Annotated in this window: 52 protein-coding genes and 1 pseudogene (2 of these 53 only partly in view); 24 read left to right on the top strand and 29 right to left on the bottom strand. The window is 71.4% G+C overall.

Annotation, left to right across the window (positions count from 1 at the left end):
• Window positions 1-1,465: the 3' portion of an ABC transporter ATP-binding protein gene (locus PUR53_RS20620; RefSeq protein WP_443080335.1), read on the top strand. Its footprint begins 203 nt before the window's first position; only the last 1,465 of its 1,668 coding nucleotides appear in the window; its start codon lies beyond the left edge, outside the window; its stop codon occupies window positions 1,463-1,465.
• Window positions 1,466-1,583: 118 nt separating this feature from the next.
• Here the strand turns inward: PUR53_RS20620 and PUR53_RS20615 are convergent, their stop codons facing one another.
• The gene (locus PUR53_RS20615; RefSeq protein ID WP_329909219.1) at window positions 1,584-2,363 is read right to left on the bottom strand and encodes an MBL fold metallo-hydrolase; all 780 of its coding nucleotides are present in this window, start codon (window positions 2,361-2,363) and stop codon (window positions 1,584-1,586) included.
• 128 nt (window positions 2,364-2,491) lie between these two features.
• On the opposite strand from PUR53_RS20615, the gene PUR53_RS20610 reads away from it, so the two are divergent.
• A complete protein-coding gene (locus PUR53_RS20610) occupies window positions 2,492-3,388 on the top strand; it encodes an AraC family transcriptional regulator (protein WP_329909218.1) in 897 nt (298 codons plus the stop codon).
• Window positions 3,389-3,599: 211 nt separating this feature from the next.
• Entirely contained in the window at window positions 3,600-4,298 is a 699-nt protein-coding gene (locus PUR53_RS20605; protein ID WP_329909216.1) for an alpha/beta hydrolase, read from the top strand.
• A 121-nt stretch (window positions 4,299-4,419) separates the two neighbouring features.
• On the opposite strand, the gene PUR53_RS20600 is transcribed toward PUR53_RS20605, so the two are convergent.
• From PUR53_RS20600 to PUR53_RS20575, 6 genes are all read right to left on the bottom strand, one after another.
• Window positions 4,420-5,280 (bottom strand): 3-hydroxybutyryl-CoA dehydrogenase, encoded by an 861-nt coding sequence (locus PUR53_RS20600; protein ID WP_329900667.1) that lies wholly within the window; start codon window positions 5,278-5,280, stop codon window positions 4,420-4,422.
• A gap of 47 nt (window positions 5,281-5,327) precedes the next feature.
• The gene (gene icmF, locus PUR53_RS20595; protein WP_329909215.1) at window positions 5,328-8,558 is read right to left on the bottom strand and encodes a fused isobutyryl-CoA mutase/GTPase IcmF; all 3,231 of its coding nucleotides are present in this window, start codon (window positions 8,556-8,558) and stop codon (window positions 5,328-5,330) included.
• Between the two features lie 132 nt (window positions 8,559-8,690).
• Complete coding sequence (locus tag PUR53_RS20590; RefSeq protein ID WP_329909213.1) at window positions 8,691-9,659, bottom strand: PDR/VanB family oxidoreductase; 969 nt, start codon at window positions 9,657-9,659, stop codon at window positions 8,691-8,693.
• A 20-nt stretch (window positions 9,660-9,679) separates the two neighbouring features.
• Complete coding sequence (locus PUR53_RS20585) at window positions 9,680-10,870, bottom strand: acetyl-CoA C-acyltransferase (protein ID WP_329909211.1); 1,191 nt, start codon at window positions 10,868-10,870, stop codon at window positions 9,680-9,682.
• A 57-nt stretch (window positions 10,871-10,927) separates the two neighbouring features.
• A complete protein-coding gene (locus PUR53_RS20580) occupies window positions 10,928-11,533 on the bottom strand; it encodes a histidine phosphatase family protein (protein ID WP_329900663.1) in 606 nt (201 codons plus the stop codon).
• Window positions 11,534-11,605: 72 nt separating this feature from the next.
• On the bottom strand, window positions 11,606-13,144 hold the full coding sequence (locus PUR53_RS20575; RefSeq protein ID WP_329900662.1) for an AMP-binding protein: 1,539 nt from the start codon (window positions 13,142-13,144) through the stop codon (window positions 11,606-11,608).
• 199 nt (window positions 13,145-13,343) lie between these two features.
• Between PUR53_RS20575 and PUR53_RS20570 the strand changes: the two genes are divergently transcribed.
• From PUR53_RS20570 to PUR53_RS20560, 3 genes are read left to right on the top strand one after another with little or no spacing between them, the layout of a single operon-like run.
• Entirely contained in the window at window positions 13,344-14,582 is a 1,239-nt protein-coding gene (locus tag PUR53_RS20570) for an acyl-CoA dehydrogenase family protein (protein ID WP_329900661.1), read from the top strand.
• 53 nt (window positions 14,583-14,635) lie between these two features.
• On the top strand, window positions 14,636-15,400 hold the full coding sequence (locus PUR53_RS20565) for an SDR family NAD(P)-dependent oxidoreductase (protein ID WP_329900660.1): 765 nt from the start codon (window positions 14,636-14,638) through the stop codon (window positions 15,398-15,400).
• Window positions 15,401-15,403: 3 nt separating this feature from the next.
• Window positions 15,404-16,192 carry a ThuA domain-containing protein gene (locus tag PUR53_RS20560; protein WP_329909210.1) on the top strand — a complete coding sequence of 263 codons (789 nt, stop codon included), beginning with the start codon at window positions 15,404-15,406 and terminating at the stop codon, window positions 16,190-16,192.
• Window positions 16,193-16,308: 116 nt separating this feature from the next.
• Here PUR53_RS20560 and PUR53_RS20555 read toward each other — a convergent pair whose 3' ends face one another.
• Entirely contained in the window at window positions 16,309-17,361 is a 1,053-nt protein-coding gene (locus PUR53_RS20555) for an aldo/keto reductase (protein WP_329900658.1), read from the bottom strand.
• Between the two features lie 105 nt (window positions 17,362-17,466).
• Here PUR53_RS20555 and PUR53_RS20550 point away from each other — a divergent pair, with 105 nt between their 5' ends.
• The gene (locus tag PUR53_RS20550; RefSeq protein ID WP_329909209.1) at window positions 17,467-18,105 is read left to right on the top strand and encodes a TetR/AcrR family transcriptional regulator; all 639 of its coding nucleotides are present in this window, start codon (window positions 17,467-17,469) and stop codon (window positions 18,103-18,105) included.
• Window positions 18,106-18,208: 103 nt separating this feature from the next.
• On the opposite strand, the gene PUR53_RS20545 is transcribed toward PUR53_RS20550, so the two are convergent.
• Genes PUR53_RS20545 through PUR53_RS20530 form a run of 4 tightly spaced genes read right to left on the bottom strand, consistent with a single transcriptional unit; the run spans window position 18,209 to window position 23,089 of the window.
• A complete protein-coding gene (locus PUR53_RS20545) occupies window positions 18,209-19,252 on the bottom strand; it encodes an NAD(P)-dependent alcohol dehydrogenase (protein WP_329909238.1) in 1,044 nt (347 codons plus the stop codon).
• Window positions 19,252-20,385, bottom strand: a complete 1,134-nt coding sequence (locus tag PUR53_RS20540) for an ABC transporter permease (protein ID WP_329909208.1) — start codon at window positions 20,383-20,385, stop codon at window positions 19,252-19,254. The genes PUR53_RS20545 and PUR53_RS20540 overlap by 1 nt, the downstream gene beginning before the upstream one ends.
• A 53-nt stretch (window positions 20,386-20,438) precedes the next feature.
• A complete protein-coding gene (locus tag PUR53_RS20535; RefSeq protein ID WP_329909206.1) occupies window positions 20,439-21,950 on the bottom strand; it encodes a sugar ABC transporter ATP-binding protein in 1,512 nt (503 codons plus the stop codon).
• On the bottom strand, window positions 21,947-23,089 hold the full coding sequence (locus tag PUR53_RS20530) for a substrate-binding domain-containing protein (RefSeq protein ID WP_329909205.1): 1,143 nt from the start codon (window positions 23,087-23,089) through the stop codon (window positions 21,947-21,949). Before PUR53_RS20530 ends, PUR53_RS20535 begins: the two co-directional genes overlap by 4 nt.
• Window positions 23,090-23,524: 435 nt before the next feature.
• On the opposite strand from PUR53_RS20530, the gene PUR53_RS20525 reads away from it, so the two are divergent.
• Genes PUR53_RS20525 through PUR53_RS20510 form a run of 4 tightly spaced genes read left to right on the top strand, consistent with a single transcriptional unit; the run spans window position 23,525 to window position 26,495 of the window.
• Complete coding sequence (locus PUR53_RS20525; protein ID WP_329909204.1) at window positions 23,525-24,934, top strand: aromatic ring-hydroxylating oxygenase subunit alpha; 1,410 nt, start codon at window positions 23,525-23,527, stop codon at window positions 24,932-24,934.
• Entirely contained in the window at window positions 24,931-25,245 is a 315-nt protein-coding gene (locus PUR53_RS20520) for a 2Fe-2S iron-sulfur cluster binding domain-containing protein (RefSeq protein WP_329900652.1), read from the top strand. Before PUR53_RS20525 ends, PUR53_RS20520 begins: the two co-directional genes overlap by 4 nt.
• A 7-nt stretch (window positions 25,246-25,252) precedes the next feature.
• Window positions 25,253-25,468, top strand: coding sequence for a transposase (locus PUR53_RS20515; RefSeq protein ID WP_329900651.1), 216 nt, complete (start codon window positions 25,253-25,255; stop codon window positions 25,466-25,468).
• 4 nt (window positions 25,469-25,472) lie between these two features.
• Window positions 25,473-26,495, top strand: a complete 1,023-nt coding sequence (locus PUR53_RS20510; protein WP_329909202.1) for an NADP-dependent oxidoreductase — start codon at window positions 25,473-25,475, stop codon at window positions 26,493-26,495.
• 42 nt (window positions 26,496-26,537) lie between these two features.
• Here PUR53_RS20510 and PUR53_RS20505 read toward each other — a convergent pair whose 3' ends face one another.
• The 4 genes from PUR53_RS20505 to PUR53_RS20490 all read right to left on the bottom strand — a co-directional run bounded on the left by PUR53_RS20505 (window position 26,538) and on the right by PUR53_RS20490 (window position 30,833).
• Entirely contained in the window at window positions 26,538-26,852 is a 315-nt protein-coding gene (locus PUR53_RS20505; protein ID WP_329909201.1) for a putative quinol monooxygenase, read from the bottom strand.
• 71 nt (window positions 26,853-26,923) lie between these two features.
• Window positions 26,924-28,678 carry a PEP-utilizing enzyme gene (locus PUR53_RS20500; protein ID WP_329909200.1) on the bottom strand — a complete coding sequence of 585 codons (1,755 nt, stop codon included), beginning with the start codon at window positions 28,676-28,678 and terminating at the stop codon, window positions 26,924-26,926.
• A 32-nt stretch (window positions 28,679-28,710) separates the two neighbouring features.
• Window positions 28,711-29,502 carry an SDR family NAD(P)-dependent oxidoreductase gene (locus PUR53_RS20495; RefSeq protein WP_329900647.1) on the bottom strand — a complete coding sequence of 264 codons (792 nt, stop codon included), beginning with the start codon at window positions 29,500-29,502 and terminating at the stop codon, window positions 28,711-28,713.
• Window positions 29,503-29,531: 29 nt separating this feature from the next.
• Entirely contained in the window at window positions 29,532-30,833 is a 1,302-nt protein-coding gene (locus PUR53_RS20490; protein ID WP_329900646.1) for an aromatic ring-hydroxylating oxygenase subunit alpha, read from the bottom strand.
• A gap of 156 nt (window positions 30,834-30,989) precedes the next feature.
• On the opposite strand from PUR53_RS20490, the gene PUR53_RS20485 reads away from it, so the two are divergent.
• The 4 genes from PUR53_RS20485 to PUR53_RS20470 all read left to right on the top strand — a co-directional run bounded on the left by PUR53_RS20485 (window position 30,990) and on the right by PUR53_RS20470 (window position 35,052).
• Window positions 30,990-31,445, top strand: a complete 456-nt coding sequence (locus PUR53_RS20485; RefSeq protein ID WP_329909198.1) for a VOC family protein — start codon at window positions 30,990-30,992, stop codon at window positions 31,443-31,445.
• A 96-nt stretch (window positions 31,446-31,541) separates the two neighbouring features.
• Complete coding sequence (locus PUR53_RS20480; RefSeq protein ID WP_329900645.1) at window positions 31,542-32,558, top strand: thiamine pyrophosphate-dependent dehydrogenase E1 component subunit alpha; 1,017 nt, start codon at window positions 31,542-31,544, stop codon at window positions 32,556-32,558.
• Window positions 32,555-33,589: an alpha-ketoacid dehydrogenase subunit beta gene (locus tag PUR53_RS20475; protein ID WP_329909196.1), complete on the top strand. Its 1,035-nt coding sequence runs from the start codon at window positions 32,555-32,557 to the stop codon at window positions 33,587-33,589. Before PUR53_RS20480 ends, PUR53_RS20475 begins: the two co-directional genes overlap by 4 nt.
• A gap of 5 nt (window positions 33,590-33,594) precedes the next feature.
• The gene (locus PUR53_RS20470; protein ID WP_329909195.1) at window positions 33,595-35,052 is read left to right on the top strand and encodes a 2-oxo acid dehydrogenase subunit E2; all 1,458 of its coding nucleotides are present in this window, start codon (window positions 33,595-33,597) and stop codon (window positions 35,050-35,052) included.
• A gap of 80 nt (window positions 35,053-35,132) precedes the next feature.
• On the opposite strand, the gene PUR53_RS20465 is transcribed toward PUR53_RS20470, so the two are convergent.
• Window positions 35,133-35,744 (bottom strand): TetR/AcrR family transcriptional regulator, encoded by a 612-nt coding sequence (locus PUR53_RS20465; protein ID WP_329900642.1) that lies wholly within the window; start codon window positions 35,742-35,744, stop codon window positions 35,133-35,135.
• Between the two features lie 141 nt (window positions 35,745-35,885).
• On the opposite strand from PUR53_RS20465, the gene PUR53_RS20460 reads away from it, so the two are divergent.
• A complete protein-coding gene (locus tag PUR53_RS20460; RefSeq protein WP_329900641.1) occupies window positions 35,886-36,608 on the top strand; it encodes a TetR/AcrR family transcriptional regulator in 723 nt (240 codons plus the stop codon).
• Window positions 36,609-36,634: 26 nt separating this feature from the next.
• On the opposite strand, the gene PUR53_RS20455 is transcribed toward PUR53_RS20460, so the two are convergent.
• The 6 genes from PUR53_RS20455 to PUR53_RS20430 all read right to left on the bottom strand — a co-directional run bounded on the left by PUR53_RS20455 (window position 36,635) and on the right by PUR53_RS20430 (window position 43,587).
• Window positions 36,635-37,789 carry a thiolase family protein gene (locus PUR53_RS20455; protein ID WP_329909194.1) on the bottom strand — a complete coding sequence of 385 codons (1,155 nt, stop codon included), beginning with the start codon at window positions 37,787-37,789 and terminating at the stop codon, window positions 36,635-36,637.
• The gene (locus PUR53_RS20450) at window positions 37,786-38,223 is read right to left on the bottom strand and encodes a Zn-ribbon domain-containing OB-fold protein (protein WP_329900639.1); all 438 of its coding nucleotides are present in this window, start codon (window positions 38,221-38,223) and stop codon (window positions 37,786-37,788) included. Before PUR53_RS20450 ends, PUR53_RS20455 begins: the two co-directional genes overlap by 4 nt.
• A 19-nt stretch (window positions 38,224-38,242) precedes the next feature.
• Window positions 38,243-39,361: an acyl-CoA dehydrogenase family protein gene (locus PUR53_RS20445; protein WP_329909193.1), complete on the bottom strand. Its 1,119-nt coding sequence runs from the start codon at window positions 39,359-39,361 to the stop codon at window positions 38,243-38,245.
• Window positions 39,358-42,015, bottom strand: a complete 2,658-nt coding sequence (locus PUR53_RS20440) for a putative PEP-binding protein (RefSeq protein ID WP_329900637.1) — start codon at window positions 42,013-42,015, stop codon at window positions 39,358-39,360. The genes PUR53_RS20445 and PUR53_RS20440 overlap by 4 nt, the downstream gene beginning before the upstream one ends.
• Complete coding sequence (locus PUR53_RS20435) at window positions 42,012-42,644, bottom strand: hypothetical protein (RefSeq protein ID WP_329909192.1); 633 nt, start codon at window positions 42,642-42,644, stop codon at window positions 42,012-42,014. Before PUR53_RS20435 ends, PUR53_RS20440 begins: the two co-directional genes overlap by 4 nt.
• A gap of 94 nt (window positions 42,645-42,738) precedes the next feature.
• Window positions 42,739-43,587, bottom strand: coding sequence for an enoyl-CoA hydratase/isomerase family protein (locus PUR53_RS20430; protein WP_329909191.1), 849 nt, complete (start codon window positions 43,585-43,587; stop codon window positions 42,739-42,741).
• A gap of 118 nt (window positions 43,588-43,705) precedes the next feature.
• On the opposite strand from PUR53_RS20430, the gene PUR53_RS20425 reads away from it, so the two are divergent.
• A complete protein-coding gene (locus tag PUR53_RS20425) occupies window positions 43,706-44,920 on the top strand; it encodes an acyl-CoA dehydrogenase family protein (RefSeq protein WP_329909189.1) in 1,215 nt (404 codons plus the stop codon).
• Between the two features lie 254 nt (window positions 44,921-45,174).
• A complete protein-coding gene (locus tag PUR53_RS20420; RefSeq protein ID WP_329909188.1) occupies window positions 45,175-45,669 on the top strand; it encodes a hypothetical protein in 495 nt (164 codons plus the stop codon).
• 42 nt (window positions 45,670-45,711) lie between these two features.
• Here PUR53_RS20420 and PUR53_RS20415 read toward each other — a convergent pair whose 3' ends face one another.
• The gene (locus PUR53_RS20415) at window positions 45,712-46,170 is read right to left on the bottom strand and encodes an Lrp/AsnC family transcriptional regulator (RefSeq protein ID WP_329900632.1); all 459 of its coding nucleotides are present in this window, start codon (window positions 46,168-46,170) and stop codon (window positions 45,712-45,714) included.
• A gap of 62 nt (window positions 46,171-46,232) precedes the next feature.
• Between PUR53_RS20415 and PUR53_RS20410 the strand changes: the two genes are divergently transcribed.
• On the top strand, window positions 46,233-47,000 hold the full coding sequence (locus PUR53_RS20410) for an AzlC family ABC transporter permease (RefSeq protein WP_329900631.1): 768 nt from the start codon (window positions 46,233-46,235) through the stop codon (window positions 46,998-47,000).
• Window positions 46,993-47,322 carry a branched-chain amino acid transporter permease gene (locus tag PUR53_RS20405; protein ID WP_329900630.1) on the top strand — a complete coding sequence of 110 codons (330 nt, stop codon included), beginning with the start codon at window positions 46,993-46,995 and terminating at the stop codon, window positions 47,320-47,322. The genes PUR53_RS20410 and PUR53_RS20405 overlap by 8 nt, the downstream gene beginning before the upstream one ends.
• A 104-nt stretch (window positions 47,323-47,426) precedes the next feature.
• Here PUR53_RS20405 and PUR53_RS20400 read toward each other — a convergent pair whose 3' ends face one another.
• Together PUR53_RS20400 and PUR53_RS20395 are read right to left on the bottom strand one after the other, a co-directional pair.
• On the bottom strand, window positions 47,427-48,074 hold the full coding sequence (locus tag PUR53_RS20400) for a response regulator transcription factor (protein ID WP_329909187.1): 648 nt from the start codon (window positions 48,072-48,074) through the stop codon (window positions 47,427-47,429).
• The gene (locus PUR53_RS20395; RefSeq protein ID WP_329900628.1) at window positions 48,071-49,219 is read right to left on the bottom strand and encodes a sensor histidine kinase; all 1,149 of its coding nucleotides are present in this window, start codon (window positions 49,217-49,219) and stop codon (window positions 48,071-48,073) included. The genes PUR53_RS20400 and PUR53_RS20395 overlap by 4 nt, the downstream gene beginning before the upstream one ends.
• Window positions 49,220-49,351: 132 nt before the next feature.
• On the opposite strand from PUR53_RS20395, the gene PUR53_RS20390 reads away from it, so the two are divergent.
• Window positions 49,352-50,068, top strand: a complete 717-nt coding sequence (locus tag PUR53_RS20390; protein ID WP_329900627.1) for a class I SAM-dependent methyltransferase — start codon at window positions 49,352-49,354, stop codon at window positions 50,066-50,068.
• A gap of 788 nt (window positions 50,069-50,856) precedes the next feature.
• Here the strand turns inward: PUR53_RS20390 and PUR53_RS20385 are convergent.
• Window positions 50,857-51,327: a hypothetical protein gene (locus PUR53_RS20385; RefSeq protein ID WP_329909186.1), complete on the bottom strand. Its 471-nt coding sequence runs from the start codon at window positions 51,325-51,327 to the stop codon at window positions 50,857-50,859.
• Window positions 51,328-51,516: 189 nt separating this feature from the next.
• Window positions 51,517-52,737, bottom strand: a complete 1,221-nt coding sequence (locus PUR53_RS20380; protein WP_329900624.1) for a metallophosphoesterase — start codon at window positions 52,735-52,737, stop codon at window positions 51,517-51,519.
• 367 nt (window positions 52,738-53,104) lie between these two features.
• On the opposite strand from PUR53_RS20380, the gene PUR53_RS20375 reads away from it, so the two are divergent.
• Window positions 53,105-53,257, top strand: coding sequence for a hypothetical protein (locus tag PUR53_RS20375; RefSeq protein ID WP_329909185.1), 153 nt, complete (start codon window positions 53,105-53,107; stop codon window positions 53,255-53,257).
• Between the two features lie 163 nt (window positions 53,258-53,420).
• A pseudogene (locus PUR53_RS20370) lies at window positions 53,421-53,576 on the top strand (class I SAM-dependent methyltransferase); the annotation flags it as partial.
• A 651-nt stretch (window positions 53,577-54,227) separates the two neighbouring features.
• On the opposite strand, the gene PUR53_RS20365 reads toward PUR53_RS20370, so the two are convergent.
• Window positions 54,228-55,151: a hypothetical protein gene (locus tag PUR53_RS20365; RefSeq protein WP_329900621.1), complete on the bottom strand. Its 924-nt coding sequence runs from the start codon at window positions 55,149-55,151 to the stop codon at window positions 54,228-54,230.
• A 271-nt stretch (window positions 55,152-55,422) separates the two neighbouring features.
• Between PUR53_RS20365 and PUR53_RS20360 the strand changes: the two genes are divergently transcribed.
• Window positions 55,423-55,576 carry the start of a hypothetical protein gene (locus PUR53_RS20360; RefSeq protein WP_329909184.1) on the top strand. It continues 596 nt past the right edge of the window, so the window shows 154 of its 750 coding nt (coding positions 1-154); the start codon lies at window positions 55,423-55,425; its stop codon lies beyond the right edge, outside the window.

Below are 55,576 nucleotides of genomic sequence, written 5' to 3'. Positions count from 1 at the left end.
GACGACGCTGCTGCGCGCCCTCACCGGCCTCCTACCACCCGGCACCCGGCGCACCGCCGGGCGCGTCGAGGTCTTCGGGCAGGACGTCTTCGCCCTGTCCGAGCGGGAGTTGCGCGCCCTGCGCCGCGAACGCCTCGCCTACGTCGGCCAGGACCCGGGCTCGGGGCTGAACCCCCGGATGCGCGTCCGCTCCCTGCTGCGTGAACTCTCCGGCGACGGAACCCCGGAGGCGGTGCGGGCCCTCCTCGCGGAGGTACGGCTCCCGGACGACGAGGGCCGACTCGCCGCACGCCGCCCCGCCGCCCTCTCCGGCGGACAACAGCGCCGCGTGGCCCTCGCCCGCGCCCTGTCCCGCCGCCCCCGGATCCTCCTCCTGGACGAGCCGACCGCCGGACTGCACCCCGAACTCCGCGACGACATCGGCGAGTTGCTGCGCCACCTCGCCCGCGAGCACCAACTCGCCATCGCCCTCTCCTGCCACGACCGTGAACTCGTCGAGCGGATCGCGGACGAGGTGGTGGACCTGGCGACGCCAAGCCCGCGCCCCGTCAGGGGCGCGGGGAACCGCGCGACCAGCCCCCACGAAGCCGCACCCGCCAAAGCAACCGAACTCCCCGAGCTCTCAGGCGCAAGGGGGTCGAAGAGGCACAGCCCCTGGAGGACGGGACGGGCAGGGGCGGCGGGGGCGACCCCCTCCACCGCACCCCTCCTGGCGGTGGACGACCTCCGCATCACCTTCGGCCGCCGTCGCTCCGTAACCCCGGCCCTCGACGGCGTCGCCCTCCGCCTCGCTCCCGGCGCCGCCACCGGCATCGTCGGCACCTCCGGCTCCGGCAAGACCACGCTGGTCCGCGCCGTGGTGGGCCTGCAACCGATCACTTCCGGCACCATCAGCCTCGACGGGATGCCGCTGAGCACCGGCCTGCGCGGCCGCGGACGCGAACAGCGCCGCCGGATCCAACTGGTCACGCAGAACCCGCTGGGTGCGCTCAACCCCAGTCGAACGGTCGGCGACGCGATCGGCAGGCCGATGCGGCTGCACCGCCGCTGCCCGACCGGTGAGATACCCGCCCGCGTGGCGGATCTCCTCGAACAGGTCGGCCTGCTCCCCTCGTACACCGACCGCTATCCGCACGAACTCTCCGGCGGACAACGCCAGCGCGTGGCCATCGCCCGGGCCCTCGCGGCCGACCCGGACGTCCTCATCTGCGACGAGGTCACCTCCGCGCTGGACGCGACCACCGCCGAGGCGATCATGGACCTGCTGGTCCGGCTGCGCGAGGAACGCGGTACGGCCCTGGTCCTCATCAGCCACGACCTGCCCCTCATCGCCGACCGCACCGACACGGTCACCGTCCTCGACGCGGGCCGCACGGTCGAATCCGGCCCCACGGCCGACATCTTCACCGCCCCCCGGCACTCCGCGACCAAGGCTCTCCTGCGCACACCGGCGGGGACGGCCTGACGACGAGAGATCATCGCGCCCCACGAAGACGATCACTACGCGAACGGCCGGGGCTCACCGCGCCGACACATCAACTGGACCCACTACATCTTGGTGCGGCGGGGCAGGCCGGTGGCGCTCAACCGGCGGTGGGAAAGAGGGACCGGTTGGCGATGTCGATGATGAACGGGCCGACGTGTGCGGGGTATCGGTCGACGATCGCCTTCTTGTACGCCTCGCCGTCGTCGCCGAGGAGTTCGCGGGCGTCGGCGAGGTAGCGGCGGACGTCCTCGTAGATGTCCGGGCCGGTGGGCAGGCCGTGGCCGGCGAGGATCGTGTCGTAGCCGGACTCGGCGGCCAGTGCGTCGACGGCCTGCTGCCAGCCGGTGATGTCGTTGTTGCCCAGGTAGAGGTGGACGTCGTTGTAGACGAGGTCCTGGGCGATCAGGACGCTCTGCTCGGGCAGCTTGATGAGCAGTTCGTCGGCGGCCTCGCCGCCGGAGACGGCCTCGAAGACGAAGGGGACGCCGTCGATGACCTCGGTGCCCGGGGTGAGGTCCACGGTCGGGGTGAAGTCGGTGAGGGGGATGACCAGGCCGGTGGGCAGGTGGCTGTCGCCTCGCGCGATGATCTGCTCGCGCACCTGCGGGAGGGCGTGCACAGGGACACCGAAGCGGGCGGCGCCGTTGTAGTGGTCCGGGTGGGCGTGGGTGACGATGAGCCGGTCCAGCGGTTTGCCCAGGCCCTTGGCGCAGGTGACGGCCTCGTCGGCGTAGGCGGGGAGCAGTTGGGCGTCGATCGCGATGATGCGGGCCGGGGTCTCGATCAGCTGGGTGGTGGTGTGGAAGGTGTCGGCCGGGGACATATAGCTGTGGATGCGGACCGCGCCCTTGTCGAGGACCGTGACCGTGCCGTTCATCGGGGTTCTCCTTGCGGTGGAAGCGGCTTCGCGCCGCCTTGATGTCCTCTACTCTCACCGTGAAGCCGCAGGCAGACGAGATACGCTGAAGACGCGGCATGGTAAATCGAGGACATCGGGAGATCGAGATGCTTCCCGTGGACCGCGGTGACGGCGATCCCTCCCGGGGCGGCGCCATCCTTCGGCTCGGTTTCCACCCGCCCGAGGAGCGGGTCCCCGGCTTCGAGATCATCGATCTCGCCACCCTGCACGAGCGGCGCCGGCGCAGGGGAAGACGGCCCGATCTGGTGCACCGGGTGGACTTCCACACCCTCACCCTGATCACGGAGGGCAGCGGGGAACACGCGATCGACTTCGTGACCTACCCCTGCCGCCCCGGCACCCTGCTGTGGGTCCGACCGGGCCAGGTCCAGCGCTTCGTCCGGCCGGGCACGGCGAACGGCACGCACCTGCTGTTCACGTCGGCCTTCCCGCCCCACAGCAGCAGCGCCGACCGGCTCGTCAAGGAGTGGTACGGGCCCGGGTGCTGGCAGTTGGGCGCCGGCTCCCAGTACGCGGTGCTGTCCACCCTGTTGGGCCAGTTGCGGGCCGAGTACGACCGTCCGGAAGCGACCGTGTCGGCGGAGATCCTCCAACTGCTGTTGGCCACTGTCCTGTTGGAGGTCGAGCGGCTGCCGCGTCCCGAGGGCAGCGGTGACCCGAGCGCAGGCGGTGACGTGTACGCCCGATTCCGGGCCGAGTTGGAGCGCTCCTACGCCACCACGCGCCGCGCAGCCGACTACGCCCACCGCCTCGGCTACACCGTCAGGACCCTCACCCGCGCCTGCGTCGCCGCCACCGGACAGCCCGTCAAACATGTCATCGACGCCCGCGTCGCCCTGGAGGCCCAGCGGCTGCTCGCCCACACCGACGAACCGGTGGCGACCATCGCCCGCCGACTGGGCTTTGTCGAAGCCACCAACTTCGGGAAGTTCTTCAGCCGCCACACCGGCATGACACCCGGCGCCTTCCGTCACCCTCGGTAGGCCGCCGAACAGCAGGAAGCGCTCTGCCGTGCGTGTCGTCGTTCGACCATGGCGGGTCCTCCTTCTACCTTGCCGGACCGGATCGCAAGAGGAAAAGGTGGAGATCGCTTGTGGCGGGCGGAGCCCGTGCCGTCGACACCGCTCTCGACCGCGACGCCACGCATGCCCAGCCGACCACCCGCACCACCGCTCGTATCTGAGGACGCACCTGATGAACCCGACCGTCGTACTGGTCCACGGCGCGATGCACACCCCGTGGATCTTCGACCCGCTGCGTGAGCGGCTCTCCGCCCGCGGTATCGCCTCCCGCGCCGTGCAACTGCCCAGCAGCAACCCCGACAGTGCCGCCGCCCAGGGACTCACCGAGGACGTCGCCGAGGTCCGCGCCGCGATCAGGGCCGTCGACGGGCCCGTCGTGCTCGCCGCGCACTCCTACGGGGGTGTGCCCGCCACCTGGGCCGCCGCCGAAGAGGACCGGGTCGCCGAACTCGTCCACATCGCCGCCTTCGCGCTGGAACCCGGCACCTCGATGATGGAGTGGATGGGCGGGGACTTCCCGCCCACCTGGAACCGCTCTCCCGACGGCCTCGCCGTCAAGGCGGGCGACGCGGAGCAGTCCATCTTCAGCGGGGTCGACCCCGTCCTGACCGCCGAGGCCGTCAAGCGGCTCAACTGGCAGGGCGTGCGCGCCTTCACCGAGAAGCTGGAGGCCGGGCCGAGGCAGGTCACACTGACGTACATCGTGGCGACCGAGGACCCGGCGCTGCCGCCCGCGGTCCAAGAGCAGTGGGCTGCGCGGGCCACCCACAGCGTGCGTATCCCCTCCGGGCACTCCCCGCACCTGTCCCACGCCGGCGCGGTGGAGATCGTCCTCGCCGAAGCGTGCGCAAGGGCCCGCACCGCCGGATGAACGCGGCGCGCCCGCACGGTGGAGCGACGGGACCGGCACGACTTACGGGCCGCGGGCGAACGGGTCGGCTGAGCCGTCGCTGATGGCCGTCGCGGTGCCGGCTGCTCCCGCCGGATGGGGTTCAGGCGTCGTAGATGTGGAAGCCGCGGCCGCTCTTGCGGCCGAGGTGGCCCGCGGCGACCATGCGGCGCAGCAGGGCGGGCGGTGCGTACAGCGGCTCCTTGAACTCCTCGTACATCGACTCGGCCACCGCCTGCGCGGTGTCGAGGCCGATGAGGTCGAGCAGGCGCAGCGGGCCCATGGGGTGGGCGCAGCCGAGTTCCATGCCCTGGTCGATGTCGTCCGGGCGGGCGGCGCCCGACTCCACCATCCGTACCGCGCTGAGCAGGTACGGCACGAGCAGGGCGTTGACGACGAATCCGGAGCGGTCGGGTGCCTGGATGGCCTGTCTGTCCAGTTGCCGGGCCAGGTCGAGGGTGCGGCGCACCGTCTCCTGGTCGGTGGTCAGGGCCGGGATCAGCTCGACCAGCCGCTGCACCGGCACGGGGTTGAAGAAGTGCATGCCGATGACCTGGGCGGGCCGCTCCGTGGCGACGGCCAGATCGACGACGGGGATCGAGGAGGTGTTGGTGGCCAGGATCGCGGCGGGGTCTTCGAGCGCCTTGTCCAGGGTCCGCAGGACGTCGGTCTTGACGGCGCGGTTCTCGGCGACGGCCTCGATGACGAACTGACGGTCGGCCAGGTCGCCGAGGTCATGGGTGTAGGACAGACGGGCGAGGGCCTCGTCCCGTTGCTGTTCGGTGAGCTTGCCGCGCCGTACACCGCGGTCGAGGGAGGCGGTGATACGGCGGCGGCCGGCCTCGACGGCGTCGTGGCCGGCTTCGGCCACACGGACGTCGATGCCGTTGCGGGCGGCGACTTCGGCGATGCCGGAGCCCATGAGGCCGCAGCCCACGACGCCGAGACGGGTGACGGGATCCATTGGAGGTCCTCTTCTTGGAGTGGCTGCACGGGGTTTGCGGGGCCGGTTCAGACGTTGCGGCGGTACTGGCCGCCGACCTCGAAGAAGGCCTCGGTGATCTGTTGGAGGGAGCAGACCCGGGCGGCGTCCATGAGGACCGCGAAGACGTTGTGGCCGCTCACCGCCGCGTCCTTCAGGGCGGTCAGGGCCGCGTGGGCCTGATCGCGGTGGCGGGCCTGGTGGTCCCGGACACGGGCCAGCTGGGACTGCTTCTCCTGCTCGGTGGCGCGGGCCAGTTCGATGGCGCCGGGCTCGGTGGTGTCGGCGTGGGGGTTGCGGAAGGTGTTGACGCCGATGAGGGGCAGGGTGCCGTCGTGCTTGCGCTGCTCGTAGAGCATCGACTCGTCCTGGATGCGGCCGCGCTGGTAGCCGGTCTCCATGGCGCCGAGGACACCGCCGCGCTCGCTGATCCGCTCGAACTCCTGCAGCACGGCCTCCTCGACCAGGTCGGTGAGCTCGTCGATGACGAACGAGCCCTGGAGAGGGTTCTCGTTCATGGCCAGGCCCCACTCCCGGTTGATGATCAACTGGATGGCCAGGGCCCGGCGCACGGACTCCTCGGTGGGGGTGGTGACGGCCTCGTCGTAGGCGTTGGTGTGCAGGCTGTTGCAGTTGTCGTAGATGGCGATGAGCGCCTGCAGGGTGGTGCGGATGTCGTTGAAGTCCATCTCCTGCGCGTGCAGGGAGCGGCCCGAGGTCTGGACGTGGTACTTCAGCTTCTGGCTGCGCTCGTTCGCGCCGTACTTCTCCTTCATCGCCACCGCCCAGATACGGCGGGCCACCCGGCCCAGCACCGTGTACTCCGGATCCATGCCGTTGGAGAAGAAGAACGACAGGTTCGGGGCGAAGTCGTCGATGTGCATGCCCCGGGCCAGATACGCCTCGACGTAGGTGAAGCCGTTGGCCAGGGTGAAGGCCAGCTGGCTGACGGGGTTCGCGCCGGCTTCGGCGATGTGGTAGCCGGAGATGGACACCGAGTAGAAGTTGCGGACCTTCTGCTCGATGAACCACTCCTGGATGTCGGCCATCATCCGCAGGGAGAACTCGGTGGAGAACAGACAGGTGTTCTGGCCCTGGTCCTCCTTCAGGATGTCGGCCTGCACCGTGCCCCGCACGTTCGCCAGGGCGTGCGCACGCAAGCCGGCCGTCTCCTCGGGCGAGGGGTCGCGGCCCTCGGTGGCGCGGAAGTGGTCGATCCGCTGGTCGATGACGGTGTTGAGGAAGAACGCCAGGACGGTGGGCGCGGGTCCGTTGATGGTCATGGAGACCGAGGTGGTCGGTGCGACCAGGTCGAAGCCGTCGTAGAGCGCCTTCATGTCCTCCAGTGTGGCCACGGAGACGCCGGAGGTGCCGACCTTGCCGTAGACGTCGGGCCGTTCGTCCGGGTCGCGGCCGTAGAGGGTGACCGAGTCGAACGCGGTGGACAGGCGGGTGGCCGGCTGGCCTTCGGAGAGCAGCTTGAAGCGACGGTTGGTGCGGAACGGATCGCCCTCGCCGGCGAACATCCGGGCCGGGTCCTCGCCGTCACGTTTGAAGGGGAACACCCCGGCGGTGAAGGGGAAGTGGCCGGGCAGGTTCTCGCGGCGCCAGAAGTTCACCAGCTCCCCGTGGTCGGTGAACCGGGGCAGTGCGACGCGTCGGACCTTGTTCCCCGACAGGGACTCGCGGGTCAGCCGGGTACGAATCTCCTTGTCCCGGACCTTCACGACCTGTTCGTCACCGGAGTACGAGGCCACGACGGCGGGCCAGTTCGCGATCCGCTCCACGATGTCGTGCGGGAGCTGCCTGCGGGCGTCGTCGAGCAGTGACCGCACGTTCCCGGCGTCGGAGCCGGCCTCGAGAAGTTCGGCGCTGACCAGGTCCAGGCGTTGCGCCCGCCGGGCCGCCTCGGCGAGCCGCTCGGTCTCGGCGTGGTACGCGCGGACCGTCTCGGTGACCTCGGCGAGGTAGCGCACCCGGCCGGCGGGGACCACCTGGCGGATGCCGGAGGAGTGGCGTACGTCGACCGGCGCCGTCGTGCCCTCGGACAGCGGCAGCCCCTTCTCGGCCAGCGCCGCCTTCAGATGCTGGTGGAGCGCGGTGACGCCGTCGTCGTTGAAGGTGGCCGCGGAGGTGCCGTACACCGGCATGTCCTCGGGGCGCATGCCGAACGCCTCGCGGTTGCGGACCAGTTGGCGGCCCACGTCACGCAGCGCGTCCTTGGCGCCGCGCCGCTCGAACTTGTTGATCGCCACGACGTCGGCGAAGTCGAGCATGTCGATCTTCTCCAACTGCGAGGCGGCACCGAACTCCGGTGTCATCACGTACAGGGAGGTGTCGACGAACGGCACGATCGCCGCGTCGCCCTGTCCGATGCCCGGTGTCTCCACGATCACCAGGTCGAACCCGGCCGCCTTGACCACGTCGATCACGTCGGTGAGGTGCTCGGGCAGCTCACGGCTGCCGCGGGTGGCCAGGCTCCGGAAGAAGACCCGGTTGCCGTCGAGGGAGTTCATGCGGATCCGGTCACCGAGCAGGGCGCCGCCGCCTCGGCGGCGGGTCGGGTCGACCGCGATCACGGCGATGCGCAGCTTGTCCTGCTGGTCGAGGCGGAAGCGGCGCACCAGTTCGTCGGTCAGCGAGGACTTCCCCGAGCCACCGGTGCCGGTGATGCCGAGCACCGGCACGGTGCGTGCCGCCGCGGCACCACGCAGCTGCCCCAGGAGATCCGGGGGCAGCTTGCCGAGTTCGGCGCCGGTGAGGGCGCGGGCGATCGCGAACCGGTCGCCCGCGAGGACGTCGGCCGCGTCGGTCGCCCCGGCGTCCCAGAGGTCGAAGTCGCAGTCCCTGATCACCGAGTTGACCATCCCGGCCAGGCCCATCCGCTGGCCGTCCTCCGGGGAGAAGATGGTGACCCCGCTGTCGCGCAGCCGGGCGATCTCCTCGGGCACGATCACCCCGCCTCCGCCGCCCACCACCCGCACGTGCTCCGCTCCGTGCCCGCGCAGCGACTCGACCAGGTACTCGAAGTACTCGACGTGCCCGCCCTGGTAGGACGAGACCGCCACACCGTGTGCGTCCTCCTCCAGCGCCGCGTCCACGACCTCCCGCACCGAACGGTTGTGTCCGAGGTGGATCACCTCCGCGCCCTGTGACTGGAGGATGCGCCGCATGATGTTGATCGAGGCGTCGTGTCCGTCGAACAGGGCCGAAGCGGTGACCAGGCGGACGGGGTGCACAGGTCGGTGCAGGTCGCTCATGGGGGCCTTCCCGGGCGGGATGGAGGAACGCTGGCGAAAGAGATACTAGGACGTCCTAGTAAATTGCCGGAAGGGGTGATGACGTGAGCAGCGGCACAGGGGCGGTGTGCGCGGCCAACTGCCCCCGCCCGCTCACAGGTCGAGGACGAGGCGGGGCCCGCACGAGCGCGAGACGCAGATGAGCATGGTGTCGCCGGCGGCCCGCTCGTCCTCGGTGAGCAGCGAGTCGCGGTGGTCGGGATCGCCCTCGAGAACGTCGGTCTCACAGGTGCCGCAGGTGCCCTCCCGGCAGGAGAAGGCCACCTCGACGCCCGCCTTCTCCACCGCTTCGAGCACCGAGAGGCCCGGCGGCACGGTGAGGGTGAGCCCGGAGCGGGCGAGTTCCACCTCGAAGGCCTCGGCGGGGCCGGCCCCGGGCGTTTCGACCGGGGCGAACCGCTCGACGCCCAGCGCACCCGGGGGCCAGCCCTCGCACTGCTCCCGCAGCGCTTGCAGCAGGGGTTCGGGACCACAGGCGTGCACCAGGGTGTCCGGCTCGGGCGGGCCGAGGAACGCGGCGAGGTCCAGCAGGCCGTACTCGTCCTGGGGACGGATCAGCACACGGTCCCCGTACGGCGCGAGACGGTCCAGGAACGCCATGGAGGTGCGGGTGCGGCCGCCGTACAGCAGCCGCCAGTCGGCTCCCGCGGCGTCGGCGGCCTCGACCATGGAGAGGATGGGCGTGATGCCGACCCCACCGGCGACGAACAGCTGACGTGCGGCGGGCCGCAGCGGGAAGTTGTTCCGGGGGCCACGGACCCGGACGGTGGAGCCTTCGCGCAGGTGGTCGTGGACATGGGCGGAGCCGCCACGGCTGTGCGGCTCGCGCAGCACGGCGATCTGCCACACCCCGCGTTCCTCCGGGCGCCCGCACAGGGAGTACTGACGGATCAGGTCACCGTCGGCTCTGTCCAGGAGCACGTCGATGTGGGCGCCCGGCGTCCACGAGGGGAGTGTCCCGCCGTCCGGGCGGCGCAGGGTGAGGGAGACGACGCCGTCGGCGGCGGTGGTACGGCTCGCCACGGTGAGGACCGTCTCGGTCGGCGGCAGTTGGTCGTTCATGGTGCGTCCACTTTCGGGGTTCAGGCCTGAGTCGGCACGTGCAGCAGCAGCGCGTCGCCCTGACCGCCGCCCCCGCACAGGGCCGCCGCTCCGGTGCCGCCGCCGCGTCGCCGCAGCTCCGCCGCGAGGGTCAGCACCAGGCGGGCGCCCGTCATGCCGACCGGGTGGCCGAGCGCGATGGCACCGCCGTTGACGTTCACCTTCTCCAAGGGGACCTCCAGCTCTCGTACGGAGGCGAGGGCCACTCCGGCGAACGCCTCGTTGATCTCGAACAGATCCAGGTCGGCGGCCTTCAGCCGGCCGTCCCGGGACAGGGCGTCGAGGACCGCGCCGGCCGGCTGGACCAGCAGGGAGGGGTCGGGACCGGCGACCGTGCCGTAGGCGCCGATCTCGGCGAGTGGCGTCAGGCCCTCCCGCCGGGCGCGTTCCGCGCTCATCACGACGACCGCCGCGGCGCCGTCGGAGAGCTGGGAGGAGTTGCCCGCGGTGACGGTGCCCCCGCCGGAGAACGCCGGCTTCAGACGGCCGAGGCTCTCGGCCGTGCTGTCCGGCCGTACGCCCTCGTCGGTGTCCACCACCGTCTCGCCGCGCCGTCCCGTCACCGTGAACGGGGCGATCTCCTCGCTCAGCGCGCCGGACTCCCGGGCACGGGCGGCCCGTTGGTGGGAGAGCGCGCTGTACTCGTCCTGTTCCTCGCGGCTCAGGGCGTACGGCTGCTGGTACCGCTCGGTCGCCGCGCCCATGGAGACACCGTCGAAGGCGCAGACGAGGGCGTCGCGGTCGAGGGCGTCCTCGACGGCGGTCGCGCCGTACTTCCAGCCGGTCCGTGCTCCGCGCAGCAGGTGCGGGGCGCCCGACATGGACTCCATGCCGCCCGCGACGACCACCTCGTGACGGCCGGAGGCGATCATGAGGTCGGCCAGGGCGATGGCGTGCAGCCCCGACAGACAGAGCTTGTTGACCGTGCTCGCGGGCACGGAGAACGGGACTCCGGCGCGGATCGCGGCCTGCCGTGCCGTATTGGGACCGGCCCCTGCCTGGACGACATGACCGAGGACGACGGCTTCCACCGCGCCCGGGTCCAGACGCGCGGCATTCAGCGCCGCGCTGATGGCGTGGGCGCCGAGGTCGACGGCGGAGACGGTGCTCAGGGCACCCATGAGTCTGCCGATGGGTGTTCTGGCTCCGGCGACGATGACGGATCCGGGCATGCCGGGACCTCCTGGGAGAGAGTGGGGCGGTCGGGCCTGGGGCGTGGCAGGGGCGGGTCAGGCGACCGCGTCGACGGCACGCTCGGCGATCATGTGGGCCGTCTCGTTCACCGAGTGCGGGACGATCCGGCCGCCCGGCAGCCGCCGCACCCGGCAGATCGACGTGTAGCCGGGGTGGAACCAGAACATCCTCGGCAGGCCGAGCACCGTCGCCAGATAGGTGTTGGTGATGCCGCCGTGGCACACGGCCGCGACCCGCCCGCCGGGATGGGCGTCGAGGATGGTGTCCATGGCCCGTGCGGCACGCGCGCGGAAGGCGTCCCAGTCCAGATCGGGCACGAAGTCCTCGTACCGCCCCTCGGCGAGGGCCGCCGCCCGGGGATCGTCCGAGCCGATCTGCTCCGGCGGGGTGTAGGGGTGCGAGACGTCCGTGTCCCACTCGCGCAGGTCGTCCAGCACGGTCGCGGTCATGCCGGTGAGCCGTTCCAGGGGTGCCACCGTCTCGCGGGCGCGCCGGAACGGGCTGGTGTACAGGGCGTCGATGTCCTCGGCGCCGAGCCAGGTGGCGAGGCGCTCCGCCTGGGCGGTGCCCTCCGGCGACAGCCCCGGGTCGTACACGCCCGCCAGGGGGAGGCCGTGCCGGATGAGGAGGAGTTCGGTCATGGGTTGTCCTTCGTGGGAAAGGTCGGCGGAGGCCGGCGCGGGCCGTGATGGTCGAACGGTCGTCGGTCCGGCTCAGCCCGCGATGGTCCGCTCGGAGTGCCAGTAGGGGCGGCGCATCGCGCGTTTGTCGAGCTTGCCCATCGCGTTGCGCATCAGCTCCGGAACGAACTCGTACGTCTTCGGGCACTTGTAGGCGGCCAGCCGCTCGCGGCAGAACCGGTCCAGGTCCTCGGCCGACGGCTCGTCGGCGCTCGCCACGACCAGCGCCCGCAGCGACTCGCCGAAGTCCGGGTCGGGCACCCCGATGACCGCCACCTCGGCGACCGCCGGATGCTGCCGCAGCACCTCCTCGCTCTCCGCGGGATACAGGTTGACCCCGCCGGAGACCACGACGTCGGCGGCCCGGTCGGTGATGAAGATGTAGCCGTTCACGTCGACGTAGCCGATGTCGCCGAGGGTGAAGACGCCGGGGGAGAGATAGGCGGACTTCGTCTTCTCCGGGTCCGCGTGGTAGCGCACCCCCCGGTCCTCGGGGGCGCGGAAGGCGAGCAGCCCACGCTCGCCGGGCGGCAGCGGCCGGCCGTCGTCATCGGTGACCAGCACCTCGAACGGGGGCTGGGCGCGCCCCACCGAGCCGGGGTGCTCCAGCCACTCGGTGCTGCTGATGCGGGCCACGGTGCCCGCCTCACTGGCGCCGTACGACTCCGTCAGCACCGGACCGAACCACTCGATCATGGCCCGCTTGACGTCCGGCGGACACGCGGAGCCCGTGTGGGAGACCTGCGTGAGGCTGGAGACGTCGTACCGGGCGCGTACCTCGTCCGGCAGGGCGAGCAGCCGTTGGAAATGGGTGGGCACCATGACGGTGGACGTGACCCGCCACTTCGCGACGCGGCTCAGGAAGATCGCCGGGTCGTATCTGCCGAGTACGACCACCTGTTGGCCCGCCGCGAGGTGCCGCAGCGACGTCAGCGCCGCGTTGTGCTGCAGGGGGCCGCACACCAGGTGCGGCCCCGGCGGGAACCCGGGCCGGACCGCGATCGCGGCCAGGTACGAGACGTTGTTCGCGACCGGGCCGTTCACCCAGCGCACCTCGGTGCCGCGTGCCCGGCCGGTGGTGCCCGAGGTGTAGACGAGGGGCGGCCGGGCGGGCCGGTCCGCCGGAAGGGCGCGCCCGACGGGCGTGGCCGCCAGCCACAGGTCCCAGTCGAAGGCGTGCCCGATCGCCGTGGTCCCGTGCATCACCAGCGGCAGGCCCAGCTCCCTCGCCGCGTCCAGGGCGGCACCCGCCCCGGCGGGACCGGTGATGATGCCGGTCGCCCCCGCGTCGGTGATCTGGTCCACCAGCTCACCCGGCGTCAGATGCCGGGACGTGGCCACGGTCCCCACCCCGGCGCGCAGTCCGGCCAGATGGGCCACGACGGTCGGGATGGCGTTGTCGCCCAGGACGACGACCCGGTCGTGAGGGCCGGGGGCGATCTCCAGCAGCCGCGCCGCGGCCCGCTCCACCTGGTCGGCGAGACCGGACCAGGACAGCACTTCCCAGTCGTCCACCAGGGCGGCTTCGTCTGGGGTCTCCCGGGCGCGACGGTCGAATGGCAGCAGCGACATGGCTCCTCCGGCGGCTCCTCGGTCCTCTCCCAGGTTCAAGGGAGAGGCGATGCCGAGACTGTAGCGTTTATCAAGAAAGTGCGGAACACTCTGATCCAAGCCGAACGCGTTCACGCATGCTCAAGCAGATGGGTTCGGATGCCTTCCGATCACCGTTACTGCAACTTCCGTCTGGTAAGTGCCGTCTCAAGGAGGAGCCATGTCCCAGCCCGATCCGGACACATGGCGCACAGAGGTCCGACAGTGGCTGACCACCGTCCTCGAACCGGCGCGACCGACGCGGAGCACCGGCGAGGCCGCCGGCCTCGCGGTGTTCCACAACCTTCCCGAGGACGAGGAGCGCCTGCTGCTGGAGCGTTGCCGCGCCTACCAGCGCGCCCGCTTCGACGCCGGGTACCAGGCCCTGACCCTTCCTCGTGACAAGGGCGGCGCCGGCCTGACCGCCGCCCACGCGGCGGCCTTCGCCGAGGAGGAGTCGGCCTTCGACGTGCCGCCGTCCACCGAACTGATCAGCGTCACGGTGCGCCTGGTCGCGATGGCCGTCTCCCTGTTCGGGACACCCGAGCAACGCCAGGATTACGCACGCGCCTTCCTGCGTACGGACCTGCTCGCCTGCCAGCTCTTCAGCGAGCCCGGCGCCGGCTCCGACCTGGCCGCGCTGCGCACCCGGGCCCGGCGGGAAGGCGAGGAGTGGGTGATCGACGGACAGAAGGTGTGGACCTCCGGGGCGCAGTTCGCCGAGTACGGCCTGCTGCTCGCCCGCACCGATCCCGAGGTCGTCAAACAGGCGGGCATCACCGCCTTCCTGGTCCCGATGGACGCCCCCGGCGTGGAGGTGCGCCCCATCCGGCAGATGAGCGGCGGCGCCTCCTTCAACGAGGTCTTCCTCAGCGGGGTCCGCGTCCCGGACCGGCTCCGCGTCGGGCACCCGGGGCAGGGCTGGGAGGTCGCCACCGCCACCCTCGGCTTCGAACGGACCGCCTCCGGCAGCGGCAACCGGCGCAAGGGCGGCACCTTCACCGACGTTCTCGCCCTCGCCCGCTCGCTCGGCCGCACTGACGACCCACTGGTCCGCCAGCACCTCGCCGACCTGTACGTCCGCACCGAACTGCGCGCCGCCACCGTGGACCGCGTCGCCCGCGCGAGCGCCTCCGGCGGCCGGCCCGGCCCCGAGGCGTCGCTCACCAAGCTGATGGCCTCCGACCTGCTCACCCGCACCGGCCAGCTCGCCGCCGAACTCATGGGCGCCCGGATCAGCGCCGACACCGGAGAGCCGAGCACGTTCGCCTGGACCGAGCACCTGCTCGGCGCCCCGGGCTACCGGCTCGCCGGAGGCACCGACCAGATCCAGCGCAACCTCATCGGCGAGCGCGTACTGAAGCTCCCGCCGGAACCACGCGTGGACCGGGTGCCGTTCTCGCAACTCCCCGGCAACTGAGGAACCACCCCCGGGCCTCGGCCCGTCGCGACAATCACGAAGGAGTGACATCGATGGATCTGGGACTGACAGGCGCGAAGGCGCTGGTGACCGGTGCGAGCCGGGGCATCGGCCGGGCGATCGCCGGCACCCTGGCGGCCGAGGGCTGCGCGCTGGCGCTGTGCGCCCGGGGCGAGGAGGCGCTCGCCAAGGCCGCGGCCGAACTGCGCGGCGAGGGAGCGACGGTGTTCGCCGAGCCGGTCGACGTCACCGACCCGGCCGCGCTCGCGGGCTTCGTGGAGCGGGCGGCCCTTGAGCTGGGCGGCCTGGACCTGCTGGTGTCCAATGTGTCGGCGGGCAACGTCAAGGGCCCGGACTCGTGGGAGGCGAGCCTGCGCGGCGACCTGATCCCGTTCGCGGGACTGGTCGAGGCGGCCCTGCCCCACCTGGAGGCCTCGGAGCGGGCCGCCGTGGTCGCCATCGGCACCACCAACGCCTCCGACACCGCCCGGCCCGCCGGCGCCAACTCCTACTCCGCGCTGAAGGCCGCCGTCGTCCAGCACGCCTCGGCCCTCGCGCACGCCCTCGCGCCGAAGGGCATCCGCGTCAACACGGTCTCGCCCGGCCCGATCGACTTCCCCGGCGGCGCCTGGGAGACCATCCGTACCAGCCGGCCGGAGGTGTACGAGGAGGTCCTCGCCAAGCTGCCGATCGGCCGCTACGGCACGGCGGAGGACGTGGCCGCGGCCGTGGCGTTCCTGCTCGGGCGGACCGGCTCCTTCTGCGTCGGCGTCAACCTCGTGGTGGACGGCGGGCTGCTGACCCGCGTCCAGTACTGAGCCGTGGCGGGCCCGGCCGGCCGACTGGACGCCGTACTGGTGTGCGGTGGCAGGTGGCACGACGTCGACTACGCGCGGCTGCGGCTGCTGGAACTGCTCGGTGAGCATCCGCGGGTGCGTACGACGGTCTTCCAAGACTACGACTGTGCCGCCGCGCTGGAGGCGGCCGATCTGCTGGTGACCTACACCTGTGACGTCCGGCCCCGCCCGGCCGAGCGGGAGGCGCTGGCACGGTTCGTCGAACGGGGTGGGCGCTGGCTCGCCCTGCACGGCACCAACTCGGTGATCGACCCGCCCGCCAACGGCGGACCCCGGGTCTTCACCACCCCCCGGCTCCTCGGCGAACTGGCGGCCGTGCTCGGCAGCCAGTTCCTCGCCCATCCGCCGATCGAGCCCTACGAGGTGCGGGTGACCCGGCCCGGCCATCCGCTGGTCGCCGGCATCGAACCGTTCACCGTCAGCGACGAGCTGTACGTGTGCGAGCTGCACGGCGAGTTGGAGGTGCTGCTGCACGCCGAGTACACGGGGCCGTGCCGGGGTTTCGCCGAGGGCGACACGGCGGCCCTGGACGACGCGCCTCGGCCGGTGCTGTACCTCAAGCGGCACGGCCTCGGCGAGGTCTGCTACTTCACCCTCGGCCACTGCCGGGGCCGCCACGACATGCAGGACCTCGGCGTGGCGGACACCGGTCGGGTGGACCGGGGGCCGTGGGAGACCCCCCAGTTCATGACGGTGCTGCGGCGCTGTGTGGGGCGGGTGGTGGCGGGGGCGGAGAGCCCGGTGGGCGGCTGATCGCGACGACGAGGGGGCGGGCGGGATGGGGGAGCCACCCCCGCCGCCCCTTCGCGTCCGGCTCGCTTCTGCCGTCGGCATGCCGGGGCTGCACGCTGCAGTTGCTGACGCCGATGTCATGCGGCAGGCCGGGGCGCGACAACCGGTGGGTTGAGGCGGGCGAAGCCTTCCTGGCGCTGGTAAGGGAAGTACGGGTAGGGCGCAGTCCTGCCGCTCGCCGTATCGAGTTTCGCCATCTGGTCGGACGTGAGCGTCCAGCCGACGGCACCGAGGTTCTGGCGAAGCTGGTCCTCGTCGCGGGCGCCGATGATGACGGAGGAGACGGTCGGTCGCTGCAACAGCCAGTTGAGGGCGATCTGCGGGATGCTCTTGCCGGTCTCCTGCGCGATCTCGTCGAGGGCGTCGACCACGCGGTACAGGTGTTCGTCCTCGACCGGCGGGCCGTAGTCCGCGGTCTGGTGCAGTCGGCTGGTGGCCGGCAGCGGCCGGCCGCGGCGAACCTTGCCGGTGAGCCGTCCCCAGCCGAGGGGGCTCCAGACCAGGGCTCCGAGGCCCTGATCGAGCCCCAGGGGCATCAGCTCCCATTCGTAGTCGCGGCCGATGAGGGAGTAGTAGACCTGATGCGCGACATAACGCGGGTGGCCGTACCTCTCCGCGATCGAGAGGGACTTCATCGCCTGCCAGCCGGAGAAGTTGGAGATGCCGAGGTAGCGGACCTTCCCCGCTCGTACGAGATCGTCGAGTGCGGACAGGACTTCCTCGATCGGCGTACCGGCGTCGAAGGCGTGCAGCTGGAACAGATCGATGTAGTCGGTGCCGAGCCGGCGCAGGGCGTCCTCGCACGCGGTGATCAGGCGCGAACGGGAGGAGCCCGCATCGCCCGGACCGTCGCCCATCGGCAGGCCGGTCTTGGTGGACACGATCACCTGATCCCTGCGGCCTTTGATCGCTTCGCCCAGCACCTCCTCGGAGGCCCCGCCGGAATAGACGTCGGCGGTGTCGAACATCGTGATCCCGGCGTCGAGGCAGATGTCCACGAGACGGCGTGCTTCTTGTGCGTCGGTGTTGCCCCAGGCGCCGAACAGAGGTCCTCGGCCGCCGAAGGTGCCGGCGCCGAAACTCAGCGCGGGGACCTTGAGGCCGGATGCGCCCAGCCGCCTGTATTCCATGACTGTTCCTCTCTCGCCGCCCGACCGCACTAATGGGCTTGGAGTTCCGTTAGTGTGGACCTCAACGTAGCAGGTGCGAGAGATTAACGAAACTGGAGTCCCGTTATGGGGTTTGATGAGGGTGCGGACCCGGGGACCGTCCGTCCTGGAGGGCGCACGGCGCGGGTGCGGGCGTCGGTGTTGCGAGCGGCTGGGGACGCCTTGGCGGAGCACGGCTTCGCCCACCTCGACCTCGCTGACGTCGCCCGCCGTGCCGAGGTGGGCAAGACCACCGTCTACCGCCGCTGGGGAACGGTGACCGGCCTGGTGGCCGACCTGCTGCTGGACATGGCCGAGCAGTCACTGCCGCGTACCGAGACCGGCTCGCTGCTCGGTGACCTCAAGGCCAACGCCCGGCTCGTGCAGCACACGTTGGCCGACCCGCGGCAAGGAGCGCTGTTCAAGGCGGTGATCGCCGCCGCCACCTGCGAGGCGAAGACAGCCGAGGCCCTGCACCGCTTCTACGACATCCGCGTCACGGAGTGGGCGCCCTGCGTCCAGCAAGCCGTCGACCGGGGCGAGGTGCCCGAGGGTACCGACGCCCACGAGGTCATCCGTGCTGTCTCCGCCCCCCTCTACTACCGCCTGCTGACCAGCGGCGACCGCCTCGACGAAGCCGCCGCCGAGCAGGCCGCCGAGGCCGCCGCGGCAGCGGCGCGTGCGGGAGCGTACGTGCGGGGCGACGAAGCGCGACCCCGCACCTGACCGAGCCGTTCATCGCCCGCCGACCCACCCGGCGGGGCAGGTCATTCCGCAGGCGCGCAGTCCCTCGGCTGTCCCGAACCCGGTACCTGCGTCGCCCTCCCACTCAGCCGTGCGGCAGTACCACCGCGCGGCCGTTGATCTCTCCCGCGTGCAGACGCTCGTACGCGGCCGGTGTCTCCTCCAGGGAGAAGGTCTCCACGTGGGAGGAGACGAGCCCCTGCCGTGCCAGCTCGACGACCTCCATCAGCTCCACGCGGCTGCCCCAGTAGGGGAACGTCGCGGACACCTCGAACGGCAGACCGCCGCCGAAGCCGACCGCCAGCGTGCCCCCGCCGAGGCCGACGATGGTCACATCGCCCTCCGTCGCCACCGACGCGGCGGCGACGGCCAGCGTGGCCTCCGCTCCCACGAAGTCCAGCACCACCTCCGCTCCCACCCCGCCGGTGAGCTCCCGGATCCGGCCGGCCGCCGCATCGTCGGAGAGCAGCGCCTCATGCGCGCCGACGGTCGTCGCCAGCTCCAGCTTCTCCTTGCTCACGTCGAGGGCGACCACCCGGGCCGGCGTCAGCGCGCGCAGCAGCTGCACGGCCAGATGGCCGAGACCACCGACGCCGATCACGACCGCCGTGCTGCCCGGCACCAGCTTGGGCAGCGACTTCGCGATCGCGTGGTACGGCGTCAGCCCGGCGTCCGTGAGCGGTGCGGCCTGCACCGGGTCGAGCCCGTTCAGCGGCACCAGATGGCGGGGCGAGTCCACCAGCATGTACTCGGCCAGGGCGCCGGGCCGGCCGAGCCCGGGCGGCACGATGCCGAGTCCGGCGGCGTACGGACAGCAGTTCTCCTTGCCCTGCCCGCACTTGCGGCAGCGACCGCAGCCCCACGGGCCGTACACCGCCACCGCGTCGCCCTCCGCCAGCCCCTCGACCCCGCTGCCCACCGCCGCGACGGTGCCGGCCCCCTCGTGGCCGAGCGTCATCGGCAGCGCGTACGGGAACTGCTCCTCGGGCCAGCCCATGACCGCGAGGTCGGAGTGGCACAGCCCCGCCGCCGTCACCTTCAACAGCACCTGACCCGGACCGGGTTCGGGCACGGGAACCTCGACGACCTCGGGCGCCTGTCCCACCTTCCGGTACTGCACAGCCTTCATCATTCTTCGTTCTCCTTACTGGGGGCAGGCGCGGAGCCCTCCGTGGGAGCCTCGGGGGTGACGCCCGAGGGATTCCCCCTCCGGCGCCGCAGGACGGCCGGCAGGGTGATCCGGCCACCCGTCAGGACCAGCGCGACGATGAGGACCGAGCCGGTGAACAGGCTCGCGGCCCACGGGGCGCTGGTGGCGAGTCCGAGGCCGGTGACGCCCGTGCCGAGCAGCAGGACCGCGAGCACCGTTCCCCAGGCGTTGAAGCGTCCGGCGCGCAACTGCGTCGCCCCGACGAAGGCCGCGGCGTAGGCCGACAGCAGATACGGCGTGCCCGCCGTCGGCGATCCCGATCCGACCGACGACGCGAAGACGACTCCGGCCGCGCCGGAGAGCAGCGCGGAGGTCACCAGGGTCAGGAACCGCAGCCGGTCGGTGCGCACCCCCTGCAGCCGTGCCGCGTCGGCGTTGAAGCCGGTCGCGTACAACCGGCGCCCGGTGGCGGTGTGTTCCAGCAGGAACCAGATGGCCACGGCGGCGAGCAGCAGATACAGCACCGGCAGCGTGATCCCGCCCGCGTCCAGCTGGGCGATGCTCGCGAACGGTTCGGCCAGCAGTTGTACGCCGGTGATGGAGCTGTCGTTGGTGACCATGGTGATCAGCGACTGGATCAGCGCCCCGGTCGCCAGCGTGGCGATGAACGAGTCGACGCGCAGCACCACGACGACGATGCCGTTGGCGACCCCGATCAGCAGCGCGGCGGTCATTGCCAGGGCGATCGCGGCGGAGGGGCCGAGTCCGGCGGAGACCAGGAAGTAGGCGGTCAGCACGCTGGTCAGCGACATGGTGTAGGCGACCGAGAGGTCGAAGACCCGGGCGGCCAGCGGCGGAACGACGCTGAGGGCCACCAGCCCGGCCACGGCGTTGCCGTTGAGCACCTGCTTGACCGTGGTGGCGGTCGGGAACGTCTCCGGTGCCCAGACGGAGAAGAGCACGGCGATGACCAGCCACACGTACACGGCGCCGATGTTCCGGAACGACAGGGCGGCTGCCATGCGCCGGACCGGTGCGGCCGGGACGAGCCCCGGGGGCCGGTGCGACGCGGGCGGCCTGAGCGCCGCCGGCCGGGTCGGGGTGGATGTCATGTCACTCGGTTCCTTCCAGGACTCATGTCACTCGGTTCCTTCCGAGGCTCATGTCACTCGGTCCCTTCCATGGCGTGCACCAGCGCGGGTTCGGTGATGTCGCGGCCGCTGAGCTCCCGTACGATCCGGCCCTCCCGCACCACCAGGACCCGGGTGCACAGAGCGAGCAGGTCCTGGGTGTCGGAGGAGGAGACGATGACGCCCATGCCCTCACCCGCCTGACGCTCTATCAGGTCGTACAGCTGCAGACGGGTGGCGATGTCGACACCCGCCGTGGGCTCGCACAGCGCCAGCACCGGCGGGCGCTGTGCGAGGCAGCGGGCCATGACGACCTTCTGCTGGTTGCCGCCGCTCAGCGTGGTGATGCGGGCCCCGCGGCCCGCCGTGCGCACCCCGACCCGCTCGATCCACTCCTCGGCGAGGACCGACTCGCGGCGCCGGTGCAGCCGTCCGCCCCGGGCGCGGAGCCGCCGTAGGAGGGGGAGCGTGAGGTTCTCGCCGACCGAGAAGTCGCCGATCACCCCCTCGGCCGTCCGGTCGGCGGGGACCAGGGGCAGACCCAGCCCACCGGCGCGGCGCGCGTCGGTCCAGCGTTCGGAGCGCTCCGGCAGCCGCAGCCTGCCGCTCACCCGCCCGGTGTGGGCGCCGCACACCGCGTACGGCACGATCTCGTGGCCGGAGCCGACCAGCCCGGTGATGCCCAGGCGTTCGCCCCCGGCGAGGTCGAAGCCGATGCCGCGCAGGGGTCCGGCCCACAGGTCGCGGACCTCCAGTACCGCCGCGTCGGTGCCGGGCCGGGGCGCCGGGCGGTGGTCTGTCTCCGTCTCCTCGCCCGCCATCAGCTCCGCCAGTGAGCGCGGGGTGAGTTCGTCGACCCGGCGCGTGGCGATCCGGCGCCCGCCGCGGATCACGGTGACCCGGTCGGCGAGCGCGAAGATCTCGTCCATCCGGTGCGAGACGTACAGCACGCCGGCGCCGGCGTCGCGTATCTCCCGCACGATGTCGAAGAGCCGGGCCACCTCACCGGGCGGCAGCACGGCGGTGGGCTCGTCGAGCACGAGGACACCGCGGCGGCCCTCCCAGCCCTGGAGCGCGGCGGCGATGGCCACCACCGCGCGCTGGACGGGGGTGGCCGTCGTCAGGGGCCGGCGCACGTCGATGCCGAGGCCGAACCGTTCGACCAGTGCGGTCGTGCGCCGCTCCATCTCCGGCCAGCGGATGTTGCCGAGGGCCGTACGGGCGAAGCCACGGCTGAGCGCGAGGTTGTCGATGGCGCTCAACTCGCCCACCAGCCCCAGCTCCTGGTGGACGAAGCGGAGCCGGTCGTGCCGGGAGGCGGTGACCTGGCCGAGGTCGAACGGCTCGCCGTCGAGTTCGGCGACCGCTCCCGGCTCCGCGTGGTGGTATCCGGCGAGGATCTTGATGAGGGTGGACTTGCCGGAGCCGTTGGGGCCGATCAGGGCGTGGATCTCGCCCTGCGCGACCTCCAGATCGACGTCCTTCAGGGCCTGGGTGCCGCCGAATCTCTTCGACAGGGCGGACACCCGGAGCACCGGCCCGCTCAACTCAGGCCCCACAGCGCCTTGAACTGCGCCTGGTAGTCCTCGACGATCGGGAAGTCGCCGTCGGCGGAGGGCAGGTTGTCCTTGGTGACGAGCATGTTGGGCAGCTTCGCGTGCTGGTCCACGTCCATGGGCTGGCCGGTGAAGTGCCGGGCCAGCGCGTCGACCTGGAGCCATGCCGTCTCGTGGGAGTTCAGCGCCATCGCGCCGTCGGTGAGACCGCTCTGGATGTACTGGTAGTTCTGCGCGTCACCGACGTTGACGACGATGTGCTTGCCGGTGAGGCCGGCGGTCTTCAGCGCGGCCGGAACGCCCACGTTGAGCAGGCCGAGGGAGAAGACGACGTGGGTCACCTTCGGGTGCGACCGGAGGTAGGACACCACGCGGTCCGGCATGTCCTTGCCCACCGCGGTGATCGGCACGTCGACCTGGTCCAGGGGACAACCGTCGCACCACTTCTCGTACTTGGTGGCGAAGGAGTCCTTCACGGGCTTGAGGATCGTGTAGGCCGGGAGATCGAAGTAGACGGTGTTCGCCTTGGCGCCGCTGTTCGACACCACCCACGAGGCGAGCATCTCGCCCTGCACGGCGACGTCGTCCGGGCCGTTACTGAGCAGGGAGATGCCGTCACCGAGCAGGTCGTCGGCGTTCGACTGGAGGACGGGGATCTCGGCGGCCTTCAGTTGGGCCAGCTGCTTGGCGTAGACGGCGCGCGGGAAACCGGAGGCGACGACGGCGTCCGGCTTGTCGCGCAGGGCCTGCTCGTAGGCGGCCTGGACGGACTCCGGGGTGCCCTGGGTGGCGATCTGCTTCACCTTCCAGCCCAGCTCCTCGGCGGCCTCGGTGAAGAAGTCGGCGAGGTCCTTGCAGGACTGGACGCCGCACAGGATGAAGTCGATCTCCTTGCCCTTGGGGATCTTCTTGCCGACGGGCTCGGTGACGGGGATCGTGGCCGGGCGCTCGGAGAACTTCTTCAGCGCCTCGCGGGCCGCCGTCAGGCCGGGCGAGTCGGGTGCCGCCGCCTGTGAGCTGCCGGCGGCCGGAGTGGAGTCGCTACCGCAGGCCGCGAGGCCCAGCAGGGCGGTGACGGACACGATCGCGGTGACGGCGCGGCGGACCGCGCGACCGGGTGTGGAACTCATCGTTGAGTACTCCCGTGGTGTGGCGCCTGCGCTGCCGCGGTCCGCGTCGCTGCGCGAACGCGGCAGTCGGCTTCGGTCAGGCGGATCCCTGTGCCGCCCGGGACGGGACGGCGCGTGTGGGGGCTTGAGGGGAAGCGGGCTGCATCGGTCGCCGGCGTGGGGTACGGCGCGGGCCGTCGGGATGATCCCGCGGCGCTGTGTCCGGACGAGCGAAAGCCGACCCGGACGAGAAACTTATGAGGCACTACAGCCTCAAGTGCGTCGGAGTGTGACATGCCCCGGCGGGATTGGGGAGGGGGTCGCCGTAAGGAATTCCAGGCCCAGGGGCGAATTCCGCGATGACCTCGCCCTATGTGGCCCGGTCCAACGTCACGAGTGTTGCTCCGGGCCATGAGAGCTAACTACACTCACTCTAAAGTTTCTGCCGGAGGAGAGATGATGGACGAAACGTCGGAGTCGGGCACCGCACGGTGCCCAGGGCCCAGCGTCCAGGACTACCTCGACCAGGACAGCCGGCCTGTTCCCGCAGCCCTGAGATTCGAGCGGAACGATCACCTCGGCAGCGAGGACATCGACACCACCCGCTTCACCTCCCGCGAGTGGGCCGAACGCGAGATGCGACAGGTGTGGCGGCGCGTCTGGCAGTTCGCCTGCCTGGAGAGCGAGATCCCCGAGGTCGGCGACCACGAGATCTACGAGATCGGCGACGACTCGCTGATCATCGTGCGCACCGCCCCCGAGGAGATCCGCGCCTTCGTCAATGTGTGCCTGCACCGCGGCCGCAAACTGCGCACCGCCGGCGGCAACGTCGGCGAGTTCCGCTGCGCCTTCCACGGCTTCACCTGGAACCTCGACGGCACCATGCAGAGCCCGCCGTGCGCCTGGGACTTCCCGCATGTCGACCCGGAGAAGTTCGCGCTCCCCGAGGCCCGGGTGGCCACCTGGCGCGGCTTCGTCTTCATCAACATGGACCCCTGCGCGGAGTCCTTCGACAGCTATCGCGGCACCTTCGACGACTACTACATCTGGCCGCTGGAGAACCGTTACAAGTCGCTGCACATCGCCAAGGTGCTGCCCTGCAACTGGAAGATCGCGCAGGACGCGTTCATCGAGTCCTTCCACGTGATCGCGACCCACCCGCAGATGCTGCCGTGGCTCGCCGACGCCAACTCCCAGTACGACGTGATGGCGGACCAGCCGAACTGGAACCGGATGATCAACATCCAGGGCGCTCCCAGTCCGCACGTGGCCGACTCCGTCACGGAGGAGGACGTGCTGGAGACCTTCTACGACTCGCGCGCGTTCTACTCGGCGGCCCAGGGCCGCGACCTGGTACGGGGTGAGGGCGACGAGCTGCCCGCGATCCCGCCCGGCGGCACCGCCCGACAGGTCCTCGCCCAGCGGATGCGGGCGCAGCTGGAGGCCACCTCCAGCCAGGACTTCTCCCAGACCCCCGACACCGAACTGCTGGACGCCATCAACTACCTGCTGTTCCCCAACTTCAACCCGTGGGGCGGCGCCAAGTCCAACATCATCTACCGGTTCCGGCCTCACGGCCTGGACCCGGACTCCTGCACCGCCGAGATCATCTTCATGTCGGCCCCGAAGGAGTCCGGCGAGATGCCGCCTCCGGCGAAGATCCGCTGGGTGCCCGAGGACATGCTCTTCGCGGACATCCCCGAACTCGGCGTGCTCGGGCCCGTCTTCGACCAGGACTGCGAGAACCTGCCGTACGTCCAGCAGGGCCTGAAGGCGATGCGCAAGCCGGGCATCACCCTGGCCAACTACCAGGAGAGCCGTATCCGCCACTTCAACCGGACGCTCGACCACTGGATGGACAAGTGACCCACCGCGTCGCGGTCCGGCCCTCCGGCGAGGAACTCGATGTCCTGGACGGGGAGGACCTGTTCACCGCCGCCGGGCGGCTCGGCTACCGCTGGCCGACCCTCTGCGGCGGCAAGGGCACCTGCCGCACCTGCTTCGTCCGGATCGAGGAGGGCGCCGAGAACTGTTCCCCCGTGGACCCGCTGGAGCGCGAGGGCATCGAGGCCCTGCGCAAGCCGGTGGACGGCCTGACCCGGCTCGCCTGCCGGCTCCGGGTCGAGGGCCCGGTGACCGTGACCAAGCGCGGCGTACGCCGCCGAGTGCAGGAGTGAGGCCCCCATGTCCAAGCAAGTGATCCACCCACTGACCGGGCATGTGTACCGGCTCACCGAGGACGGTCTGGTCGAGGTGACCGACCCGAAGACCGGCGCGCGGGGCGTCTTCGACTTCCAGGCCCGCTGGCAGTCGGGCGAACTGCGCCACGCCGACCTGCAGATGGCCGGCTGGGTGGGCCGGCTCGCCCGGCGTCGCGGCCCCCAGCAGTCGGGCGAGTGACCCGGTGACACCCCGCACCACCCGGGTGGTCTGCCTGGTGCGCCGGCCCGACGGGGAGCCGGTGCCCGGTGACTTCGCCGTCGAGGAACGCCCGCTGCCGCCGCTCGGCGAGGGACAACTGCTCGTCCGCAACCTCTACATGAGCGTCGACCCGTCCATGCGCGGGCGGCTGGAGAGCACCGAGAAGCACTACACACACAACTTCACCCCCGGCTCGCCGCTCGACGGCCGGGCTCTCGCGGTCGTCGAGGAGAGCCGCTGCCCCTCGGTGCCCGCGGGCGCCTTCGTACGGCACCAACTGGGCTGGCGGGAGCGGGCCGTGCTGGACGCCGGGGACACCGACGGCGCGGATCGCATCGACCCGCGCCTCGCCCCGCTGCCCACCTGGCTCGGCCTGCTCGGCCAGACCGGCTTCACCGCGTACGTCGGCCTGACCCGGATCGCCGAACTCCGCCCCGGTGACACCGTCTTCGTCTCCGCGGCGGCCGGGGCCGTGGGCACTGCCGCCGGCCAGTTCGCAAGGCTGCTGGGCGCGGACCGGGTCATCGGCACCGCAGGCGGGCCCGACAAGTGCGCCCTGCTGGTGAAGGAGTTCGGCTACGACGCCGCCGCGGACTACCGGACCGAGCCGGTGCGTGAGGCGCTGGCCCGGCTGGCACCCGACGGTCTCGACGTCTACTTCGACAACGTCGGCGGTGAGCAACTCGCCGCCGCCCTGCACGCGCTGCGCACCGGTGGGCGGGTCGCCCTGTGCGGCATGATGTCGCAGTTCGGCGGCGAGCGACGGCCCGTGGACATCAACCAGTTGATCCAGGCCGTCCTCAAACGGCTGACGCTGCGCGGGTTCATCGTCCGCGACCACGACGACCTGCGGCCGGAGTTCGAGCGGCGGGTCGCGCAGTGGCTGGCCGACGGCCGGATCACCGCGCGCGAGACGGTCGTGGACGGCCTGGAGAACGCTGCCGGCGCGCTGCTGTCCCTGCTGGACGGCGGCAACGTCGGCAAGATGCTGGTACGGCTGGGCTGACACCGGCGAACTGAACGGCGCCCCCCGATGGGGGCGCCGTTCTTAGCGCATGGGGCGGGAGGCGGCGACGGTGTGCGCCGTCAGGGAGACCCCCACACGGGTCAGCCCCGCCACGGTCGCCCGGAAGTCCTTGATGTGCGCGGTGGAGAAGTGCTCGTCGAGGGCCTCCTGCGAGGTCCAGTGCTCGTACACCCGGATACGCCGCGCGTCGCCGGGGTCGGCGGTCATGGCGTAGTCCAGACAGCCCGGTTCCCGCTCGCGGGTGTGCCGGCCCAGCTCGACGAGGGCCTCCAGCATGGTGTCGCGGTCACCGGGTGCGTAGTCCATCCAGCCGGCGACGATGATTTCCTCGGCCACGGGGTTCCTTTCGCGGTCAAGTCGTCGGGCCCGCCGCCCCGGGCAGGGAGCGGCGGGCCCTCGGTGTGTGCTCAGACGCCGAGCGGCGCCGGGACGTCGTCCACGGAATCGACGGAGTCCACGGTGACCGTGCCCCGGTGGCCGTCGACCGTGATCACCATCCCGTCCCGCAGCCGCCTCGTCCCGCCTTCGACGGAGATGACGGCCGGGATGCCCAACTCGCGACAGACCACGACGGCGTGGCTGTTGAGCGCGCCCACGTCCACCACGGCCGCCCCGGCGACCAGGAACAGCGGGGTCCAGGCCGCGTCCGTGATCGGCGCGACCAGCACCTCTCCCGGCTCCAGCGCCTCGCACGAGGCCGGGTCGGTGACCACCCGCACCCTGCCGGTGTACGTGCCGTGGCTGCCGCCCACACCGCTGAGCACATCACCCTCGACCGCGGCCTCGGTGCGCTCCTCGGCGCACCGCGGCCAGCTGTCGATCTCGGTCCGGGCGTCGTCGGCGATGAAGAACGGCGGCTCCAGCTCGTGCAGCCCGGCGTACTCCTCCAGCCGCCGCGCGATGACCGGTCCGAACGGCTCCGGGTCGGCGACGTAGTCGTCGAGTTCGGTGTCCAGCAGCATCATCACGTCCCCCGGCTCGGCGAAGCGCCCCGCCTCGACGCCCCGGCGGCCGAGTTCGCGCACCGCCATGCGGATCTCGTTGACGACGGTCACACAGTTCGCCTTGGTGCGCTCGCGGGCCGGGATCCACACCTGGGAGGCGTGCATGCCGGCGTCGAACATCGGCTGCGCGTCCTCGGGCAGCGCGGCCCGGATCTCCCGCGCGGTCCGCTCGCGCCGCTCGGTCAGACGAGCCCGCCGGGCGGCCGGGGAGTCGTCGGCGGAGCTGTGCCGGATCCGGTCGACCAGCGCCAGTGCCTGGACCGGCGCCGCCTCCCACGACAGCGCGTGGATGTCCCACTCGTTGGGGCCGCGGTCGCCGGACGTGGCCAGGAACTCCTCGAACGCGTCACGGAACGCCTTCACGTCCCCGATCGCCCCGTCGAGCGCCCGTTCCACGGCGGCCGGACCCTCGTCGAACAGCGCGGTCAGCTCCGCCGAGGTCGCCACCTGGCGGGACAGGGTCCACAGCCCGTCCGAGGGGGAGGCCGAGTCGACGTCGCCGAGACCGCCGATGAGGTCCAGCATCGCGTCGGAGCGGTCCACGCTCGCGCACAGCGGTCCGAGGATCGCCGGTCCCACGGACGCGGGCAGCGACGACTCGACGTGCCGCTGGAACGTCGTCTCCACGTCGTCCAGCAGGGAGCGTGCGTGCGCCACCAACTCGGCGTCCGACAACCGGGCCAGGTCCGGCCGGTCGCGGCGCAGACGGCGCAACCGCTCCCGGTCGGCGTCGGCCTCGGGGAAGTTGGACAGGCCCAGCATCCGCTGGAGCGTGCCGCCGGCCTTGGCGGTCAGTTCACCGTCCTGGTCGTCGGGGTGCGCCACGTACACCGGAGTGTCGGAGCGCTGGCCGACGAACGCGGCGTCGATCTGGTCCGCCGTCTGCCCCATACGGATGCCGAACAGCCGCATGTGGGACAGGTTGAGGTAGAAGTAGCCGCCGAACATTCCGACGAACGGCGGTCGAGGGCCGGCCACCTCCTCCTCGCGGTAGATGCCGAAGCCGACGAAGCCCTTGCGCCAGCCGTGCAGGCCGCGCCCCCAGACCAGGGTCCAACCCAGCGGGCTGGCCGGCTCCGGCAGGGTCTCGCCCGCGTTGGCCCGGGTGTAGTGCGGCAGCCGCTCACTGCGCTGCCAGTCCGTGATCCAGCTCTTCATGCCCGAAGGTCTCCCGCCGTCCGTCCCCGTGCCTACCACTGCGCCGTACCGCCGTCGACGCTGATCAGCGTGCCCGTGATACCGGCGCCGACGTCGCTCGCGAGCAGCGAGGCGACCGCGGCGATCTGTTCCACGGTGGTGATCTCCTTGGTGGCGGCGTGCTCGGCGAACCGGCCCAGCCACTCCTCGTAGGAGATGCCCTCGGCCTCGGCCGCGGCCGGCCCGGCGGCGCGCATCAGGTCGGTGTCGACGGCGCCGGGGCAGATGGCGTTGCAGGTGATGCCCTGGGTGCCGTACTCGAAGGCGGTCGCCTTGGTCAGTCCGTGGATCGCGTGCTTGTTGGTGATGTAGTGGCTGATCGCGGGCTTGTTGGCCTGCTTGCCCTCGACGGAGGAGATGTTGATGATCCGTCCCCAGCCGCCCTCCAGCATTTTCGGCAGCGCGCGCCGGGTGCCGTAGAAGTAGGCGTTGAGGTTCAGCTTGAGGGCGTCGTGCCAGGCCTCGTCGCTGAGCTGGTGGACCGGGGCGAAGCCGGAGGTGCCGCCGGCGTTGTTGACCCAGATGTCGAGCCGGCCGAAGCGCTCGGCGGCGAAGTCGGCGAGGTTCTCGATGTCCTCCTGGCTGTTGGCGTCACAGGGGTGGAAGACGGCCCGGTCGCCGGCGCCGATCTCCTCCAGGGCCTGCTTGCCCTTGAGTTCGCTGCGGCCGCTGATGACGACCGTGGCGCCGTCGGCCAGGAACTGCTCGGCGATGGCGCGGCCGATGCTGCGCGTGCTGCCCGTGATCACCGCGACACGTCCGTCGAGGCTGCCCGAAGCCACCATGGTGTTCTCCCGCGAGTGTTGTTGGTTCGTCACCTGGCGGCTCTGTCGGCTGGGATGCCTTCGGCGTGTGTGTCCAGGCGCTGGTGGATGGTGCGGTGGAAATGCTGGAGTCCGGGCTCGTTGCGTCCGAAGACGAAGTCGGTCCCGTCGAGGGCGGCGAGGCCCTGCTGGACTCCGTAGGTGGTCGCGTAGTCCTCGTCGCGGACCACCTCGTGGAACCATTCGCCGAACCGGTCGGCGGCCTGGCGCTCCTCCTCGGTGACCGCCGGTTCCCGCAGCAGGATGATCTGCTGGGTCACCGACTCGGTGGCCGTCCGGGGGAGCACCAGGGAGACGGCGATCTTCTGCCGCCAGCCGCCGGCGATCGCCAGTCCGGGGAAGAGCCAGTAGATGGGGCCGACGCATTCCCCCGGGTCGCGCTGGTCCGGGGGCAGCTCGACCGCCTGCGCGATGGGACGCAGGGCCGGTGCGATGCGCTGGTGGGGGCCCCAGGTGTCGTGGGCCATCATGTTGGAGAGGTTCGTCTCGAACACCGTCTTGGGGTGCAGCGAGGCGAAGTGGTACGTCTCCAGGTACCCGTCGAGGGTGACCTTCCAGTTGGGGCTGGTCAGTTCGCCGGTGGAGTAGTGGTGGCACTCCGCCAGCCGCAGCCCCTCCAGCAGGGGCAGCAGATCACCCAGCCAGTCGTCCAGGTCGGGCTCGGCGGCCGGGTCCAGCGAGACGAACACGATGCCCGCCCGCTCGCCGGCCGGCAGCCTGATCAGGCCGCGGCCCTCGCGCGGGACCTCGCCGAAGGTCTTCTCGGCGTACACGCCCCGCAGCTCACCGGCCAGGTCGTAGGACCAGGAGTGGTACGGGCAGGTGAGCCGCCTCGACACCCCGCAGCCGGGTTCCACGAGCTTGGCCCCCCGGTGCCGGCAGGCGTTGATCATCGCGTGCACGGCGCCCTGCCGGTCACGGGTGATCAGCACGGGGATGCCGAGCACGTCGATCGCCTTGTAGGTGTTCGGCCCGGGAAGCTCGCAGGACATCGCGAGCGGCAGCGGGACACTCCGGTGGACGGCGTCCGTCTCCCGTCGCCAGCGGTCGGCGTCGAGATAGTTGGCGACCGGCTCCGTCCACTGGCCGTCCGCCTCGTGCGTCGTGCTGTCGCGGTAGTGCGTCAGCACGCGTTCGACGAGCTCGGCGGCCTCCCGCCGCATCGTCACGGACGCGGCGTCGGTGGACCGGTCCCGGCTGATCCACGAGGAGTACTCGGGGGTCGCGGGGGCCGGGGGCGGCTCGCGCCCGGCGTCCGTCTCCCGAAGCTCCGGTGAACTGGTCTGGACCACGATGTCCTCACAATCCCTCCCAGCCGCGAGCCGGTGACCGGCTTCGGAATGCGACAGCTGGGTTGTGTCCGAAACGACAACAGGACTTAGTGTGGTCTGTCAATAGAAAGTGGAGAAGTCGAGGCTCGGTGTCCCGTGGGGGTGCGTGTGGTGGTGATGACGCGGCCGTTCGAGGTGGGCGTGGTGGTACGGGACTTGGCGGTGATGGAGCGTTTCTACCGCGACGTGATCGGTTGTCGCGCGGTGCGCCGCTCGCGTGTGCCGGAGTCCGTCGGCGGACCGGCCGGGCTGGGCGGCGAGCTGGTCGTCGTCTGGCTCCAGGTGCCCTCCGGGGGGTGCGTCAAATTGCTTCTTCCCTCGTCGCCCGTGGCGCCGACGCCCGAGGCGCTCGGTCCGGCCGGGCGCATGGGGCTGTCGTATCTGACCTTCCACTTCGACGACATGGGGCCGGTGGTGGCGGCGCTGACGGCCGCGGGCGCCCGGCCGCTGTCGGACCCGGTCGTCGTCCCGGCGCGGGGGCGGCGCGTCAGCTTCTGGTCGGACCCGGAGGGCAACGTCGTCGAGCTCGTGGACGCCTGCGGGCAAGAGCCCGGTACTGGGCGTAGTAATTAGAGACGCTGTTCAGTAAGGTGCCCCGTGTTGGTTACTGTAGACCGGCACAAGTAAGTCCGATTGCTTGGCAACCTCCCTCGGGCGAAGGGGCGGACGATGGCTCAACGAGCGTCGACGGCGTCAGAAGAATCCGCGCAGGTCATCAAGGATGTGTCCGCGCAGGTCATCAAGGATCTGCATGAGCGCATGGTGCGCATCCGGCTGTTCGAGACCGAGGCGGGCAAACTCATGGAGGCGGGCAAACTGCCCGGCTTCCTGCACCTCTACGTCGGCCAGGAAGCCGTGGCCGCCGGCGTGATGGCCGCCCTGCGCGACGACGACCAGATCACCTCCACCCACCGCGGCCACGGGCACGCCGTCGCCAAGGGCGTAGGCCTGCGGGAGATGTACGCCGAGCTGTACGGCCGCGTCACCGGCGCCTGTCTCGGCCGCGGCGGAAGCATGCACATCAACGACGTCACCCGCGGCATGCTCGGCGCCAACGGCATCGTCGGAGCGGGCGTCCCGATCGCGGTGGGCGCCGCCTTCGCCGCCCGGTACAAGGGCGAGGACAGCGTCGCCGTCACCTTCTTCGGCGACGGCGCCACCAACATCGGCGCCTTCCACGAGGGCGCCAACATGGCCGCCATCCTCGACCTGCCCGTCGTCTTCGTCTGCGAGAACAACGGCTACGCCGAATTCACGCCACAGTCCAAGCACATGCTGCTCACCGACGTGGCCGACCGGGCCGCCGCCTACGGCATGCCCAGCGTGATCGTCGACGGCATGGACGCGGTCGCCGTCCACCGCGCCGCCGTAGAAGCCGTCGAACGGGCCCGGTCCGGCGGAGGCCCGATGATGATCGAGGCCAAGACCTACCGCTTCTTCGACCACCAGGGCGTCAAGGGACTGCGCCACCCCTACCGCTCGGACGACGAGGTCGCCGAGTGGAAGGCCCGCGACCCGATCGACCTGATCGAGGCCCGGGCCGTCGCCGACGGCACCGCCACCCGCGCGGAGCTGGACGACACCTGGCAACGCACCCGCGACGAGATCGCCGAGGCCATCGCGTACGCCGAGTCGAGCCCGCTGCCCGACACCGCCGACCTGCTGCTCAACGTCTACTCGGGATGACCGCCATGACCACCCTCACCGAAGCACAGGCCGTCGCCCCGAACAGCACGGCCCGCAAACTCTCCTACGTCAAGGCCTTCAACGAAGGACTCGCCCAGGCCATGCGCGAGGACGAGAACGTCTTCGTCGCCGGCGAGGACGTGGCCGGCTACGGCGGCGTCTTCCGCATGTTCGACAACCTGCTCGACGAGTTCGGCCCCCGCCGCATGATCGACACCCCGATCTCCGAAGCCGCCCTCGTCGGTCTCGGAGTGGGCGCCGCCGCGCGCGGGCTGCGCCCGGTCGTCGACCTGATGTTCATGGACTTCATCGGCGTCTGCCTCGACCAGATCGTCAACCAGGCCGCCAAGATGAAGTACATGTTCGGCGGCTCCGTCTCCGTGCCGCTCACCATCACCACCGCCTCCGGGGCGGGCCTCGGCGCCGCCGCACAGCACAGCCAGAGCCTGGAGGCCTGGCTCGCCCATGTGCCCGGCCTCAAGGTGGTGATGCCGAGCGACGCGTACACCGCCAAGGGCCTGACCGTCTCCGCCATCCGCGACGACAACCCGGTCGTCGTCATGCTCAACAAGGTCCTCCTCGGCAGCTCCTGCGAGGTGCCCGAGGAGATCTACGGCATCCCGCTCGGCCAGGCGCACACTGCCCGGCAGGGCTCCGACGTCACCGTGATCGCCCTGGGCCGGATGGTGGGGGAGGCCCTCGCGGCGGCCGACGAACTCGCCGCCGAGGGGGTGGAGATCGAGGTGATCGACCCCCGCACGGTGCAGCCCCTGGACACCGAGACCATGTTCGCCTCCGTCCGCCGCACCAACCGCGTGCTCGTGGTGCACGAGGCCGTCACCTTCGGCGGGCTCGGCGCGGAGATCGCCGCCCAGATCCAGGACGCCGCCTTCGACTACCTGGACGCCCCCGTACTGCGCATCGGCGCCCCCTTCTCCCCGGTGCCCTTCTCCCCGGTCCTGGAGAAGGCCTACGTTCCCGATCGCGACCGGATCGCCCAGGGCTGCCGGCGCCTCCTCGAAAGGTCGTGACCGACGTGGCGGTCGAGGTTCTGCTGCCGAAGATCGGCCTGACCATGCAGGAAGGCACGATCGACGAATGGCTCGTGCCCACCGGCACCGCCGTCGCCGAGGGCGACGCGCTGCTGCGGCTGGCCACCGACAAGGTCGACGTGGATGTCGAGGCGGAGGCCGGGGGACTGTTCCACCCGGTGGTCCCGGCCGGGGCCACGGTCCCCGCCGGGGCCCTCATCGGCTGGCTGCTGGCCGAGGGCGAGCAGCCGCCGGACCCGGCCGGTACGCCGATGCCGGCCGGGTCCGGGTCGGGGGCCGGGCCCGGTGATACGGCCCGGGCGACGACGTCTGTCGTCTCCGGGAGCAGCGGTACGGCCGCGCCCGCCCTCAACGGCCAGTCCACCAACGGCCAGTCCGCCACCCTCGGGGACGGGGGCCGGCTCCTGGCCTCACCGAACGCCCGACGGGTGGCGTCCGGGGCCGACGTCGACCTCACCGCCGTACGCGGCACCGGACCCGGCGGCCGGATCGTCTCCGAGGACGTGGAGGAGTTCCTCGCCGCTGCCGCTGCCACCGCCTCTCCGGCGGTGGCCCAGGCGCCGCCCACTGTCCTGTCGGCCGACCCCGTCCTCCCCGTCTCGCCGCTGGTCCGCCGACTGGCGAAGGAGCGGGGGATCGAGCTGTCGGAGGTGAACGGCACCGGGCCCGGCGGCCGGATCCGCAGGTCCGACCTCGACGCGCTCGGCCCGGCGCTGGAGCCGGCGCCCTCCCGCCGCAACGCCGTACCCCGACCGGGAGACGTGCTCCCGCTGACCGGGATGCGCGGCACCATCGCCCGCCGGATGCACGCCAGCCTCCAGGAGATGGCGCAGCTGACGCACGGGTACGAGGTGCGGATGGACGCCGTGGTGACCCTGCGGGACCGGCTCAAGGAGGAGTGGGCCGACAGCGGACTCCCGGTACCCAGCCTCAACGACTTCCTGCTGAAGGCCGCCGCCCTGGCCCTGCGCGAGCACCCGCTGCTCAACGCGACGGTGCGCGAGGACGGCGTCCATCTCCTCGACGACATCCACCTGGGGTTCGCCGTGGCCGTTCCGGGCGGTCTGATGGTCCCGGTCATCGAGGACGCGGTGGCGCTGCCGCTGCCCGAGATCGCCCGCCGGTCGAGGGCCCTGGCCGGGGCCGCGCGCGAGGGGCGGATCTCCCCGGCCCAGCTGGAGGGCGCCACCTTCACCGTCACCTCGCTGGGCGGCTACGGCGTCGACTTCTTCACGCCGGTGATCAACCCCGGCAACGTCGCGATCCTCGGGGTGGGCCGACTCAGGGACGGCGTCGAGTGGAGCGACGACCGGCCGCTGCGGACACGGGTGCTCACCCTGAGCCTCACCTTCGACCACCGCGCCGTCGACGGGGCACCGGCGGCCGAGTACCTGCGCACGGTCGCGGAGCTGCTGAGCAAGCCCCTGCGTCTGCTGGTGTGACCAGGGGGACCGGTTCGATGGCCGTCTGCCGGTGTGACCCGGTCGACGGCCATCCGGTCGCCCGCTACCCCGTCGCCCGGCTACCCGGCCACCGCCGGGTCGGCGATCCGCTCGGCGAGCCGGTCGACCTCGCGGACGAACGAGCGGTGCCCGAGCGACCGGTACACGTCGTCGCCCCGGACCTGGGAGATGGCCGCGGTCTCCAGCAGCGCCAGCAGACCCAGGCCGATCACGGCCGCCTCCGCCTCGGTGACCGACTCGCGGGCCTTGTGGATCAGCCCCACCAGTTCGGCCAGCAGGTCCGTACGGCTTTCCAGGCGCAGCGCCTCCGCCTCCTGGCTCATGCCGGCCGACGACACGAAGAACACGGTGGCGGCGGACCGGTGTTCGCCCAGCCAGGCCAGCAGGGTGGTGACCGCCGGCCCGATGCCGGAGCCGGGCTCGTGCGCCTCGGTGAGCGTCCGCAACTGTTCGCGCAGCGCCCCGGCGAACACCCGCATGCCCTCCGCCAGGACCTGGTCCTTGGAGGAGAAGTGGTAGTACACCGCCGCCGACGTCATCTCCGCGCGGGCGGCGATGTCGGCCACCGTCACCTCGTCCGGCGGCTGCGTGGCGAACAGTTCCGTGGCGGCCTCGATCACCCACTGCTTGCGCGACGGACGGTGAGCGGCGCGGGCCTTGGATGTCGTCATGATGTCAAGTATGCCGGGACATCCGTACCCTGGCTGCACTGACGTAGCAGGAATTACGCCGTCGGCCGGTCGGAGTTACTGGATAGCATGGTCAGTACACAGGGCTCGCGGACGCGGGTCCGCGGCAGTCGCCAGGGGAGCATGATGGCCACCACGAAGAACGGCAAGCAGCCTGCCCACCGCCCCTCGCGACGGCAGCACATCATCACCGCCGCCGTCCGGGTCTTCGGCCGCAACGGCTTCGCGGAGACCAGCATCCAGGACATCGCGGCCGAGGCCCAGGTGGTGCCCACGGCCGTCTACTACCACTTCGACGGCAAGGAGGAGCTGCTCGAACTCGCCATGCGGCGGGTTTTCGACCAGCTGAACGCGGTCGTGGAGGCGGCCCGGCCGGAGTCCGAGCCGGGTGACGCGGAGGGCCTGCTGCGCGTCATCGACGCCGTGTGGGACTGGGTGGAGCAGAACCCGGACGAGGCCCGCCTCTACCAGGTGCAGACGGCCTCCGCCAGCGGCAACGTCAAGGCGCTCCGCGACGAGTTCGAACAGCGGCACATCCAGCGCGGTTACGACTACCTGCCCGAGGGCACCACCCGCAGCCCCCGGGCGGCCAAGGCCCGGCACGCGGCACAGGCGCTCGCCGTCCGCACCCTGATCAGTACGACGATGCTCGTCACGGCACTGCGCGCGGAAGGCGGGCCGCTGTCCCGGATGCCGTCCCGGTCCGTGCTGGAGGCGGTCAGGGAACTGGCGCTGCGCATCGTCGCCGCCGAGCAGGAACCGGCCCAGATTTCGGCCCCTGCCCCTGCCCCGGCTCCCGCCTCATCCCCGTCCCCGGCTCCCGCCCCGTCCGCGGCACGGGCCTGAGAGGGCCCTTCGCGCGCCGCCTCCCGTCACACCGTGAGGACCGAGCAGGCGCTGATCCCGGGAGCCCCGTACACATGGGTGAAGCCCACCCGGGGAGCGCCCGGCACCTGCGCGCCCGGCGCCCGGCCCTGCAACTGCCGTACGACCTCGTGGAACTGGCGCAGCCCCGAGGCGCCGACGGGCTCCCCGCCGGCCAGGCAGCCGCCGTCGGTGTTGACCGGGATACGCCCCGTGGGATCGGTGTCCCCGCGGGCCAGCAGCTCTTCCTGTTCGCCGTGCCCGCACAGGCCGGTCTCCGCCAGGTGGATCAGCTCCGAGCCGCTGTCGGTGTCCTGCAGCTGCGCGACCCGTACGTCTTCGGGCCGTACGCCGGCCGTGCGGAAGGCCGCCTCGGCGGCGTCGACGCTGGGGCTGCGGTGCGGACCCGGCGGCAGCCAGGGCGAGAACACCTCGAACGAGCCGAACCGTCGGGTACGGAAGGCCAACGACGCCAGCCGCACCGGGCGCTCGCACAGGTCGAAGGCGCGGTCGCCGCGCGCCAGCACCAGCGCCGCCGCGCCCTGGCCCGGTGAGCAGAACATGTACTGGGTGAGCGGGGGACTGACCTCGGCGGAGTCCAGGATCTCCCGCTCCGTCAGCGGCTTGCGCCGCCATGCCAGGGGGTGTTGCGAGCCGTTGCGGAAGGCGCGCGCGGCGACCGCCGCGAGCGCCCGCTCCGAGATCCCGTGCTCGTGCAGATACCGCTGGGTCTTCAGGGCGAAGAACTGGGTGGTCAGCATCATGCCGGTCTCGGCGTACCATTCGCCCAGGCCGTAGCGGGCCGCGGAGACGTGGAACGCCCCCCGTTCGTGCTTGTCGAAGCCCACCGCCAGCCCCAGGGACGCCTCGCCCGCGCGGAGCGCGTTGGCCACCGTCAGGACGGTGGAGGCTCCGGTGGCGCAGCCGTTCTGCACATTCACGAACGGCACCCCGGTCAGGCCCAGACGGCCCACCAGTGTGTCGGGCTTGCCGGAGACGTCGGAGCCGCCGACCGCGTAGTCGATGTCCGCCCAGGAGACCCCGGCGTCGGCCAACGCCTCGCGTACCGCACGCTCGGCCATGTCCATCCCGGTGACGTCCTCGTCACGGCCGAAGGGATGCATCCCGCATCCGACCACGTAGACGTCCTCGCTGCGGCTCATCGCTCCCCTTCAGGATCCGGGCGGAACGCGAAGGTCAGGACCTCGGTCCCGTCCTCGTCGTGGTACGCGGGCACCGTGGTGAGCCGCACCGGCAGGCCGATCCGTATCTCCGCGCGGGGAACCGCCAGCCGCGCCTCGACCAGCACCTCACCGAGGTCCACATAGCCGACGTGGTAGGGCCGGTGACCGTCGGCCGGCGGCCGGTACGGCGGTTTCGGCGGGAACGCCTGGAGCGTCCACGACCACACCCGCCCGTTCACCGGCAGCACATGGCCGGCCATGTGCCCGTCCGAGCACCTGGGGCAGGAGTTCTGCCGGGGGAAGACGACGGTGCCGCACGCGGAGCAGCGGGCGCCCACGAGTCGCGGTGGCGCCCCGTCGGCCCTGTCGGCCGCGTCGTCGAACAGCGAGTCGTCGATGAGTCGGGTGGTCATAGCGGTTCCGCCTTCCACGTCACCAGCCCAGCAGTCCGGCCAGCCGTTCCCGGTGATGTGCGGCGCCGCCCAGCAGGACGGCGTCGGACTGGGCGCGCCGGAAGTACAGATGTGCGTCGTGTTCCCAGGTGAAGCCCATACCGCCGTGGAGCTGCACGCACTCGGCGGTGACGGACACGAAGGCCTCGCAGGCCCAGGCCTGGGCCACCGCCGCCGCCTCGGCCAGCGCTTCGCGCGAGTCGGCCGCCCGGACGGCGCGCACCACCGCCGACCGCGCGCCCTCGACCTGGAGCAGCATGTCGGCGCAGGTGTGCTTGACCGCCTGGAAGCCGCCGATCGCCCTGCCGAACTGGGTACGGTCCCGCACATGGGCCACCGTCATGTCCAACGCGGCCTGCGCACCGCCGAGTTGCTCGGCGGCCAGGGCGACCAGGGCCACGTCCAGGGCGCGGGAGACGACCTCCGCCCCCTCGCCCCCGGCGGTCAGCGGCCGGGCCCGGGCACCGGAGAAGGTGACCACCGCCTGGCCCCGGCTGAGGTCCAGGGTGGGCACCCGGCGAACCGTGACTCCCGGCCCGCCCGGGTCGAGGAGGAAGAGGTCGACTCCGTCGGTTCCCGAGGCGGCCACCACGAGGGCCCGGGCGTCGGCGCCGTCCAGCACGAACGGCGCTGTGCCGTCGAGGATCGGGACGCCGCCCTGCCAGGAGACGGCCACCGGCACCGAGCCGGGCCGCCATGTGCCGTCCGCCGCGACGACCGCCAGGGCGTGCACCGTGCCCTCGGCCAGTTCGGCGAGCGCCTTGTCGGCCGTACCGCAACCGGCTAGCACCTGCCCGGCGAGCACGGTGGAGGACAGCAGCGGTACGGGTGCCAGCGTCCTGCCCAACTCCTCGCAGACCACGGCGATCTCGGCGAGACCGCCGATGCCTCCGGCCGGCTCGGGCAGCCCGAGGGCCGCGAGGCCGACCTGCCGGCCGAGGGTGTCCCACAGCTCGGTGTCGATGCCGGAGGAGTGCTCGGGCTGCCGGCGCACCGCTGCGGTGCCTCCGGCGTCCGCGCACACCGACCGTACGGTCTCGCGCAGGTCGTCCAGTTCGGCATCCGACACGGCCGGGCCGTCCGTCAGGGCGCTCGTCATCGTGTGCTCCCGCTCTCGTCTCGCCGCGCGCGCAGGGCACTGTGCGCGGCCGCCATCCGGGCCACCGGCACGCGGTGCGCGGAACAGGACACGTAGTCGAGGCCGAGGCCGTCGCAGAACGCGATCGACTCCGGATCCCCGCCGTGCTCGCCGCACACGCCCAGCTTGATGTCGGGCCGCACGCTCCGGGCCCGCTCGACGGCCAGGGCGATCAGGGCGCCCACACCGTGCGGGTCGAGGCGCGCGAAGGGACTGGCCGTCAGCAGGCCGCGCTCCTGGTAGGTGGCGAGCACCTGGCGCTCGACGTCGTCCCGGGAGAACCCGTAGGTCAGCTGGGTGAGGTCGTTGGTGCCGAAGGAGAAGAACTCGGCGTGCTCGGCGAGTTCGCCGGCCAGCAGCGCGGCCCGCGGGGTCTCGATCATCGTGCCCAGCCGGTAGGGGACCTCCACCCCGGTACGGGCGGCGACCGCCTCGGCGGCCCCGCGTACGTACGCGGCGGCGACGGCCAGTTCCTCCGGCAGGCTGACGAGTGGGATCATCACCTCCAGCGCGGGCCGGACCCCGGTGGCGGCGACATCCGCCCAGGCGGCGAAGAGCGCCTCGGCCTGCGTGGGGTAGAGCCGTTCGTGCAGCAGTGCCAGCCGTACGCCGCGCAGCCCGAGCATCGGGTTGGCCTCCCTCAGCGCGGCGGCCCGCTGTTCCTCGTCCGCGTCCAGGGCCTGGCCGGGGGCGGGCAGGAACTCGTGCAGCGGGGCGTCCAGCAGGCGCACGGTCACCGGGCGGCTGCCGACCGCGGCCAGCAGGGCCCTGAAGTCCTCGTGCTGAGCCTGTCCCAGCGCCACCAGCGCCTCGTCGCGGGCGGCCGGGTCGGCGGCCAGAATCACCCGGCGGACCAGCGGCAGCCGCTCGCCGAGGAACTGGTGCTCCGTACGGCACAGCCCGACCCCCTCCGCGCCGAGCGCGACGGCGGTGTCTACCTCGGCGGCGGTGTCGGCGTTGACCCGCACCCCCAGCCGGCGCATGCCGTCCGCCCGGTCGAGCAGGGTGGACAGCTCGGGCGGCGGTCCGGCGACACTGACGCTCAGCGTTCCCGCGTAGACGGCGCCGGTACGGCCGTCCAGCGAGACGGGGTCGCCCTCGCGCAGCAGCCGCTCCCCGATCCGCACGGTCCCCGCGTCCAGGTCCACGCGCAGCCCCTCGGCGCCGCACACCGCGGGCGTGCCCGCGCCGCGCGCCACCACGGCGGCGTGCGAGGCGATACCGCCGCTGCCGGTCAGGACGGCGACGGAGGCCAGCATGCCCGGGACGTCCGCCGGCGTCGTCTCGTGGGAGACGAGCACGACGTGGGCGCCGTCCGCGCTCAGTTCGAGGGCACGTTCACTGGACAGCACGACCACACCGGTCGCCGCGCCCGGTGAAGCGGGCAGCCCCCTCACCAGCAGCTCCTCGCCTCCAGTGAGCCGGAGTTGAGGGTGGAGCAGCTCCTGCACCTGCGCGGGACTGATCCGCAGTACGGCCTCCTCCGGGGTGAGCGCGCCGTCCCGTGCCAGGTCGGCGGCCAGGCACACCGAGGCCCGTAGCGGCGGCCGTTGCTGCGCGGAGGCCGCCAGCAGAGAGATCTCGTCGTCGCGCACCTCGAAGTCGATCGAGACGGGCGCGCGCAGATGACGTTCGAGGGTGAGCAGGGAGTGCTCCAGCAGAGCCGTTCCGCCCGCGAGCCGCTCCAGGGGCTCACTGGTGTGCGGCGGGGGTGCGCTGCGGCGCACGCCCCGGAAGAACGAGCCCTGCGGGGAGAGGCGGCCGGTCTCGGGGTGGCGGCTGACCGCCGTGCCGTAGCCCGAGTGGTCCGCCGGGCCGATGCGCAGCGCCTGGACGTGCAGGGCGATACCGAGATCGGCGGGCAGTCGCTGCGCCTTGCGGGATCTCCTCGCGCGCGGTGAGTCCCACCGTGCGAGGAGGGCGCGGGCGGCCAGCGCGAGCTGCTGGGCCGGGTCGTCGGGGAAGGGCCGGGAGCCGCGCCGCGCGACCAGGGACAGCAGGGCCTCGACCCGGGCCCGCGGCTCGGGTGTGTCGAGGACGACGTCGTCGAGCATCGCGCCGGGTACGTCGAGGGCGTGCTCGGCGATCATCCGCACAGCGGCGGCCCACACCTCGTGCAGCGCGTCCGCGCGCCCGATGACGGCGGACAGGTCGGCGGCGCCCGAGGGAGTGACGCCGAGACAGGCGAGGTCGGGCGGCAGCCCGGCGATCTCGGTCGGCGCGCTCGCCGACAGACGCAGCAGCAGGGGGCGGCCCGCGTCGCCGATCCGCCGGCCGGAGAGCTGTTCGATGAGGTCGACGGCGGCCCGGGCGGTGCCCGGTTCGCACAGGGACGCGGAGGCGCCGGCCGGGACGGTGAGCCCCGGTACGACCGGCAGCCCGAGGGCCACCAGCCCGTCCATGGCCGCGCCGTGCGCGCCCAGTTCGGCGGCGTCGAGGCCTCTGATCCGTCCCTGCCCGTAGGGCACCAGGACCCGGCCGGGGGCCTCGGAGGGGGCGAGTGGGGCGTCGGTCTGTACGAGGGGGGCGCCGAGCTGTGCGAGCGGGGCCTCGGGCTGTGCGAGCGGGTCGTCGGGCTGTGCGACGGGGCCCGGCTCGCGGTCGGTGACGCTCAACCCCGGCTCCCGGTGACCAGCTCCTCTTCCCGGGCCTCGTCCTCGGCCCGGCTGATCCCCAGAACGAGCAGCAGCTCTTGGTGCAGCCGCATCCACACGGTGTGGTACGACTCGCACAGCGGCGAGGCCAGCCACTGCGGCTCGCCGTCGTCGAAGCGGTCGAGGGCCTCCTCCAGCGCGGTGACGTACTGCCCGCTGCCTTCGAGAACCGGCTCCAGTCTGCGCAGCACCGGCTGGATGGCCTCGTGCACGTCCTCCAGCGACTCGCGCACCCCGGCGTCGTAGACGCTGTCGGAGTGGTCGTTGGGGCTGCCGTCGGGGCGGCACTGCCAGGCCGTGCACACCTCGCGGATCTTCCTGTTGATCGGCAGGAAGGCCTCGTACGCCGCGGTGATCTGCTGCTCCCCCGCCGAACCGGGGGAGATCCGCAGGATCCGCGCGGCGGCGGCCTTGGCACGCTCGGTCGGCAGCACCATCGGTCCCTTGACCATCGCCAGCCCCGCGTCGACCAAGGGGCGGTGCTCGGCCTCGGGCCTGCCGCGCCACATGCCACGCAGAACGAGATCGACGACGGCTTCGGTCAGCGTCTCGTCGAAGGCGTCCGGAAGGTCCACGGCAGCAGATTGCATCGCCACACCTTTTCCCCGGTTCTGTGGTGACCGGTTCCTCGGATCTGTGTTGCCCGGAGGTTACGCTCCGGCGGGCCTGTTAGTGAAGAGGCAATCAAGAAACACTTTCCGGTTCCCTGGGCCGGTCCCGGTTTGCCGCGGTCCGGGCGCGGCCCCGCGCGGCGAGGAACGACGCCATACGCTCCTGCGCCTCCGGCCGCCCCGCCAGGGCCGCGATCTGCCGCGCCTCCTCGGCCAGGTGGGAGGCCAGGCCGGTGCCGTCGCGACCGCGCAGCAGGCCCTTCGCCGCGCGCAGTGCCCCACCCGCCCCGGCGGCCAGCCCGGCGGCCGTGCGGTGCGCCGCCGCGTCCAGCTCCCCGTCCTCCACGGAACGGGAAACCAGACCCGTCTGTTCGGCGTCGTCGCCGGTCAGGGCGCGGTTGGTCAGGATCAAATCCGCCGCCAGCCGGGGGCCGGCCAGGCGGGGCAGGAACCAGGAGGCCCCGCAGTCCGGGGTGAGCCCGACGTCCGTGTATGCCAGCCGGAACCGCGCCGATCGGGCCGCCAGAACGATGTCGCCCACCAGGGCGAGGCCGACACCGCCGCCCGCGGCGGCGCCGCGCACGGCGGTCACCACTGGTACCGGCAGTTCGTGCAGGGTCAGTATCGCGGCGTGCGCGGCGGTCGCCACGGCATGCACATAGGCCCCCGTCTCCTCGCCCAGACCGGCGAAGGCGCGCAGGTCACCGCCCACGCAGAAGGTGCCGCCCGCCGATCGCAGCAGGACCGCGCCACCCGGGTCCGCGGCCACCTCGGCGGTCGCGTCGCGCAGTGCCTCGGCGGTCGCCAGGTCCAGGGCGTTGCCCCGCCCCGGATCGTCCAGCCGCACCTCGACGACTCCGTCGGGGTGGCGGACCACCCGGACCGGCCCGGGGCTCATGGCGTTGCTCACGGAGTTGCTCATGGAGGTGTCTCCTGTCGTCTTCCCGTCGCCGGGTTCTCTCGGCAAGATACTGAAGACGCTATACAGTTTCTAGACGCGACGGGACCCGGTGCCCGTACGCCTTTCAGCGGGAGGTCCCGTGCCCATCCAGTTCGACGTCGATCCGACGATCGCCCAACTTGCCGCGTCCACCTCCGCGTTCGTACGCGAGGTGGTGATACCGGCCGAGCGCGCCTGCGGCGGGTCCGTCCACGACGCCCCCGAGGACCTGCGGCAGACCCTGCAGAAAGGCGCCCGCGAGGCGGGTGTGTTCGCTCCGCACGTGCCCACGCGGTGGGGCGGACACGGCCTCGACCTGCGCGGACAGGCGGTGGTGTTCGAAGCCGCGGGCTACTCGCTGCTCGGGCCCCTGGCGCTGAACTGTGCCGCCCCGGACGAGGGGAACATGCACCTGCTGGAGAAGGTGGCCACGGAGGAGCAGCAGGAGCGCTATCTGCGTCCGCTCGCCGCCGGTGACGTGCGGTCCTGCTTCGCCATGACCGAGCCGGCGCCGGGAGCCGGCGCCGATCCCCGTGCCCTGCGGACCACCGCGACCCGGGTGCCCGGCGGCTGGCGCATCGACGGACACAAGTGGTTCATCAGCGGGGCCAACGGCGCCGGCTTCGCCATCGTCATGGCCCGCACCTCCGGCGAGCCGGGGGACCCCGGCGGCGCCACCATGTTCCTGGTCGACGCCGGTACGCCCGGCATGAACATCGTCCGCGACATCGAGACCCTCGACGAAGGGCTCTTCGCCGGCCACAGCGAGATCGTCTTCGACGGGTGTGTGGTGGGGGACGACCAGGTGCTCGGCGAGGTCGGTCACGGCTTCGCGGGCGCCCAGGTCCGGCTCGGCCCCGCCCGCATGACCCACTGCATGCGCTGGCTGGGCGCCGCCCGCCGCGCCCAGGACGTCGCCCTTGAACGGGCGGGCAGCCGCATGGCGTTCGGCTCCGTCCTCGGGGACCTCGGCATGGTGCAGCAGATGCTGGCCGACTCGGAGATCGACATCGAGGCGAGCCGCGCGCTGATCCTGCGTACCGCGTGGGAGCTGGACACCGGGTCCGCCGGAGCCGCGCAGCTCACCTCGGTGTCCAAGACCTTCGTGGCGGAGGCCGTGAACCGGGTGGTCGACCGCGCCGTGCAGATCTGTGGAGCTCTCGGCATCTCGGCCGCCGACGCCCCACTGGCCCGCCTGCTCAGGGAGGTACGGCCGTTCCGGATCTACGACGGCCCCTCGGAGACACACCGCTTCGCCATCGCCCGCCGCGCGGTGCGCCCGTACCGCCGGCCGAGCACGGGTCCCACCGGCTGACGGCGCCGACGTCACGTACGGGAGGCTCGTCGTGCGGGGGAGCTCCGTTCGGCGTGGTGATTGAGGGGGGCGGCGAGGTCGTCCAGGTCTCGCGCGTGGGCCGGCGAGTTGGTGGGTGGTGTCGTCGAGGCCGGTGCCGGGGATGTGCCGGAGGTGGCACAGGCGTGGACGGCGGAGCGGGCCTGGCGCCCTGTTCACCCTCGCCGCCGATGTCAGCCGGCGAGCCTCACGCCGCCAACAAGGAGAAAACGTACGTGACCCTCGATGACCAGAGCGCTTGGGCCCTGCTCCGGCAACTCGACGACCCCGACCATATGGAGTTCCCCCGCGGCTACGATCACGCCACCGTCCGGGCACGGTTCGACCAGCTCGCAGCCCGCCTGGACCAGCGATTCCAGGGCACCTGCTCCGTTGATCGGTACGTCCAGGACGCAAGCCACCACGGGACGATCACCATCCCGCAGACCGCAACTGTCAGCGGGGAGCACATCACCGTGACCGTCAGCAACTTCGGGAACCTGACAGCCGTGACCTTGGGCAATCCCGGAAGCTACGACGCGGACGAGGAACGCGAACTCTTTCAGGCCCCCGACCGCCACCGGATCGACGGCGCACTCGAAGTACTCGGCTACGTCGCCATCTCGGAACACCTGCTCTGGACGAGATACGACGGCGTCAGCGACCTCGTCTCCTCCTACCCGCCCAAGCATCCCCCGACGTGGTGGACCCGCTTCTTCGACTACCTCTGACCGGCCTCTCGGGCGCCCGCACGTGGAGGAGGGGCGCATGGATCAGCCGTCCAGCTTGATCGTCTTCATGGTGAGGTGGGACTCGAGGCGCAGGACAGCGGGCAGACCGCTGAGCCTGCCCATCACGAAGGCTTCGTAGGCGGCGTGGTCGGCGACGGCGACGCGGAGGAAGTAGTCGGGACGGCCGTACATACGACGGAACTCGATGACTTCCTCGTACGAGGCCACGGTGTCCTCGAAATCCTCGACGGTCTTGCGGTCCTGGGCGAAGATCTCGACATCGATGTGGACTTCCAGCTCGCGCCCCAGAGCCGCGGGATCGATGACGGCCCGGTATCCGGCGATGACGCCGGCCTCTTCCAGCCGCTTGACCCGGCGCAGGCACGGCGGTGGGGTCAGACCGACCCGTTTGGCGAGCTCCACGTTGGTCAGCCGACCGTCCTGGCGTAGATGAAACAGAATTTCGCGATCGACGGCATCGAGGCTGATTTTATTGCTCACGAGCCGATCGTAGCGGCAGTATCGGCAACCATATGAGGCGCGAATCTTCCTAAAATGTCGGCATGCGAATACGGCCCCCCGTTGCCGACCCCTCGTCTCCCTCTCCCTCCCTCTTTCCCGCCCCACCCCCGCCTGCCGCCCGTACGTCGTCCGACGCTCGGTCCGCGTTCGAGGACTCTGCCCCCGTCGGCCTGGGCTTCGTGCCGCTCGGCATCGCCTTCGGGGTGCTCGTCACCCAGTCCGGCATCGACTGGTGGTGGGCGAGCCTGTCCAGCGCGGTCATCTTCGGCGGATCCTTCGAGTTCCTGCTCATCGGGATGGTCACCGCCGCCGCCCCGCTGGCGTCGATCGCCGTGTCCGCGTTCCTGGTGAACGTCCGGCACGTCTTCTACACGCTGTCCTTCCCGCTGCACCAGGTGAAGGGGCGCCTCGGCAAGGCGTACAGCACCTTCGCGCTGTGCGACGAGGCATACGCCCTGACCGCCGGGGAACAGGCCCGCTCCTGGTCCGGTCGGCGCATCCTCTGGCTGCAGTTCTTCCTGCATCTGTACTGGGCGGGTGGTGCCACCGCCGGCGCTCTGCTCGGCTCCCTCATCCCGGACAGCCTCACCGGCCTGGACTTCGCGCTGACCGCCCTGTTCACCGTCCTCGCCCTCGACGCTGTCCGGGACCTGCGCGGCGACCTGCCCACTCCTGTGCTCGCCCTCGTCTGCGCCCTGGCCGCCCGCCTCCTCTTCCCCCACCAGATGCTCCTGGCTTCCTTCGCCCTGTTCACCACCGCTCTCGTGACACGTCGCCTCGCCACAGGCAGGAAGTCCACACATGCCTGACGCTCGCCATGCCGTCGTCGCCGTCCTCGTCACCGCGGCCGTCACCTGGGGCCTGCGCGCCCTGCCCTTCGCGGCTCTCGCCCCGCTGCGCGCCAGCGCCACCGTGCAGTACCTCAGCACCCGTATGCCCGCCGGCGTGATGGTGATCCTCGTCGTCTACTGCCTGCATGACCTGCCGGTCACTCAGTCCCGCGTGCTGGCCCCGTTGGTCGCCCTGACCGTCACCATCGGCCTGCACCTGTGGCGCCGCAACGCCCTTCTGAGCATCCTCGCCGGAACCGCCGTGCACGTGGCCCTGGCCAGTACGGTCTTCGCCCACTGACAGGCATCCGGGCGCGACGCGCTGTACACCCCGCTGCCCGTCCCATGCCCTGGCACCCCAAGAGCGACTCGGCCGTTGACCAGCCCCACGCGGCGCTCAGCCCGTCAGGTGATGCCGGCGTCGCGGGCCAAAAGAGCGGCCTGGACGCGGTTGGTGACGTCCAGTGCCATCAGGATGCGGCTGACGTGGGCCTTGACGGTGCTTTCGCGCATCGCGAGATCGGTGGCGATGTCGGCGTTGGTACCGCCCTTGGCAAGGAGGGCGAGCACGTCGCGTTCGCGGGGGGTGAGCTGGTTCAGGCGGCCTCGGGCCGCGGTGGTCCGTGGTTGGTTGGCGGCGTGGTAGCGGTCGATGAGGCGCCGAGCCGCGGTGGGGTGGAGCATGGCGGAGCCGGCGGCCACGAGGTGGACGGCGCGCAGTATTTCGGCGGGGTCGGTGTCCTTGAGGAGGAATCCGTCGGCTCCGGCGGCGAGGGCGTTGTAGACGTATTCGTCGAGGTCGAAGGTGGTCAGGGTGATGACCTTCGGGGGGTGGGGGAGCGCGCGGAGCCGCGTGATGGCGGTGATGCCGTCCATGTGGGGCATGCGCACGTCGACGAGCGCGACGTCGATGTGGTGGGCGGTGGCCTGTTCGATGGCCTGCAGGCCATCGGCAGCCTGGGCGACGACCTCGATGTTCTCGTCGCTGCCGAGGAGGTCGGCCAGCCCCAGACGGACCAGGGCGTCGTCGTCGACGATCATGGCGCGGATCATGTGGCGGAGCCGTTCTTCTCGATGCCTGCGGGATGGGGGATACGGGCGGCCAGCCGCCAGGCCCCGGCGCCGGCGGGGCCTGCGGTGAGCTCTCCGCCGAGCGCGCTGACGCGTTCGCGTAGCCCGACCAGTCCGTAGCCGGAGCCGGGAGTGTCGGTGCGGGGGGTTCCTGGGGTGTTGCCGACCTCGACGAGGGTGGCCGGTGCGCGGTAGTCGACGCGTACGGTGACCTGGGCTCCGTGGGCGTGCTTGCGGGCGTTGGTCAGCGCTTCCTGGACGAGGCGGTGGACGGCCAGGCGGTGGGTGATGGGAGCCTGTTCGGGAAGTCCGTGGAAGGACAGTTCGACCTGTTGCCCGGCGGCGCGGGCCTCCTCGACCAGTTCCCGTACTTCCCTCATCACGGGCGACAGCTCGGAACCGGTCTGCGTGCCGTCCGGGGTGTGCAGTGCGCCGAGAACGTCACGCAGGTCGGTGAGGGCTTCGACGGACGTGACGCGCAGCAGTCCGAGGCGGTCGGCGACCGGTGCGGGCAGAGCATCCCCTCTGGTGGTCAGCACACCGGTGTGCAGGGCGATCAGGCTCAGCCGGTGGGCCAGCACGTCGTGCATCTCCACGGCGATCCTGGACCGTTCCGCGGCACGGGCCGCTTCTTCACGGAGCTTCGACTCCGTGCGCAGATGCTCGACGTCGGCGGCCAGCGCCTCCAGGAGGCGTCGACGATTCCCCAGCCACAGGCCGACGACCACGGCCAGAGTCGGCAGGAGCACGGTGGAGGCGTAGCTCTGTGACGTCCACAGTGAGGTAGCCGAGTGGCTGAGCAGATTGGCGCCCAGCGCGGCGACGGCGCAACCCACCGCCGCCCGCGCCCTGAGATCCACGGCCAGGCTGAACAGGGCCAGGACCATGAGTGGCAGCAGCGGCCAGCCCCACCAGGCTGTGGCCACGGTGACCAGCAGCGGCGCGACCGGCCATCGCAGTCGGGGCACGAGCAGGGCCGCTCCGCACAGAAGAGCCGCGACGGTGACGGGAACCAAGAAGCTTGCGGCATCGGTCGATGCCGCGTTCAGCAGGGCGGCCAGCACACACACGAGGACCAGGCTCACCCGGCCGAAGGCAGCCCATCTGCGCCCTTTGCTCCTGCTCACTCTGGCAATCCTAGGCAGCACCGATGAGGTTTCCGTCCGACGATCGGCCCCGCCTACCCCCGACTTTCGTAGGGGGACGGGGTCGCACAACGACGGATCCGATGCCAGACACCGGTTCCTAGCGTCGAAACCATGAACGAACGGACCACCTCGCACGACCGTGCACTGGCGCCCCGCCATGCCGAGAGCTTGATGTTCCTGGCTGAAGCGGCCCGCGATCTGCGGACCACCGGGGCGATAGCCCCCAGCGGCAAGGCCCTCGCCCGTGCCCTGACCGAACCGGTGAGAATCCAGGCGCCCCGGCCGCTCTCCGTGCTGGAAGTCGGCGCCGGCACGGGTGCGATCACACGTGCGGTCATCCCGCAGCTGCCCCGCGGCAGTCGTCTGGACATCGTCGAGGCGAACCCGCGCTTCGCCGCTCGGCTGCGCCGCCTCGTCGCCGCCCACCCGCACCTGGCCGACCGGCCCGCACAGGTGACCGTCCACAAGGCGTTCGTCGAGGACCTCGACACCGACGAGCGCTACGACGTGATCATCTCCGGGCTGCCGCTGACCAACTTCGAGCCCGCCCAGGTCGAGCGGATCATGTCGCGCTACTTCGAACTGCTGCACCCCGGCGGCACCTTGACCTACTTCGCCTACCTCGGCACCCGCAAGGCCCGCGCCCTGACCGCCTCACGGGCCGCAGCGCGCCGCCACGCCGCCGTGCACGACCTCATGGCTGCCTACCAGCGCACCTATGCAACCGGCCGCTGGACCGTGTGGGCCAACCTTCCCCCCGCTCACGCCTGGCACCTTCAACTGCCCCTCATCGCTGCGCCGCGGCCACAGGAACCGGCCGGCCTGTGAACGCCCTTTCCGACCTCCTCGGCCACGTCTCCGCGGCGTCGGCCTACACCGTCGTGGCCGGGGCCGTTCTGGCCGAATCGGTCCTGCTGGTCGGCGCCTTCATCCCCACGCTCACCCTGCTGTTGACCGCCGGGGCACTGGCCCGCACCGGCCAGATCAGCCTCCCCGTCGTCATCGCCGTCGCGGCAGGCGCTGTCGTGGCGGGTGACTTCCTCGCCCATCGCACCGGCAGGCTCCTCGGCGAGCAACTGAGGTCGGGCCGAGTAGGCAGCCGTGTTCCCGACACCACCTGGCGGCGGGCCGGGATACTGATGACCCGCCACGGCGGCCGGGCCGTCCTTCTGGCCCGTTTCCTGCCCGTGGTCCGCACTCTCGCCCCCCCACTTCGCCGGCGCCACCCGGCTGCCCTACCGTCGCATCGCCCCGTACAGCGTCGTTGCGGCCCTCCTGTGGGCGACGGCCGAAGTCGGCGTCGGCTATGCTGCGGCCGCATCTCTCGAGCGGATACTCACCTTGGGTGGTCCCGCCCTCGCGACAGTCATCCTGATCGCCCTAGGGGTCACACTCCTGCGGCGTCGCCCACCACACCCCACACGACGCGCAGGCGCAATCCCGCACGGCGACCCCGACTGCCCTGACGGGGCTTCACCGCGCTGATCCGGAACAACGCCTCGTCCACGCCGTTCCCGGCCGATGAAGTCCGAGACACCTGCCGAGGCCATGCCCAGAAGCACGCCCACTACCTTGCCCACGCCAGCGTCCGCCCGGCCCTGAGGACTCCAGGGTTTTCACCTTCCCTTGTTCTCGTTCGGACCCAGATCGGCCCGCATCGCCGTGCGCACGATCTTGAGAGAGTCGAGGTACTCGCGCATTTGATCTTCGCCTTGGGCTTGGATGCGCGTGCCCTCGATGACGAGGTCTCGCAATGCTTTCGCACGCTGGTCGAAGACGAGCGCTGGGGCCAGGACCGACTCAGGAGCCAACACCTCAAGCTCGTAACGCGGGGCGTAGCAGCCCGCGTACGCCGCGCGGGCCCGGTTCGCACGTTCTTCATCCGACAGGTCTGAAGTGTCAGCGAGGATGCGCAGCTGCGCCCGGGTGTGGGCATGGGCGGCCAGGAACCGCCCATACAGGTCCTGCTTCGTCCTGCGCCGCTCGATGCGGTCCTCCCTGCGCTCTCGACGGCGCTCGACAAGGAGCGCGGTGCCAAGGGCGATCACTGCGCCGACAAGAGCCGCGAAGAGGGGGAGCCACGTCATGTCGCGACGATAGAACCGGCAGTAGCGGCGTCCGGGGAGCGCCACGGTCAGCCCCGCATCGGCCCCCAGACACTGCACAGTGCTGAGCAGCGGCTGGGGCCGGTCCCAGGTCGGTTTGTGGAGGCCGTCTGCCGACGCCGTATGCCTCTGCTCGTGACTGTTCCAGGTGGATGTGTCGGCCCGCGAGTCCTACATCGAGCCGGGCAGGTTCGGGGATCGGAGTACGAGCAGGGTGATCTCGCTGGGGGCGAAGACGCGGAACGGCGGGCCCCAGAAGCCGGTGCCGCGGCTGGTGTAGAGGAGGGTGCGGGCGCCGTGGTGGCTGAGGCCGGCGAGGGCCGGCTGGTCGATGCGGACCAGGTGGTGGAAGGGCCAGATCTGGCCGCCGTGGGTGTGGCCGGAGAGCTGGAGGTCGATGCCGGCGGCTGCCGCCCGGTCGATGAACTTCGGCTGGTGGGCCAGGAGCAGAACGGGAAGGTCGGGGTCGGCGCCGTTCAAGGCTCCGGCGAGGTGGGCGCGGTGGCCTGCCAGGCCGGAGGACTCGGCGGTGACGTCGTCCACGCCGGCGACCACGAGAGTGTCGCCTCCGCGTTCGAGCAGCAGATGGCGGTTGCGCAGCGGCTCCCAGCCCAGCTCGTCCATCAGGTCGACCCAGCCCTGGGCCTCGCTGTAGTACTCGTGGTTGCCGGTGACGTAGACACGGGCCCGGGTGGCCCGCACGGTTCCGAGTGGGGCGGCCTGGGCGCGGCGGCGTTCGGCCGTGCCGTCCGCGATGTCGCCGGTGTGGCAGACCAGATCGGCTTCCAGGGTGTTCACCGTCTCGCACACCCGTGCCGACCAGCGAGTGCGATCGAGGGGACCGTAGTGGGTATCGGTGATGAGGGCGACGCGGACGCCGTCCAAACCGGCGCCCAGCCGGGGGAGTTGCACGTCGAGTCGGCGTACACGTGGCACGCGGCGGGCTTCGACGTACCCCCAGGCCAGTAGCACGGCGGTCACGCCGAGGACGGCGAACGTGACGGTGCGAGCCCGGTCCTGACTCTCGCCGACGTCGGCCACGGTCAGGAGGAGCCGCAGGGGCACGCCGAGCAGAATCGACCAGGTGAACAGAACCCAACTGGACCCCAGCAGGGTGTCACCGACGATGGCCGCCCGGTCCTGCTGTCGTCGGCCGTGGCCGCGCGCCATCGCGAGCGGCATGACGACGAGGCCGAGGACGAACAGAGCGGTGCCGCCGAGCGTGACGGGCAGCGGCCAGTGCTGGCCGCTGTGCAGAAGCACCCAGCAGGGCACGGTCCACAGCAGGACGGGCGCGATCAGGGGGATGTAGCGCATCAGGCGGTGCAGTCGGCTCTGCCGCGCGGCTTGCGCTTCGCTGCCGACGGGTCGGGTGCTGCTGGTGTCGGTCACGCTTCCCCTCTCCGACCAGGCTGCCGTCTCGCGCACTGTATCCGGTCGCCCTCGTGCCGACCGACCCGCGTTCACGGGAGCGGCCCCCTGTGACGACCCCTACAAGCTCACGCGGCTGGACGGTGACGCGGTCCTGACGTGGGGAAATGCCTGGCCTGCCAGGGCTGTTGTGGAGAGCGCCTCACCTATATCCTGCGGGGACGATCGTTCGGCTGAAGCCCCGCAGAGCCTCTTGCCGCGTAGGCGACCGCCCTTCACTGCGAGATAGCCGCCACACAGTCACGCGATCCGGCGGGACCGGAGCATTCCTCTCCCGGAACTGACAACCGCGACAGGCGAGTTGGGGCAGGGCCGGTGTGTGCTGACAATGGCTGCATGGCACGGGCCGCGCCACCCGTCCCGGAAGCTGGGCCAGACCTCCACCGATCCACGGCTCCGTGCGGCCGTCGTCGACCGCCGCGCCTTCGGCGGCAACCTGATCCAGTCCGGCGAGCTGAAGCGTAGGACGACGCGGGGCTGAGCACATCAGGCGGCTATCGTCGTCGAATGCCTGAAGCTCCTGAGGAGTTCGACGCCGCGATGGCCACCTGGCAGGAGTGGCAGGACGCCCCCTGGGGCCGACTGCGCTACTCGATCGCTGAGGCGAACCTGCTCCGTCACCTCGACGACCTGGCGGCGCATCGCTGCGGATACTCGACCTCGCCGGCGGCGACGGCGGAGACGCCATCCGCCTCGCGGCCCGCGGGCACCGTGTCACCATCGTTGACCATGCGCCCACCATGCTCGCCGCGGCCACCGAGCGAGCCGTGGCGGAAGGCGTGACGGAGCTGATCACCTGCGTCGAGGCAGACGCGACCGATCTGCTCTCGCCCTTGAGGGCCGGGGGCCTGGTCTCTGTCATGGCGATCAGCCGTCATTCGGCACCCTTGAACATCGCCGTCCGGGAGATGGACCCCGCGGCCGCGCTCGCCGCCGATCAGGCTCGGACGCAGATGTTCAACTCCGCGCTGACGCTCCACACGGCCGACGAGATCATCCCTACCCTGCGAAAGCTCGGATGCCGGGACATCGCCCACTACGGCATCCGCAGCTTCTGCGACTACATCACCGACGACGCACGCAAGCACGAACCGGACTTCTACGCAGACCTCGAACGCCTCGAACTCGCCACCACCGCCCGGCCGCCCTACATGCACACGCATGTGAGCGTGCTCATCGGGTACGCCGCCTCCGACGGCTCTGTAGCCCGGCGTCGCCGTACGACGGGGGAGCTGACCGTGGAGAACATACTGTCCGTGGCCATCGGGGCCGCTATCGGCCTCATTGGGGTGCTGTTCGGGTCGTGGTTCACCGCGCGCCGACAGGACCGTTCGCTGGGCAAGCCCGTGCGGTTCAGGCACCGGAAGTCGACCCTGGACTTGAGGTAGGGCGTCGGGGTGGGTGAGGATCCAGCGCGTGACCACGCGGGGCGATGGCGGCAGGCCGCGTGCTCAGGATCCTTGGGTGATCGTCTTTTCTCGCATCATGTTCTCCAACTCCTCGTCGGACAGCGGGTGCAGTGTGTTCAGCAGGTGGCGCAGGCTGGATTCGTCGAGGGACTGGCTGGAGACCTCGACCTCCGCGCCGCGGTGCTCGCGGATCAGTCTGATGTGGTGGCCGTCGTGGGGGAGAGCACTCGCCACCCGGATCTCGCCGCGTTCGTCCACCGTGCAGGTCACGTCCTTCTGCGCGAGCAGAGCGCATGTCGCTTTCGGCGTGTGCGGCGAGCGAACCGTCAGGTTCACGTATCCGCTCTGGTCCGGCTCGACCGGGCGGTAGTCGACGCTGAACTGGCCGCGCCCCACCACGGCTTGGGAGACCCGCATCCCCGGCGGGGTGTCCGCCACATACAGCAGCTCCGGACGCTCCCGGTACCGCGCGACCTCGGCAGTGTGCCGACTCCGCTCCGCCTGCTCGGGACCGACGAGGCCCCCGTAGACCACGCATGCCGCCAGCACGGCGATCGCCCCCAGCCGCACCCGCCGACCCGGCACGAAGAACGCCGCGGCCACGGCGTACGGCAGGCCGGTCAGCGCGATCCGCATGCCGGCGCTGCCCAGGTCGACCTCCTCGCCGTAGGCGGCCAGGCCGGCCAGGACGCCGAGCGTGCCGAGGACGAACACCAGGACCGCCCAGCCGAATCGACGCGGCGCGGAATCGCACAGCGGCACGACCGTTCGCGCGGGGAGGCCCGCCGTGGCCAGCAGGATCACCGTCAGCGGCACGCCCAGGGCGAAGGCCGACACGGCCGCCCCCGTGCCGCCGCCCCAGCCCGCCATCAGCAGCCCGAATCCGAGTACCGGCATCGCGGCCGCCATCGTCGCCCAGACCAGAAGGAGATGAAGTGCCGTCAGTGCGCCTCTGCCACTCGTCATGTCAGAAGGCTGCCATCCTGTGTTCCGGCGGACATGAGTACTCCTACTCAGTGATTCCCCACCTTCATCGGCGGCGTGCTGGCGGAAGGACTTCCCGCCGCGTCGGCGGCCTTCGGACCCGCCCTACGCCGCCTCCGCCCCGTCCGCTCCGACAGGTAGGGGTCCGGGAGTTACGGAACAGGGACAACTCGGTGCAACCGCCCCCCACCCGTCTGCGTCTCCGCTCCTGCCCAGCGGGAATGCCGGGCCATAGCACGACGGGGAGTGACGAGTGAACCGATCCAGGGGATGGGCGAGACGGGTGTCCCAGTTGGCCGCCGCAGGGCTGGTCGCGGGGCTGGTCGTGGCCTGCGGGCCGAAGGACTCGGCTGCGGGGGAAGCGGCCGTGAACGGGAAGCCGGACAAGACGTCGAAGCCGGCGACCG

Source organism: Streptomyces sp. SP18BB07 (assembly GCF_036322545.1).
Taxonomy (GTDB): Bacteria; Actinomycetota; Actinomycetes; order Streptomycetales; family Streptomycetaceae; genus Streptomyces; species Streptomyces deccanensis.
The sequence above is the reverse complement of the archived record's forward strand: the minus strand, read 5'-3'. Positions and strand labels throughout refer to the sequence as shown.

Bases quoted from the DNA above. Each gene is read 5' to 3' on its own strand.
- PUR53_RS20555 (WP_329900658.1), bottom strand. From the start codon at position 17,361: ATGGAATACAGGCGGCTGGGCGCATCCGGCCTCAAGGTCCCCGCGCTG.
- PUR53_RS20585 (WP_329909211.1), bottom strand. From the start codon at position 10,870: ATGCCCGGATCCGTCATCGTCGCCGGAGCCAGAACACCCATCGGCAGA.
- PUR53_RS20435 (WP_329909192.1), bottom strand. From the start codon at position 42,644: ATGCAATCTGCTGCCGTGGACCTTCCGGACGCCTTCGACGAGACGCTG.
- PUR53_RS20515 (WP_329900651.1), top strand. From the start codon at position 25,253: ATGTCCAAGCAAGTGATCCACCCACTGACCGGGCATGTGTACCGGCTC.
- PUR53_RS20600 (WP_329900667.1), bottom strand. From the start codon at position 5,280: ATGGATCCCGTCACCCGTCTCGGCGTCGTGGGCTGCGGCCTCATGGGC.
- PUR53_RS20480 (WP_329900645.1), top strand. From the start codon at position 31,542: ATGGCTCAACGAGCGTCGACGGCGTCAGAAGAATCCGCGCAGGTCATC.
- PUR53_RS20460 (WP_329900641.1), top strand. From the start codon at position 35,886: ATGATGGCCACCACGAAGAACGGCAAGCAGCCTGCCCACCGCCCCTCG.
- PUR53_RS20545 (WP_329909238.1), bottom strand. From the start codon at position 19,252: ATGAAGGCTGTGCAGTACCGGAAGGTGGGACAGGCGCCCGAGGTCGTC.
- icmF (WP_329909215.1), bottom strand. From the start codon at position 8,558: ATGAGCGACCTGCACCGACCTGTGCACCCCGTCCGCCTGGTCACCGCT.
- PUR53_RS20570 (WP_329900661.1), top strand. From the start codon at position 13,344: ATGTCCCAGCCCGATCCGGACACATGGCGCACAGAGGTCCGACAGTGG.
- PUR53_RS20500 (WP_329909200.1), bottom strand. From the start codon at position 28,678: ATGAAGAGCTGGATCACGGACTGGCAGCGCAGTGAGCGGCTGCCGCAC.
- PUR53_RS20430 (WP_329909191.1), bottom strand. From the start codon at position 43,587: ATGAGCAACTCCGTGAGCAACGCCATGAGCCCCGGGCCGGTCCGGGTG.
- PUR53_RS20615 (WP_329909219.1), bottom strand. From the start codon at position 2,363: ATGAACGGCACGGTCACGGTCCTCGACAAGGGCGCGGTCCGCATCCAC.
- PUR53_RS20475 (WP_329909196.1), top strand. From the start codon at position 32,555: ATGACCGCCATGACCACCCTCACCGAAGCACAGGCCGTCGCCCCGAAC.
- PUR53_RS20530 (WP_329909205.1), bottom strand. From the start codon at position 23,089: ATGAGTTCCACACCCGGTCGCGCGGTCCGCCGCGCCGTCACCGCGATC.
- PUR53_RS20525 (WP_329909204.1), top strand. From the start codon at position 23,525: ATGATGGACGAAACGTCGGAGTCGGGCACCGCACGGTGCCCAGGGCCC.
- PUR53_RS20445 (WP_329909193.1), bottom strand. From the start codon at position 39,361: ATGACGAGCGCCCTGACGGACGGCCCGGCCGTGTCGGATGCCGAACTG.
- PUR53_RS20405 (WP_329900630.1), top strand. From the start codon at position 46,993: ATGCCTGACGCTCGCCATGCCGTCGTCGCCGTCCTCGTCACCGCGGCC.
- PUR53_RS20610 (WP_329909218.1), top strand. From the start codon at position 2,492: ATGCTTCCCGTGGACCGCGGTGACGGCGATCCCTCCCGGGGCGGCGCC.
- PUR53_RS20375 (WP_329909185.1), top strand. From the start codon at position 53,105: ATGGCTGCATGGCACGGGCCGCGCCACCCGTCCCGGAAGCTGGGCCAG.
- PUR53_RS20455 (WP_329909194.1), bottom strand. From the start codon at position 37,789: ATGAGCCGCAGCGAGGACGTCTACGTGGTCGGATGCGGGATGCATCCC.
- PUR53_RS20450 (WP_329900639.1), bottom strand. From the start codon at position 38,223: ATGACCACCCGACTCATCGACGACTCGCTGTTCGACGACGCGGCCGAC.
- PUR53_RS20365 (WP_329900621.1), bottom strand. From the start codon at position 55,151: ATGACGAGTGGCAGAGGCGCACTGACGGCACTTCATCTCCTTCTGGTC.
- PUR53_RS20580 (WP_329900663.1), bottom strand. From the start codon at position 11,533: ATGACCGAACTCCTCCTCATCCGGCACGGCCTCCCCCTGGCGGGCGTG.
- PUR53_RS20605 (WP_329909216.1), top strand. From the start codon at position 3,600: ATGAACCCGACCGTCGTACTGGTCCACGGCGCGATGCACACCCCGTGG.
- PUR53_RS20575 (WP_329900662.1), bottom strand. From the start codon at position 13,144: ATGTCGCTGCTGCCATTCGACCGTCGCGCCCGGGAGACCCCAGACGAA.
- PUR53_RS20465 (WP_329900642.1), bottom strand. From the start codon at position 35,744: ATGACGACATCCAAGGCCCGCGCCGCTCACCGTCCGTCGCGCAAGCAG.
- PUR53_RS20485 (WP_329909198.1), top strand. From the start codon at position 30,990: ATGACGCGGCCGTTCGAGGTGGGCGTGGTGGTACGGGACTTGGCGGTG.
- PUR53_RS20590 (WP_329909213.1), bottom strand. From the start codon at position 9,659: ATGAACGACCAACTGCCGCCGACCGAGACGGTCCTCACCGTGGCGAGC.
- PUR53_RS20495 (WP_329900647.1), bottom strand. From the start codon at position 29,502: ATGGTGGCTTCGGGCAGCCTCGACGGACGTGTCGCGGTGATCACGGGC.
- PUR53_RS20550 (WP_329909209.1), top strand. From the start codon at position 17,467: ATGGGGTTTGATGAGGGTGCGGACCCGGGGACCGTCCGTCCTGGAGGG.
- PUR53_RS20390 (WP_329900627.1), top strand. From the start codon at position 49,352: ATGAACGAACGGACCACCTCGCACGACCGTGCACTGGCGCCCCGCCAT.
- PUR53_RS20565 (WP_329900660.1), top strand. From the start codon at position 14,636: ATGGATCTGGGACTGACAGGCGCGAAGGCGCTGGTGACCGGTGCGAGC.
- PUR53_RS20400 (WP_329909187.1), bottom strand. From the start codon at position 48,074: ATGATCCGCGCCATGATCGTCGACGACGACGCCCTGGTCCGTCTGGGG.
- PUR53_RS20385 (WP_329909186.1), bottom strand. From the start codon at position 51,327: ATGACGTGGCTCCCCCTCTTCGCGGCTCTTGTCGGCGCAGTGATCGCC.
- PUR53_RS20540 (WP_329909208.1), bottom strand. From the start codon at position 20,385: ATGACATCCACCCCGACCCGGCCGGCGGCGCTCAGGCCGCCCGCGTCG.
- PUR53_RS20410 (WP_329900631.1), top strand. From the start codon at position 46,233: ATGCGAATACGGCCCCCCGTTGCCGACCCCTCGTCTCCCTCTCCCTCC.